This is a genomic window from Rhizobium sp. Leaf311 (assembly GCF_001423445.1).
GTDB lineage: Bacteria > Pseudomonadota > Alphaproteobacteria > Rhizobiales > Rhizobiaceae > Agrobacterium.
Window position 1 is genome coordinate 174,746 of sequence record NZ_LMNZ01000008.1, and the last position, 57,671, is coordinate 232,416.

General features: G+C 57.6%; 45 protein-coding genes (1 of these 45 cut by a window edge). 27 read left to right on the plus strand and 18 right to left on the minus strand.

Going from position 1 to position 57,671, the window contains the following annotated elements; all coding sequences use genetic code 11:
• The 4 genes from tssI to tssH form a co-directional block, all read right to left on the minus strand.
• A partial coding sequence (tssI, locus tag ASF69_RS12760) for a type VI secretion system tip protein TssI/VgrG (protein WP_244475465.1) occupies positions 1 to 1,721 on the minus strand: 1,721 nt, incomplete at its 3' end.
• Positions 1,722 to 1,828: 107 nt separating this feature from the next.
• The gene (locus ASF69_RS12765) at positions 1,829 to 2,329 is read right to left on the minus strand and encodes a hypothetical protein (protein WP_062588029.1); all 501 of its coding nucleotides are present in this window, start codon (positions 2,327 to 2,329) and stop codon (positions 1,829 to 1,831) included.
• A gap of 132 nt (positions 2,330 to 2,461) precedes the next feature.
• Positions 2,462 to 2,938 (minus strand): Hcp family type VI secretion system effector, encoded by a 477-nt coding sequence (locus ASF69_RS12770; RefSeq protein ID WP_042619944.1) that lies wholly within the window; start codon positions 2,936 to 2,938, stop codon positions 2,462 to 2,464.
• A gap of 60 nt (positions 2,939 to 2,998) precedes the next feature.
• Positions 2,999 to 5,659: a type VI secretion system ATPase TssH gene (gene tssH / locus ASF69_RS12775; protein ID WP_062588031.1), complete on the minus strand. Its 2,661-nt coding sequence runs from the start codon at positions 5,657 to 5,659 to the stop codon at positions 2,999 to 3,001.
• Between the two features lie 219 nt (positions 5,660 to 5,878).
• Here tssH and tssA point away from each other — a divergent pair, with 219 nt between their 5' ends.
• The 14 genes from tssA to ASF69_RS12845 all read left to right on the plus strand — a co-directional run bounded on the left by tssA (position 5,879) and on the right by ASF69_RS12845 (position 24,565).
• Positions 5,879 to 6,937, plus strand: coding sequence for a type VI secretion system protein TssA (gene tssA / locus ASF69_RS12780; RefSeq protein WP_244475466.1), 1,059 nt, complete (start codon positions 5,879 to 5,881; stop codon positions 6,935 to 6,937).
• Positions 6,938 to 7,003: 66 nt separating this feature from the next.
• Positions 7,004 to 7,513 (plus strand): type VI secretion system contractile sheath small subunit, encoded by a 510-nt coding sequence (gene tssB / locus ASF69_RS12785; RefSeq protein ID WP_062588033.1) that lies wholly within the window; start codon positions 7,004 to 7,006, stop codon positions 7,511 to 7,513.
• A 93-nt stretch (positions 7,514 to 7,606) separates the two neighbouring features.
• Positions 7,607 to 9,088: a type VI secretion system contractile sheath large subunit gene (gene tssC, locus ASF69_RS12790; RefSeq protein ID WP_062588035.1), complete on the plus strand. Its 1,482-nt coding sequence runs from the start codon at positions 7,607 to 7,609 to the stop codon at positions 9,086 to 9,088.
• Between the two features lie 55 nt (positions 9,089 to 9,143).
• Positions 9,144 to 10,535, plus strand: a complete 1,392-nt coding sequence (tssC, locus tag ASF69_RS12795; RefSeq protein ID WP_062588037.1) for a type VI secretion system contractile sheath large subunit — start codon at positions 9,144 to 9,146, stop codon at positions 10,533 to 10,535.
• Complete coding sequence (locus ASF69_RS12800; RefSeq protein ID WP_062588039.1) at positions 10,532 to 11,356, plus strand: type VI secretion system accessory protein TagJ; 825 nt, start codon at positions 10,532 to 10,534, stop codon at positions 11,354 to 11,356. The genes tssC (ASF69_RS12795) and ASF69_RS12800 overlap by 4 nt, the downstream gene beginning before the upstream one ends.
• Positions 11,349 to 11,858: a type VI secretion system baseplate subunit TssE gene (gene tssE, locus ASF69_RS12805; RefSeq protein WP_062588041.1), complete on the plus strand. Its 510-nt coding sequence runs from the start codon at positions 11,349 to 11,351 to the stop codon at positions 11,856 to 11,858. Before ASF69_RS12800 ends, tssE begins: the two co-directional genes overlap by 8 nt.
• Entirely contained in the window at positions 11,851 to 13,635 is a 1,785-nt protein-coding gene (tssF, locus tag ASF69_RS12810) for a type VI secretion system baseplate subunit TssF (RefSeq protein WP_062588043.1), read from the plus strand. Before tssE ends, tssF begins: the two co-directional genes overlap by 8 nt.
• A gap of 10 nt (positions 13,636 to 13,645) precedes the next feature.
• On the plus strand, positions 13,646 to 14,650 hold the full coding sequence (tssG, locus tag ASF69_RS12815) for a type VI secretion system baseplate subunit TssG (RefSeq protein ID WP_062588044.1): 1,005 nt from the start codon (positions 13,646 to 13,648) through the stop codon (positions 14,648 to 14,650).
• A gap of 10 nt (positions 14,651 to 14,660) precedes the next feature.
• Entirely contained in the window at positions 14,661 to 15,863 is a 1,203-nt protein-coding gene (locus ASF69_RS12820) for an FHA domain-containing protein (protein ID WP_062588045.1), read from the plus strand.
• Entirely contained in the window at positions 15,853 to 17,193 is a 1,341-nt protein-coding gene (gene tssK / locus ASF69_RS12825) for a type VI secretion system baseplate subunit TssK (protein ID WP_062588047.1), read from the plus strand. The genes ASF69_RS12820 and tssK overlap by 11 nt, the downstream gene beginning before the upstream one ends.
• Positions 17,190 to 18,707, plus strand: a complete 1,518-nt coding sequence (tssL, locus tag ASF69_RS12830) for a type VI secretion system protein TssL, long form (RefSeq protein WP_062588050.1) — start codon at positions 17,190 to 17,192, stop codon at positions 18,705 to 18,707. The genes tssK and tssL overlap by 4 nt, the downstream gene beginning before the upstream one ends.
• Entirely contained in the window at positions 18,704 to 22,192 is a 3,489-nt protein-coding gene (gene tssM / locus ASF69_RS12835; protein ID WP_062588052.1) for a type VI secretion system membrane subunit TssM, read from the plus strand. Before tssL ends, tssM begins: the two co-directional genes overlap by 4 nt.
• Before the next feature lie 80 nt (positions 22,193 to 22,272).
• Positions 22,273 to 23,706 (plus strand): type VI secretion system-associated protein TagF, encoded by a 1,434-nt coding sequence (tagF, locus tag ASF69_RS12840; RefSeq protein WP_062588053.1) that lies wholly within the window; start codon positions 22,273 to 22,275, stop codon positions 23,704 to 23,706.
• A gap of 73 nt (positions 23,707 to 23,779) precedes the next feature.
• Positions 23,780 to 24,565 carry a protein kinase gene (locus ASF69_RS12845; RefSeq protein ID WP_156462060.1) on the plus strand — a complete coding sequence of 262 codons (786 nt, stop codon included), beginning with the start codon at positions 23,780 to 23,782 and terminating at the stop codon, positions 24,563 to 24,565.
• A gap of 40 nt (positions 24,566 to 24,605) precedes the next feature.
• Here ASF69_RS12845 and ASF69_RS12850 read toward each other — a convergent pair whose 3' ends face one another.
• The 7 genes from ASF69_RS12850 to ASF69_RS12880 form a co-directional block, all read right to left on the minus strand.
• The gene (locus ASF69_RS12850; RefSeq protein ID WP_062588413.1) at positions 24,606 to 25,733 is read right to left on the minus strand and encodes a polysaccharide biosynthesis/export family protein; all 1,128 of its coding nucleotides are present in this window, start codon (positions 25,731 to 25,733) and stop codon (positions 24,606 to 24,608) included.
• 204 nt (positions 25,734 to 25,937) lie between these two features.
• A complete protein-coding gene (locus ASF69_RS12855) occupies positions 25,938 to 28,271 on the minus strand; it encodes an EAL domain-containing protein (RefSeq protein ID WP_062588057.1) in 2,334 nt (777 codons plus the stop codon).
• 150 nt (positions 28,272 to 28,421) lie between these two features.
• Complete coding sequence (locus tag ASF69_RS12860; RefSeq protein WP_062588059.1) at positions 28,422 to 28,751, minus strand: hypothetical protein; 330 nt, start codon at positions 28,749 to 28,751, stop codon at positions 28,422 to 28,424.
• 118 nt (positions 28,752 to 28,869) lie between these two features.
• Positions 28,870 to 30,480, minus strand: a complete 1,611-nt coding sequence (locus tag ASF69_RS12865; RefSeq protein ID WP_062588061.1) for an ABC transporter ATP-binding protein — start codon at positions 30,478 to 30,480, stop codon at positions 28,870 to 28,872.
• A gap of 1 nt (position 30,481) precedes the next feature.
• Positions 30,482 to 31,612, minus strand: coding sequence for an ABC transporter permease subunit (locus ASF69_RS12870; protein ID WP_062588063.1), 1,131 nt, complete (start codon positions 31,610 to 31,612; stop codon positions 30,482 to 30,484).
• Positions 31,605 to 32,528, minus strand: coding sequence for an oligopeptide ABC transporter permease OppB (gene oppB / locus ASF69_RS12875; RefSeq protein ID WP_062588065.1), 924 nt, complete (start codon positions 32,526 to 32,528; stop codon positions 31,605 to 31,607). Before oppB ends, ASF69_RS12870 begins: the two co-directional genes overlap by 8 nt.
• Before the next feature lie 146 nt (positions 32,529 to 32,674).
• A complete protein-coding gene (locus tag ASF69_RS12880) occupies positions 32,675 to 34,273 on the minus strand; it encodes a peptide ABC transporter substrate-binding protein (RefSeq protein WP_062588067.1) in 1,599 nt (532 codons plus the stop codon).
• A 210-nt stretch (positions 34,274 to 34,483) separates the two neighbouring features.
• Here ASF69_RS12880 and ASF69_RS12885 point away from each other — a divergent pair, with 210 nt between their 5' ends.
• The 8 genes from ASF69_RS12885 (at position 34,484) to ASF69_RS12920 (ending at position 42,912) form a co-directional block, all read left to right on the plus strand.
• Positions 34,484 to 35,263 (plus strand): DeoR/GlpR family DNA-binding transcription regulator, encoded by a 780-nt coding sequence (locus ASF69_RS12885; RefSeq protein ID WP_062588069.1) that lies wholly within the window; start codon positions 34,484 to 34,486, stop codon positions 35,261 to 35,263.
• A 104-nt stretch (positions 35,264 to 35,367) separates the two neighbouring features.
• A complete protein-coding gene (gene glpD, locus ASF69_RS12890; protein WP_062588071.1) occupies positions 35,368 to 36,876 on the plus strand; it encodes a glycerol-3-phosphate dehydrogenase in 1,509 nt (502 codons plus the stop codon).
• Between the two features lie 71 nt (positions 36,877 to 36,947).
• Positions 36,948 to 38,030: an ABC transporter ATP-binding protein gene (locus ASF69_RS12895; protein WP_062588073.1), complete on the plus strand. Its 1,083-nt coding sequence runs from the start codon at positions 36,948 to 36,950 to the stop codon at positions 38,028 to 38,030.
• Between the two features lie 12 nt (positions 38,031 to 38,042).
• Positions 38,043 to 39,113, plus strand: a complete 1,071-nt coding sequence (locus tag ASF69_RS12900) for an ABC transporter ATP-binding protein (RefSeq protein WP_062588075.1) — start codon at positions 38,043 to 38,045, stop codon at positions 39,111 to 39,113.
• 3 nt (positions 39,114 to 39,116) lie between these two features.
• Entirely contained in the window at positions 39,117 to 39,983 is an 867-nt protein-coding gene (locus ASF69_RS12905) for a sugar ABC transporter permease (RefSeq protein ID WP_062588077.1), read from the plus strand.
• Between the two features lie 11 nt (positions 39,984 to 39,994).
• Complete coding sequence (locus tag ASF69_RS12910) at positions 39,995 to 40,816, plus strand: carbohydrate ABC transporter permease (protein ID WP_156462064.1); 822 nt, start codon at positions 39,995 to 39,997, stop codon at positions 40,814 to 40,816.
• 15 nt (positions 40,817 to 40,831) lie between these two features.
• Positions 40,832 to 41,113 (plus strand): DUF2160 family membrane protein, encoded by a 282-nt coding sequence (locus tag ASF69_RS12915; protein ID WP_062588080.1) that lies wholly within the window; start codon positions 40,832 to 40,834, stop codon positions 41,111 to 41,113.
• A 77-nt stretch (positions 41,114 to 41,190) separates the two neighbouring features.
• A complete protein-coding gene (locus ASF69_RS12920; RefSeq protein ID WP_062588082.1) occupies positions 41,191 to 42,912 on the plus strand; it encodes an ABC transporter substrate-binding protein in 1,722 nt (573 codons plus the stop codon).
• Between the two features lie 247 nt (positions 42,913 to 43,159).
• On the opposite strand, the gene fba is transcribed toward ASF69_RS12920, so the two are convergent.
• Positions 43,160 to 44,224 carry a class II fructose-bisphosphate aldolase gene (gene fba / locus ASF69_RS12925; RefSeq protein ID WP_062588084.1) on the minus strand — a complete coding sequence of 355 codons (1,065 nt, stop codon included), beginning with the start codon at positions 44,222 to 44,224 and terminating at the stop codon, positions 43,160 to 43,162.
• Positions 44,225 to 44,604: 380 nt separating this feature from the next.
• Between fba and ASF69_RS12930 the strand changes: the two genes are divergently transcribed.
• The 4 genes from ASF69_RS12930 (at position 44,605) to ASF69_RS12945 (ending at position 48,786) form a co-directional block, all read left to right on the plus strand.
• Positions 44,605 to 45,606, plus strand: a complete 1,002-nt coding sequence (locus ASF69_RS12930) for an ABC transporter substrate-binding protein (RefSeq protein ID WP_062588086.1) — start codon at positions 44,605 to 44,607, stop codon at positions 45,604 to 45,606.
• Positions 45,607 to 45,704: 98 nt separating this feature from the next.
• Positions 45,705 to 46,592 (plus strand): proline/glycine betaine ABC transporter permease, encoded by an 888-nt coding sequence (locus ASF69_RS12935; protein WP_062588415.1) that lies wholly within the window; start codon positions 45,705 to 45,707, stop codon positions 46,590 to 46,592.
• Positions 46,585 to 47,715, plus strand: coding sequence for a glycine betaine/L-proline ABC transporter ATP-binding protein (locus ASF69_RS12940; protein WP_082469715.1), 1,131 nt, complete (start codon positions 46,585 to 46,587; stop codon positions 47,713 to 47,715). Before ASF69_RS12935 ends, ASF69_RS12940 begins: the two co-directional genes overlap by 8 nt.
• Before the next feature lie 48 nt (positions 47,716 to 47,763).
• Positions 47,764 to 48,786 (plus strand): LLM class flavin-dependent oxidoreductase, encoded by a 1,023-nt coding sequence (locus ASF69_RS12945; protein WP_062588088.1) that lies wholly within the window; start codon positions 47,764 to 47,766, stop codon positions 48,784 to 48,786.
• Between the two features lie 42 nt (positions 48,787 to 48,828).
• Here ASF69_RS12945 and ASF69_RS12950 read toward each other — a convergent pair whose 3' ends face one another.
• The 6 genes from ASF69_RS12950 to ASF69_RS12975 form a co-directional block, all read right to left on the minus strand.
• Positions 48,829 to 50,646: an ABC transporter ATP-binding protein gene (locus tag ASF69_RS12950; RefSeq protein ID WP_062588089.1), complete on the minus strand. Its 1,818-nt coding sequence runs from the start codon at positions 50,644 to 50,646 to the stop codon at positions 48,829 to 48,831.
• A 425-nt stretch (positions 50,647 to 51,071) separates the two neighbouring features.
• A complete protein-coding gene (gene iolB / locus ASF69_RS12955; RefSeq protein WP_062588092.1) occupies positions 51,072 to 51,881 on the minus strand; it encodes a 5-deoxy-glucuronate isomerase in 810 nt (269 codons plus the stop codon).
• A 16-nt stretch (positions 51,882 to 51,897) separates the two neighbouring features.
• The gene (iolE, locus tag ASF69_RS12960) at positions 51,898 to 52,797 is read right to left on the minus strand and encodes a myo-inosose-2 dehydratase (RefSeq protein ID WP_062588094.1); all 900 of its coding nucleotides are present in this window, start codon (positions 52,795 to 52,797) and stop codon (positions 51,898 to 51,900) included.
• 1 nt (position 52,798) lies between these two features.
• A complete protein-coding gene (gene iolD, locus ASF69_RS12965) occupies positions 52,799 to 54,622 on the minus strand; it encodes a 3D-(3,5/4)-trihydroxycyclohexane-1,2-dione acylhydrolase (decyclizing) (RefSeq protein ID WP_062588096.1) in 1,824 nt (607 codons plus the stop codon).
• Positions 54,619 to 56,544, minus strand: coding sequence for a 5-dehydro-2-deoxygluconokinase (iolC, locus tag ASF69_RS12970; protein WP_200939085.1), 1,926 nt, complete (start codon positions 56,542 to 56,544; stop codon positions 54,619 to 54,621). Before iolC ends, iolD begins: the two co-directional genes overlap by 4 nt.
• A 115-nt stretch (positions 56,545 to 56,659) precedes the next feature.
• A complete protein-coding gene (locus ASF69_RS12975; protein ID WP_062588099.1) occupies positions 56,660 to 57,475 on the minus strand; it encodes a MurR/RpiR family transcriptional regulator in 816 nt (271 codons plus the stop codon).
• A gap of 149 nt (positions 57,476 to 57,624) precedes the next feature.
• Between ASF69_RS12975 and ASF69_RS12980 the strand changes: the two genes are divergently transcribed.
• Positions 57,625 to 57,671, plus strand: the 5' end (the start) of a protein-coding gene (locus tag ASF69_RS12980; RefSeq protein ID WP_062588417.1) for an ABC-F family ATP-binding cassette domain-containing protein. Its footprint extends 1,573 nt past the window's final position; only the first 47 of its 1,620 coding nucleotides appear in the window; it begins with the start codon at positions 57,625 to 57,627; the stop codon falls past the right edge of the window.

Consider the following 57,671-nt stretch of genomic DNA (forward strand, 5'->3'; position numbering starts at 1 on the left):
ATCATGGCCATCGGCCCTGTGCCACCGACGACGGTGTTCACCGATCCGCCGATCTCATGCTTCTGGTTGCCAGACACTTCAACGGCGCGGTTGCCACCGACGGAGGCCACCTCGTGTCGGTCGACGCGTTTGGTACGGTCGTTCAGAACACGCGTCGTCTGGTCCTTCTGGGCATGGAAGAACTGGTTCTCCTTGCCTGCTTCGTCCTCAAACGTGATTTCGTTGAAGCCATCGCCCTTATGGGTATTGGAGCGCAAAACCATGCGGGTCTTGTTGGCGGGAAGGTCGTAGGGCACCGAATTTTTCGGGTTATTCACGACACCTGTCACCAGCGGTCTGTCTGGATCACCGTCCACAAAGGCGACCATCACCTCCATGCCGATGCGCGGAATGACCTGCGCACCCCACGTGCCGCCACCCCATGCCTGACTAACTCGCACCCAGCAGGTATCCGTGCCATCCTTCTTGGCCTTGCGGTCCCACGGGAACCACAGCTTGATGCGGCCATATTGATCGGGGTGGATTTCTTCGCCTTCGGGACCCGCCACGATGGCCACCTGCGTGCCCTCGATCTTCGGGCGCTTGGTGGTGCGGTGCGGAGTGAGCGGAACGCGGGCGGGGATGGCCTCGAAGGTGTTGCGGTATTCCGGTTCGTTGCTGTTGGTCTCGTAGGAACGGTCCACAATGGTGTGGCTCGCCTTGATGATCACATGCTCTTCGTATTCGTGTTCGGGATGGGCCACTTCGTAAGGTGTGAAGCGGCGACCGGCTTCGAGAATGCGAGACGTCGATCCGCCGAAGACGCGGTCATGATCCGCCTCAATGGACTGGGCTCGCAGCTTTTGGGCGCGCTCTGCCTCTTCCACGGTCTTGATACGGGCTGGGTACTCATAAAGCTCACGCTTGGTGGCATCCGGCATCTGCACCAGCGAAGGTGTCATATTGCTGGGCACCATGCCCGGTGTCTCGAAGTTCCAGTCGGCACCGGCGCGCTGGCCCGACACATAGGAAAAGCGGCGAGCCCAGTCATTGATGTGGTTGCGATCCGAAGAACCCTGTGCCAATCTCACCTTGCCTTCACCCTGCGCTGAAGGCGAGGGTCCGAGCCAGCCATTGGCGGTATCGGCCACATGCAGCTTGTGAGAACCGTCTTCGTGGCTAAACCAGTAGAACAGTCCGTCTTCTTCGAAACGGCGTACCAGATAGTCCAAGTCCGTCTCGTTGAACTGGACGCTGTAGTGCTGCGGTGGTGGAACCTTGATGATGCCCGATGTATCCGGCGCCGGAATGCCATGCTCGGAAAACAGCGTTTCAACGATATCGACCGATGTCTTGTCCATCCAGATGCGGCAGTCTGAGCGGCGCGATAGAAGCCACATCTGCGGGCGGATGGTCATGGCGTAGGAGCGCAGGCCGCGGGTAATCGGTGGGCCTTCATGAAGATCGGTCACCAAGCCATTGAAGGGGCGGCGGATGCCGCTGCCCTCTTCGCCGTCGCCTTGGCTCACCTCAATTGACACATCGACCAGACGTCCGATCAGTTCTTCCGGCTTCACCGCCTCCTTCTTGGCGCGGACGCTCAGCTGTATTTCAAAGAGCTGAGAGACGCCTTCATTGATCACCATCCGCTCGGGTAGCAATTGGTCTTCGCCCAACGGAGACTTGACCTTCAAAACGCGGCTGGCCTGAATGAAATCGGATGACGATGGCTGCTCGGTCATGGTCTATCTTTCGCTACCGCACTGAAATGCAAAGTTGAACGACAGTCACGGATTTCTCCGTCATTGTTTGCATCAAGCTCGCATTGGTTCTGTCGCTCAATTGTCGACTAGAGACGCTCACCGACGAGGTATGCGTATTTGAATTTCGTCGCATTGTTGGGGACGTCATCGATCTTGGGGCCGAACATCAGCTCAGGCGTGAGGACCGTGCCGATCTCTTTCGCGGATGGGGCCGTGCCGAGTAGGTAGATGTCTCGAGACATGAACATCTGGTTGCCGAAAGAATTTCCAACCGCGTAATTGACCTGCACCGCAAATGCGGAGTGTCCCTTCTCAAGCATGGCCTGCTTGATCTTGGCATCATTCGCCTTCAGCCATTTTTTCAGCCAGACTGACAGGGAGTATTCGTTCACCCCGCCGGATATCTGGCTGAAGACGGCAGCGACGGCCCCGCCAACAGCCATGCGGGAATTGAGTTGTCGTGGGCCATCCGCCTGCGTCAAATAGGACAGGTCAGGCCCACGCCCCATGCGTTTGACGGGAACGACCTCATCTTCCCGCACCGGGCGTACGGTAAATGAACCGGTAGAGACAGCAAAATTGGGCATCGGTAATTTCTCCCAGTAACAAGCCACACTGAGGGGCAAAATTTTTGACTAAAGGCATTCCCGATTGGCCGGTGGCCGATATGCGAGGAATGAACTCCGGCGCCCCTATAAAGAGGCGCCGGATGAAGCCTGTTAGCCAGCCTTGGTGGTGGCAAGATCGTAGGAGGCGATCATTGGAGCCTGCTGCGTGTTGTTCTCGTCAGCTGGCGTGTACTTGACTTCCATCTTGGTGAAGTTGAGCTTGATTGTCTCAACCGGGCGGTCGCCACTGGAGTCGACAGAATAGCTGGCGATCAACGTGTTCGTCAGCAGGTACTGGATGTAGGTGTTGCCTGGATCACCCGTGGTAACGAGGTGAATGGTGGCAAGCTTGCCCTGGCGGCCGGAGCACGCCTCGCTGAAGAGCTTGGTGGAGGACGAGTCGCTTACCTTCGTCAGAATGACTTCCGAAATAGTCGGTTCGGAGGCTTCACGGTTTGCAGCAGAACCCGCAGACGTGTTCATGTTGCGCGAAACATTCCAATGAATCGCCTCGATATCCATCCATTTGCGGTGTTCCTCATGGGTCGCGTCACCCTGAATACCGTCGATCTGCAAATAAATTGGCATACTGTAAGCTCCTGTAGCTGATGAAAGACCTCTTGCTCCGAGGCCGTGTTTGCCTTTCCACTACTGCCGCATGCGTCGGGACACCCCATCCGACGCGGCAACCTTATCCACGGCACCCTTGGCGGCTGCTGCGAATTCGTCAGTCTCCCCAGCCGCTCCGACACGAGTGCCGAAACCGCGTTCATCAAAATCGACCGTGATGTTTTTCACCTTTTCGCCAGCAATGACCTTCTCGAGAAAAAAGCTGGAGAGTGGCGGCAACAGATCCCTGCCGATCATGATTTCGATGGCGCGTGCGCCAATTTCGCTAGACCCTGCGCGGCCAACCAGCGCCTGCCGCGCAGCATCGGAAAGAACCAGTTCCGTGCCATAGGCGTCATGGACGCGCTCGCTGACTTTCGCGATCTGCATATCCACGATGCGCGAGAGCTGTTCCGCACCAAGAGGCATGAAGGGGAGGATCACCGTCCGACCCAAAAATGCTGGCTTGAACTGCTTCGTCAGCTCCGGCATCAACATAGCTTCCAAAGCCTCGGCATCGGGCATCGTGTCCGGATCTGCGGCCAGCGCCGTCAGAAGTTCGGATCCCGTGTTGGCAGTCATGAAAATGGTGGTGTTCTTGAAGTCGATGTCGCGGCCCTCGCCGTCCTTCAACATGCCCTTGTCGAAAACCTGATAAAATATATCCTGCACGCCAGGATGGGCCTTATCGATTTCGTCAAGCAACAGGACGCCAAACGGTCGGCGGCGGACAGCTTCCGTCAAAACGCCGCCTTCGCCATATCCAACGTAGCCGGGTGGCGAACCGAGGAGCAGCGAAACCTTATGCTCTTCCTTGAACTCAGACATGTTGATCGTGGTCAGATGGCTGTTGCCGCCGTAAAGCAAATCCGCCAGCGAAAGAGCAGTTTCCGTCTTTCCCGTGCCGGACATGCCAACCAGCAGGAATACGGCAGGTGGACGGCGCGGGTCGGAGAGGCCTGCGCGGGCGGCACGCATGGCATCGGCAATGCGGTCGATCGCCCAGTCTTGTCCGATCACTCTCTGCTTCATGCGATGATCGAGCGACTTCGCGCTTTCGATCTGGTCGGCCAGAAGCTTGCCGAGCGGAATGCCAGTCCAGCGTGAGACAACCGCCGCTATCATCTCGCGGTCAACAACGGTCGGGACCAGTTTCTCGTCGCTGTTATCCGGAGCAATGGCCAGCGGCTTCCGCTTCTTGCCGCGTGGGGCCTCCGACGATTGAGCCTTGCCATTTTCTTGCTCGGCAAGTGCGTTAATCTCGGCGTCATAACGTGCGCGAAGTCCCTCGATGGCCGTATCCAGATTTCCCATTTCAGTCTTGATGGCATCGACACGGGCAGTCTGCTCTTCACTGGAAGGTTCGCGCACCAGCCAATCAAGCTCTGTGGTCAGCAATCTACGCTCATTTTCCATCGAACGCAGCTTTTCGGGCAAGGTCTGGCGGGCGAGGGAAACGGCCGCAGATGCCGTATCGAGAAGACTGACCGCCTTGTCCGGCAGTTGCCGCGAAGGCATGTAGCGAGCGGAAAGCTGAACAGCTGCGACTATAGCCTCGTCGCGAATGGTTACGCCGTGGTGCTCAACGAAACTATCGGCTACGCCGCGCAACATCCGAATTGCTGTTGCCTCATCGGGCTCACGCACGTGCACCGGCTGAAACCGCCGGGTCAGCGCAGCGTCTTTCTCGAAGTATTTTTTATATTCGCTCCACGTAGTTGCAGCGACGGTGCGGACTTCACCTCTGGCAAGAGCCGGCTTGAGAATATTGGCGGCGTCACCCTGGCCGCTCGCGCCACCGGCACCTACGAGACCGTGGGCTTCATCGATAAAAAGGATGATCGGGTCGGCTGAACGTTTGACCGCGTCGATCACGCCGTGCAGACGCCGTTCGAACTCGCCCTTGACCCCCGCGCCAGCCTGCAGAAGCGAAAGATCGAGGCTTAAGAGCCGAACGGATCTCAATTTTTCCGGCACATTGCCTGACACAATTTCAAGCGCCAGCGCCTCGGCCACCGCCGTCTTGCCGACACCCGCCTCACCCACCAGGATGGGATTGTTCTGACGCCGACGAGTCAGGATATCCACCATCTGACGCAACTCGTCGTCACGGCCGATGACAGGATCGAGCTTTCCAGCGCGTGCGTCCCCTGTCATGTCCTGCGTATAGAGCCGCAAGAAATCGTTCTGGTCCTTGCCCTTAGCGGCAGTGACGAGGTCGTTCCCATTTTCTACAGATTGTGCGCCGATTTCGCTTCGCAACCGCTCGAGAGCACCGCGATCCATGAGTTTCAGGGAGGGAAATGCGGCGCGAACCATGCTGCGTAGTGACGCTTCTTCGTCCAGTGAAAGCAAAAGATGGAGCAAGGAAATCCTTGGGTGACCATCTTGGAGGGAAGCCAGCAACCAGGCCTCACGACCTGCGGTCAGCACGTTCTGGGAAAGCGCCAGAGCCTCGCCGTCTCCTACTGCCGCCTCATCAAGCGCGCGGTCGATCTCGGCGTGAAATTTGTCGAGAGGTATCTGAAGTTGCTTGAGAATGTCAGCATGGCTGCCAGTTTCCACAACTGCACACAACCAGTGAGAAATATCTACAAACTGGTGTCCACGCCTCGCTGCGATGGATGCAGCCTCCTCCAGGGAGACACGCAGCTCAGGCTCAAGCGCTTCCACCAGGCGATTGAGATCGATTTGCGACATGCAGCGAGCCTCCGGTTTGGATCATTCCACAACGTGACGTGGCATAGTTAGGTTGCTAAAACTATCTTGTCCAGCCAAAAGTTGCTTTTTTATTTGACGAGTTTAAAAGCAAGTCGCCACAATTATGCCTCATTTTCCATAAGTCTGGTTAGTGAATAACCTTACGTAACGGAAGTAACAGACACTTCACCAACACGCTTTATGAGGGATAAACTCGCTTTGGAACTCACAAAAGACATTGCTTCAATAGAATATCTTGGTGACTGCGGAGAAAATATTCGCACAAACCAAAGAACACGTGAACTATATTATAAAATTAAGGATGAGCGTAACCAAGCAAGAGCTGAAGAACGTACTGTCTCACCACAAGAAGTTCTACGTGTTTCCAACAATTGGACCGTGGTCAGCAATCTCGGATTGCATATTATATATTCGGAAAGCCGCGATATCGAAATATTAGCATGGCTTGCTGAAGCAGAACTACGTTTGAAAGGCTTTCCCGGGCTGCGAGAAGTTTACCGCGTTACACATGATATATTTTACAACCAGTGGGATTCAATTCACTCGATCAGCGACGAAGATGACGACGAAAGATTTGCACCCTTTGCTGGCTTGAACGGCATTGGCAGCGAAGGAACACTCATCCAGCCGCTGCGTCTGAGCTCTCTCATTCCCGGTGGGAAATTTGGTGAAAACACGCTTTGGGATTTTCAGCTGGCGCAGCGATCGTCCGAAACGAAACGCAAGGAAGAGCTCTACAATGCGGCTTCCGAAGCGGGTGTGGCGGCCATGTCTGCGCATCTGGCCGACGTCAACGCCTGCCTCTCACTATTCGACGACATCACGTCGCTGCTGTCGCAGAAATGCGGGCCAAATGCACCTGCAAGCTCTAATATCCGGAATATTTTGATTGAGGTGGCAGCGGCGATCAGAGCACTCGGCGGGCGGGACGAGAGCCCCGCACAATCCGGGGAGATTGCACGGATAGCGAACGAGGGTAGCGACGTAGCACAGCCAACGGTTCAAAAAACAGTCGTAAAAAATCCAGAAGAAATCGCTTCGCGTGACGAAGCGTTTGAAACTCTTCTTGCAGTTGCGCGTTACTTCCGCCGGATGGAGCCGCATTCTCCAATCTCGCTGGCCATTGAAACGCTGGTTCGCAGGGGGCGCATGGATTTTTCAGAACTGCTCGCAGAGCTTTTACCCGAGGCGCAGGCACGCAACGCCGTGCTCACAGCGGCGGGTATCAAACCGAACGGCGAGAATACCGGAAAATAACGAAACTACGGGGGCATTTTCCCTCACTTTAGTCAGCAATGCCCCGGGGGCATCAAGGAGGTTTTAATGGCAAGTGTACACGAGAAGCTGGAACGGGTTCGCAAACCCCGCGTCCACATCAAATACGAAGTCGAAACCGAAGGTGCGATGGTCGTCAAGGAGCTTCCCTTTGTCGTTGGCGTTCTCGGTGATTTCTCGGGCAACCCGACGCAGCCTTTGAAGCCGTTTGGCGAACGCAAATTCGTTCAGATTGATCGAGACAATTTCGACGAGGTCATGCGCCGCATGACACCGGGGCTGAACATCGCGGTGCCCAACACCCTGCAGAATGACGGCACCGACATTCAGGTCAGCCTGAAGTTCGAGAGCATGGATGATTTTCTCCCGGCCTCAGTGGTGGATCAGGTTCCGGCTCTGAAATCCCTGCTCGATGCGCGCAACGAACTGCGTGACCTTCTGTCGAAGGCAGACCGTTCGGAAGACCTTGAGCGGCTCCTCGAAGATATCCTTCAGAACAAGACCGACCTCGGCAAGCTGGTGTCCGAGTTGAAAGAGAAAAATGGCGCTTCGCAATAATCTTGCGCGCAGAAATTCGTCTTTGAACGGCCCCGGCGCACGGGGCTTCACCTGTTCTAGCGGCCAAGATGCCGCATTTGGAAGGATTGAAAAATGAGCGCTGAGAGCCTGCTGAAGAATGAAGCACAGACAACAACCGAGCAGGATGGCGGTCTGCTGTCCAAGGTTGTCGCTGCCACACGCCAGACTGAACCGGACCGCGCCCAGAACCTGTTGCGCACGCTGACCGACCAGGCGCTGAAAGGAACGGTCAAATACGACCGCAACCTGACCGTCACGCTCAATCAGGCAATTGCCGAAATTGACAAGGCCATTTCAGGCCAGCTGGCCGCAATCATGCAATCGCCCGAATTTACGAAGCTCGAGGGCACGTGGCGCGGCCTCAACTATCTCGTCAAGAATTCCGAAACCAGCGTCAATCTCAAGATTCGCGTTCTCAATGCTTCGAAACGGGAATTGGGCCGCGATCTGGAGAAAGCCGTTGAATTCGACCAGTCTCGTCTGTTCAAATCCATCTACGAAGACGAGTTCGGAACCCCTGGCGGCGAGCCGATGGGTGCGATCATCGGTGACTATGAATTCGACAACTCGTTCGATGATGTCCAGCTTCTGCAGGGCGCTTCGTCAATTGCCGCGGCTGCATTTGCGCCGTTCATCTCGGCCGCAAGCCCACGTATGTTCGGCTTCGACGATTACCGCGATCTTGCACGCCCCCGCGATCTCGAAAAGATTTTCGACACGGTGGAATACGCAAAATGGCGTAGTTTCCGCGAGAGCGACGATTCCCGTTTCGTTACGCTTGCCCTGCCCCGCGTTCTTTCCAGAATGCCATATGGTCCGAAGACAAACCCGGTTGATGAGTTTGCCTATGACGAAACCAACGGTTCGCCAAATGGCGACCTGCCGCACGACCAGTATTGCTGGATGAATGCGGCCTATGTCATGGGCACGAAACTAACCGATGCTTTTGCCAAATATGGCTGGTGCACGGCCATTCGCGGGGCGGAAAATGGTGGCAAGGTCGAAAACCTGCCGATGCATGTCTTCTCCAGCGACGATGGCGACCTGGACCTGAAGTGCCCAACAGAAGTCGGCATTACCGACCGTCGTGACGCCGAGCTTGGCAAGTTGGGCTTCCTGCCGCTTTGCCACTACAAGAACACGGACTATGCCGTTTTCTTCGGTGCACAGACAGCGCACAAGCCGAGGCTCTACGATCGCCCGGAAGCAACCGCGAATGCCGCTGTTTCTGCCCGCCTGCCTTACATGATGGCGACATCGCGGTTCGCTCATTATCTGAAAGTGATGGGTCGCGACAAGATCGGTTCCTTCATGGAGGCTTCGGATTGCGAAGTCTGGCTAAACCGCTGGATTTCCAACTACGTGAACGCAAATGACGAAGCGGGCGAAGAATCGCGGGCAAAATATCCGCTGCGCGATGCCAAGGTCACGGTTCAGGAAATTCCTGGCAAGCCCGGCGCCTACAATGCCGTTGCCTGGATGCGTCCGTGGCTGCAGATGGAAGAGCTCACCACGTCTTTGCGCATGGTTGCTCGTATTCCAACCAAGAACTGATCAAGCGGAGGGGGCGTTCTGCCCCCTTCCCAGCCTTCTTGCCCGGAGCCCATTCATGCCGCAAAGGTCCGTTTCGGACATTCGCAGTCCGGCCGATCAGCTCATCGCTCTCATCGATGATGCGCTGAACCGGCAGGTCAATGCCATCCTCCACCATGCCGAGTTCAAGGCGATGGAAGCGAGATGGCGCGGCCTTGCGATGGTGGTGCGTGAAGCCAGCCGCAGCCCGGAGGTCAAGATCAAGCTCCTGAATGCCAGCTGGCGTGAACTTGCCCGCAGCATGGAAAGAGCCACCGATTTCGACCAGAGTCATCTTTTCGAGATTGTCTATAACCGCGAATTCGGAATGCCAGGTGGCGAACCCATCGGCATGATGGTTGGCGACTACAGTTTTTCACCCGACGATGTGGACGGCGTGGACGCCATCACCACGCTGTCGCAGATCGGCATGGTCGCAGCAGCGGCATTCTGCCCGTTCATTGCCGGCGCCGCACCATCCACCGTCGGGCTCGAAGATTTTTCGGAGCTTTCACGCGTCCATGATTTCTCTTGGCTGAAGCAGGAAAAATCCCGCCTTCGCTGGAATGCCCTGCGCGCCCGTGATGATAGCCGTTTCATCGGTCTCGTCGCTCCGCGTATCCTGCTGCGTTCTCCCCACAAGCCATTTTCACGCAGGCGCGAAGACCCGTTTCCCTTCAGAGAACATATTGGCGAAAAAGGGGACACGCTGCTGTGGGGCAACCCTGCTTTTGCCTTCGCGTCCGTCGTCATCAGAAATTTCATCGATTCAGGATGGTTCGCGGACATTCGCGGTGTGACGCAGGATGAAGTCGATGGCGGAATGCTGTCTTCCTCACAATTGCCGCCGCTGGATCTCGGCATCGAAAGCCAGGGCCTTTCTGCCCAGCCTCCGGTGGAAATGCAGCTGACCATGGGTCAGGAGCAGCAATTTTCGGATCTCGGCATCGTGCCGGTATCGACGACCTATCTTTCGAGCATGGCGATTTTCAACGCCAATCAGTCGCTTCACGCGCCCGGCCACTATTCCAAGGAAAGCGCCCGTCAGAACGCACGTCTGGCGGCCATGCTCCAATATGTGCTCTGCGCTGCGCGCTTCTCGCATTACCTCAAGGTCATCATGCGCGATGACATAGGCCAGCTGAGCGACGCCTTGACCATCGAACGGAAGCTGGAGACCTGGCTGTCATCCTATACCCTCGGCAACGACGACGCCGACGCTGCGCTTCGCACGCGCTACCCGCTGCGTTCTGCCGGTATCAAAGTCTACGAGATACCCGGCAAACCTGGAAGTTTCTCCTGTACCGTCCGGCTGCAACCGCATTTCCAGCTGGATGATGTCTCCACCAGCTTTCACCTCATCGCCGAAACGACGACACCGACCGCATCGACTGCACGGTCGGCGGAGCCACAAAGGATACCCGCATGACACTCCGAGACAATGTTGCCCGCCTGCTCGACGATGACCGCTTGGATGATGCCATCGGCGAAGCGAAAGATCAGGTGAAGAAAAATCCCTCCGAGAAGGAGGGGCGGTATCTCTACATCGACCTTCTGGTGCTGGCAGGTGATTTTGAGAAGGCGGACGCCCAGTGCAATGTCGCCTCGACATTCGCGCCGCAGGATGCCGTCGGCTTCTCGCTGTTCCGCCACCACCTGCGCGCCATGGCAGCGCGCAATGCGTGGTTCGAAACCGGTGCCGTTCCCGATTTTACACACGGTCCATCAGAACTCGACCAGCTTGCCATAAAGGCAAATATCGCCGCCCGCGATGGTGACGTGGAGGCAGCGCGCACAGCGCTTGCGGAGCTGGACGAGCGGCGCGCGGAAATCTCACTCTCAGTCAACAGTGGAGCGCCGGGATATATCCGCGATCTCGATGACCGGGTGCCCCATGCGCTCGAAGTGCTGACAAATGGCGGCAAATATCTCTGGATCGATTATGATCGCATAGAAAGCGTGGCGATAGAGCCCATGAGCCGACCACGCGACCTTGCATATCGGCAGGCGGAATTGACGCTTCGCGATGGTGCTATAGCCTCAGTCCTGCTGCCAGCGATCTATCATGGCAAAAACACCAGCACGCCTTTGCTGCTGGGGCGGGAAACGCTCTGGAGCGAGGACACAGCTCTGGTGACAGGTGCGGGACAGCGCTGCCTTCTGATCGGCGACGACCTTATGCCGTTCCATGAGATTTCCAGCATGGCGGCTGCAGCATCCAAGGTCGAAAGGCAGTCTGCCCTTGGTTGATCCGCTGGAACAATATCGCCCAAAGCAGAGAACCCTGGCCCGCTCGGTGCTCGACCGGCTGCTAGACGACGCGCCCGATATGGAAAACGATCCTCCTGCAAGCCTTTCGGATCAGGTTCGGGAAATGCGTGAGGTCATTCGCCGCGATCTGGAGTCCCTTCTCAACACGAGGCGTAATCCGGCAGGTCCACCCGCTATCCTCAAAGAGTTGACGGACGCGCTGGTGAGCTACGGCGTGGACGGCATTCTTTCGGCAAACCTCGTGACGGATGCATCCAAGGCGCGGCTGGCTCAGACGATAGAAAAACGCATCTCGATGTTTGAGACGCGCCTGTCGGATGTCAGCGTGACGATCATGAAAAATCGCACGGACGGCGACCGGGCATTGCGGATGCGCATCAATGCAAGCTTCCGTCTGCATGAGGGAATGCCACCCATCAGTTTCGAGTCGAAGATCGATCCATCGACGCAACGCTTCCTTGTGGAGGCAGGTCATGGCTGAAGGTTTCCTTGAGAAATACAATGACGAACTTTTCGCACTGAGAAAGCGTGCGTCCCGCTTTGCTTCCGCCTTCCCAAAGATTGCGGGCAGGCTGCGGATGACCGGAGATGTTGCCGACGATCCGCATGTCGAGCGATTGATACAGAGCTTTGCCTATTCCGCAGCCCGCGTTCGCCAGAAACTGGACGACGAGTTTCCGGAGCTTTCCGACAGTCTGCTCGAAACGCTCTATCCTCATTATCTCGCGCCCCTGCCCTCGATGAGCGTTGTGCATTTCGCGCCGAGCCCGGCTCTGGCAACTGTCCAGACCCTGCCAAGGCACAGCGAAATTATCGCAGAGCCTATCGGTGGAGAAAGCTGCCGGTTTCGAACCACGCAGCATGTAGAGATCGTCCCGCTGGCCATTTCAGCGGCTGCACTTGCAAGCCAGCCAATCGATGCGCCTTTTTCACCCACGTCGGCGGGTGCTGCCTCCTGCCTTCGACTGTCGCTGCGTACGACCTCACCCCGCCCCACAAGTTTTAGTGAGATGGGCCTGAACGCGCTGCAGGTTTTCATTTCATCGGGATGGCAGCAGGCAACAGCTTTGCATGAATTGCTGACCAATCACTGCATCAGCATCGCGCTCGCGCAACATTCCGAAGACCGTAATGCGGTGTTTCTCCCGCCCTCCTGCCTAAAGCCGTCCGGTTTTTCGAAGGAGGAGGCGATGTTGCCCTACCCCGCCAACAGCTTCGACGGGTACCGGTTGCTGACGGAGTTCTTTGCCCTTCCGCAGAAGTTTCTCAGTTTTGAAATCGGCGGCCTGGAGAAGTGGACAGGTGGCGATTGCGAACTTTACATCTATCTGGACGCTGCGGATTCGCGTCTGGAGCGGATGGTCTCGGCAAATGATTTGGTCCTTAACGCGTCTCCGGTCATCAACCTCTTCAAACAGAGCTGCGAGCCGCTGAGCCTTGATGGGACGCGCACCGAGTATCGCTTGCTGCCCGATGCGAGACGGCAGCGCACCCGCGAAATCTACGGCGTCGAGAATGTCCAGCTGACCACCCGCTCCGGCCAGATCGAGAAGACGTCACCCTTCTTCGGTCGCACCCAGCGCAGCAACGGCTCCAACGTCTTTTGGCAGACCTATCGCCGCTTCGATGATGATGACGGCTCCTCCGACACCGACATTGCCTTTATCGATCAGCAGCGCGGTCCACTCGGCCCACTCGACGTTGTCGCAAGCGTCGATACGCTTTGCATCAACCGCGAACTGCCGAGCCAGCTTCCATTCGGGGGCGGGCATCCCTTCCTCCAGCTTTCCTCGGGCAACGAAGCTGTTGGCTCCCTCCAGGCGCTTATGCCACCGACGCCCGCTGTGCGGATGAATGAACGTTCCGCGCGGGAATGGCGGTTGGTTTCGCATTTGCTGCTCAACCACCTCTCCCTCTTCGACAATGGTGGCGCGCCGCTGAAAGATATCCTCTCGCTCTACGCATTTCGCGACACGCCGGAAACGCGGCAACTGGTGGAAGCCATAACATCGGTTGAAGCACGCAACTCCCATGCGAGAATTGGTTCTGCCATGGTTCCCGGAACCGATATTACGCTGGAGTTCGACCCGGCAATGATCGACCGGCCCGCGGCCTATATCTTCGCCAGCGTTCTCAACCATTTCTTCGGGCTCTACACCTCGATCAACAGCTTCACCCGCCTGACCGCAACCATGCGCGGCCATTCCGAACCTCTCGCCAGTTGGCCTGCCCGTGCGGCAGACCGGCCTCTGCTGTAGGAGGCCGCCGATGCAGCGTGAGGCGATTGATATGGAAAAACAGCAGGCGGAGCGTCTGGCGAGCGATCCGGGCAGTTTCGAGCCCACCACGGCCTTTCGGGTTGCGCAGCATTTGGCATCCCATGATGAGCTGACCATCGGCTCGCACAATGGCGCTCGCCCGACTCCGATTGCCATTAGCGGGTACAGGACCAGAAACGGGGCGCTTGAGCTACGGTCTGCCTTCGCGCCAATCGTCGGCCCGCTTGGCTCTTTGCCCCCAAGCTATTCCGAGTTGCAACAGCGTGAAGAGCGAAACCGATCGAGGGCGCTGACAAGCTTCTTCAACCTGTTTGCCGCCCGCTTCAGCGAACTCTTTGTGTCAGCAACAGAAAAATACCGGTTGGCCCGGGGTCTTCGCTGGACCCAGACCCGCGAAAACAACGCCTTTCGCAATACCCTGCTTTCACTCACAGGTTTCGGGACCGGGGGGCTGGCGGAGAAAGCTGGCGTCAGGGAAGATGTTCTCCTGCGCTTCAGCGGGCTGCTGGCCAACCGCAACCGCAATGCAACGGCATTGACATCGATGCTACAGGAATTCACCGGCCTGCCTGTCACGGTCGAGCAATTCTGCAAACGCTGGGTACCTTTGCCGGTGCACGAGCAAAGTCAGCTCGGCCAGCCCGGTGGCCTGCTCCTTGGCCGGAATGTGACAGCCGGTAGCGCCGTAGAGGATTTCAGCACCCGGTTTCGCATCGTCCTCGGCCCTGTCGGTTATGCCGACTATCTGGCGCTCACACCGGGCTCGAAACGTCTGGCGGAAATCTTTGCCGCAACGCGCCTCTTTGTCGGCAGCGGCTTCAATTTCGACGTTCAGGTCATCCTGCGAAAAGAAGACATTCCCTTTTGTCGGCTGGGGCAGGACGAATCTCCAGCGCGGCTGGGATGGAACAGCTGGGCGCGCGTGGCCCCCGCCGCGAGGGACAGCATGGACGCAATCGTGACCGAGCGCGAAGGCTCGGCGGTTTCGACGTGAGGGCGGCATCATGAAACTTGTGCTGAAGGACACACAAACAAACGGTGGAGCAAAGCCCACCCAGTGGACCCTCGAACAGGGAAGCCGCGTTATCGGCCGTTCAACCGACAGCGACTGGCAGGTGAATGATGACGCGCGGCGGGTTTCCAAGCAGCACTGCACCATTACCAAGGACCGTGCCGGTTTCTTCATCGTGGACCGCAGTGCCAACGGCACGCAAGTGGACGGAAGGCTTCTACTGGAAGGAGAAACCACCCGCCTTCAAAGCGGCTCCAGGATAGGCATCGGCACCCGCACCTTCGAAGTTATCATCACCGGTGAGGCCGAGGTGGATTTCGGCGATCCCGACCCGTCGCTTCGCATCAGCGATGAAACGATGACGATCTCAGCAATCCTCTCGGATATTGCACCCGGAGGCAGATCCTCTCGCGGACCGGTCGCCGCTGGTGCGTCCAATGACGATTGGCCTACGGCTACTCCCAGCCAGTCGGGCAAAAAGGCAAAGACAATTTCCCGAAATGTGGACGTTGGCTGGAATGAACCGCCCTCCACCGATGGCATCGGCACCGTCCTTCCGAACGACTGGAACGAGGAGCCGGTAGAGAGCAGCAAGCACGAACATACCGACGCGATGAATATCCCCGTGCTGGTGTCTCGCCCGGCAAGGAAGCCGCCAGTCGAGGACTTCGATGCGGTCTTCACAAGTCCGACCGAGGCCCCGCAAGAGGCACCGGAGGCCTTTGTCAGCGCGGCGGCCCATGATCCGCTCGACGACCTGTTGCTTCAGCTGGAAAAGGAAGCGGCGGAATGCCTCGCCGTTCTCGATATAGACAGTGCAGCTTTGGGAAGCGAGCCCGGCGCAACAAGCGACAGGGCACGTCTTGAGAATATCATCCGCCAACAGCGACTTCTTGCGTCATCGCTTGAAACCCTGATCCGCACCTGCACGCAGAGGCTTGAGCCCAGACTGATCGAAGCGAGGGCCGATGCGCAGAACGACTGGCGAAGCAAGATCGCCCGCAGGGAATGGCGCCAGGTGGTTTCAAGGACCGATTACTGGTCGACATTCAAAAGCCAATTCGACGTGGAGGGCCGACAATTATCGGTCCGCGAGTTTCTTCAACAGGCAGCGCGCGGAGACGCCGCACCGGACGAAGCAACCAGTGCACGCAACATAGACACCAAGGGGGTAAGCAACCAAGATGAGGCATGAAAACCGTGTCGCCTGGAGCGAAGGCATGTTCCTTCGTGTCCAACATTTTCAGCAGTCGGACCGCTGGACGGAACGACTTGTGCGCAATACGACGCGCAATCTCTCGCCATACCCCTGGGGTGTCGCGGAAATCGGGATAGACCGAAGCGCGCTCGCAATCGGGCAATTCGCCCTGTCAAACCTGCGCGGCATCCTGCCGGATGGGACGCCCTTCGAGGCCCCTGAGGACACAGATCTGCCGCCGCCGCTGGATCTGGATGAGAGCGTCAAGAACGCGATTGTCTACCTCGCTCTCCCGGCCCGCCAACCGGGCAAGGCCGACATGTCTGCAAGCGGCAAGGCCGAGGTCAACAGCGTTCGGGTGGTCGCCACCACCTATGAGGCGACCGATGCCAATGTCGATACGGACTTCGTCGCACCCATCGAGGTTGGTCGCTTGAGCCTGAAGTTTCTGAAAACGGGCGATGATCTTTCCGGATATGATCTCATAGGCCTGGCTCGGGTGGTTGAAGTGCGGTCTGATCGCGCCGTCATCCTCGATCCGGACTTCATACCACCGTCGCTCAACTGCGCTGCATCTTCACGGTTAAGCGAACTCCTGACCGAACTGCTTGGTATCGTCAGGCACAGGGCTCAGGCGATTTCAGAGCGTATCGGTGATCCGACAATTCGCGGAACGGCGGAGGTGGGCGACTACTTCCTTCTACAGATTCTCAACCGTGCCGATCCGCTGCTCTCCCATCTGTCCGCCAACGCCACCCGTTTTCACCCTATCCGGTTTTACGAGGAGTGCATCCAGCTGGCGGGCGAGCTTGCGACATTCACCACCGAGCGCAAGCGTGCCACCGATTTCCCGCCCTATCGCCATGACGATCTGAAAGCCAGTTTCGCAGCGGTATTCGATGACCTGCGCACCTCGCTATCTGCCGTTCTGGAACAGGCCGCGGTGGCAATCGAGCTTGTGGAGCGCCGCCATGGTGTGCGCGTGGGCACCATCAACGACCGCACCCTTTTGCGCGATGCAGGTTTCGTTCTGGCCGTTCGGGCAGATATGTCTGCCGAGGATATCCGCCGCAGGCTGCCAGCGCAGATCAAGATCGGTCCGGTGGAGAGGATTTCGGAACTGGTCAATGTTGCACTTCCGGGCATACCGGTGCGTTCACTCCCGGTTCTTCCGCGCCAGCTGCCCTATCGTTCCGGCACGATATATTTCGAAATCGATACCAAGACACCTCTCTGGAAGCAGCTCGAAACCTCCGGCGCAATCGCGCTGCATCTCGCCGGTGAGTTTCCCGGCCTTGAGATGGAAATGTGGGCATTACGCGAATGAGCAATGACACGCCCTCTTCATGGCAGGATCTCCCGACGGTGGTGGAAATCACCGATGAGAGCCGCAAACGAAACCAGAATGCCCGCAATATGGCGGCGATACTGGATGATATCATCGACACCGACCAGACGTCGGGCCGCGAGCAGCGCGGCGATGGCGGGCTGCCAATCGACGCCCTGCTCTCGAACTTCCGGTTCGGTGGGGAAGAAGTGCCAACGCTGGTGCAGTCTGCTGCGCCGCTTCTAAACCTTGCCCATGTCCTGCGCTTCAGCGATGCCCAGCCTGATCCGGACCATTTGCGACGGGCCTGCATGGAGGCCATCACCCGCTACGAGCGGGATCTCGGTTCCGCCCGCATCAGCCCGGAACGTGCGAGAGCCGCGCATTACGTGGTGTGCGCGACCGTTGATGACGTCATACTGAGCAAGCCTTGGGGTGTGCGTGCCGGATGGGCGAGATCCGGCCTCGTCTCCACCTTCCACAATGACGTAACCGGCGGCGACAGGGTCTTCGATATTCTCGACCACTTTCACCAGTCGCCGGGAGCAAACAAGGATCTGTTGCTCCTCATCTATCTTTGCCTGTCTCTGGCATTCGAGGGTCGAACACGGGTATCCGCCAAGGGCGCTCTTGAACTATCCCGCATCCGCGACAGCCTCTACAAGACGTTGATCGGCCAATATGGCGTCTTCGAGCGCGAACTTTCTCCGCACTGGAAGGGCGTCGAGGCGCGGCATACGCCGCTGCGCACCATGGCTGCCCTTTGGACGCTCCTGTCGCTGATCGCTCTCGCCTTTGCCTTCGGCTATCTGTTCTTCACTCTGACGCTCAACAACGCATCCGACGCGACGTTCGAGCGCCTTGCGTCGCTACCGCCCAACGAAACGCCAAGCGTGCTCATCGCAGCGCCACCACCACCGCCGCCGGGAGAACCGGTTGTGGAGCAAAAGCCCGTTGTCGCGGCAGAACCACCCAGGCCGGTCGCCCCACCAAAACCGACGCGGCTCGACAATCTGCTGACGTTTCTTCAGCCGGAGGTACAGCGAAACCTCGTGACGCTCGCGAATGTGAATGGTCGCTTGCGCGTCAGGATCAACAATTCCGGTCTGTTTGAAGTTGGCAGTGCGCAGGTCAGCCCGCAATTTCGTGACCTGATTCAGCGCATCGGCGGCGCCTTGGCGGCTGAAAATTTCCGCGCGGTCGTCATCGGCTATACCGATAACATTCCCATCAAGACGGTCGAGTTCCCATCCAACTGGCACCTTTCCGAGGCGCGCGCCAAGGCAGTCGGCGATCTTCTGTCGATGTTCACCGGGCCGGAAGCCATCTTGACCGAAGGCCGTGCTGACAGCGATCCGATTGCTGACAACAGCACGCCTGAAGGGCGGGAAAAGAACCGTCGAACGGAAATCATGGTCCTGACGAATCCTGACGAGAAGCTCAGCGACGCGGGCATTCTAGCGCCCGCCGTAACAAACACGACCGGTCAGCCATCAGGAGAGACCCAGCAATGAACCCGCTGAGTTATTTTTACACGATCAGGTCCTATGTCGACAGCTACGCCTCGCTGATCGGAAGGCGTTTCATTTCGCTGCTGTGGGCGGTCGCGCTTTGCGTGGTAATCTGGTTCTACGGCTACCTCGTCAGCTTCGGCACCTTCAAACCCTTTGGAACGACGCAGGCGCGGCTGATTGCCATCGGCGTCATCCTCCTCATCTGGCTTGTCTATATTGCTGTCACCCTCTACCGGGCGCGCCGGCAGGACAAGGAACTTGTCGACAGCATCGAGCAGGAAGCACTGGTCAACCGCCAGGCCGAGGTTGGTGAAATCCAGACCCGGCTGAAAGAGGCGTTGGCGCTTCTACGTCGTGTGACCAAAAAACGCTTCTGCTATATTTACGACCTGCCATGGTACGTCATTTTCGGCGCTCCCGGCTCCGGCAAGACTACGGCGCTTACCAATTCCGGCCTGCAGTTCCCGCTTGGCGATGCTCTGGGAGAGAGCGCGGTCAAAGGAATTGGCGGCACCCGCAACTGCAATTGGTGGTTCACGGATGAGGCAATTCTCATTGATACCGCTGGCAGATACACCACGCAGGACGACCTCAACGGCGCATCCAAAGCGGGTTGGGAAGGATTTCTCAATCTCCTGCGCCGCTATCGTCGCTCCCAGCCGATCAACGGCGCGCTGGTCACGCTCTCAACGCCTGACCTTTTAAGTCGGGACCCGGAGGAACAGCGTCAGGAACTCCGGTCCATCCGCCAGCGCATGTCCGAACTGGATGAATATCTTCACGCACGCGTTCCTGTCTACGTTGTGCTGACAAAAGCCGATCTGCTCGATGGTTTCGTCGAGTTCTTCGACGGCTTCAACAAGACCGACCGCAATCAGGTCTGGGGCACGACTTTCAAGCTGGACGAAAGCTATTCCGCACAGGACCTGCCCCAACGCTTTCTCGAAGAATTCGAATTGCTGCAGCAGCGGGTCGATGCGATGCTCATCGAGCGACTGCAGCAGGAACAGAACGCCGAAATCCGCGGCCGCATCTTCCGCTTCCCGGCCGAACTGGCGAAGCTGAAAGACAGGCTTTACGAGGCGCTGACCGAACTTTGCGCAAGTTCGCAGCTTGTCGAAGCGCCTCTGCTGCGCGGTGTCTATCTGGCCTCCGGCACACAGGCAGAGGCCGGCAGCGCAGCACCGCGTGCGCGTCGCAGCTACTTCCTGACCCGCCTGTTCAAGGAAGTCATCTTCCCGGAAGCCGCCTTGGTCATGCGCGACAAACGCCTGTCCGGTCGCCAGCTTCTTGTTCGGCGCATAGCCTATGGCATGGCCGCCGTGCTGGTTGCCATCGTCTTTACCGGCTGGATATCGACCTATTTCTCCAACACGCAGGCGCTGGCCGAGGCAGACCGAAAGCTGAATGCATACCAGCAACTTGTGCAGGGAATACCCGTTCGAAACGTTTCGGACGCCGATTTCCTGCGCATTCTCCCCGCGCTCGATAATCTGCGCGACGTCAATTCCGGCTTTGAAAACGGCAGGATATGGAAGGTCGGGTTCGGGCTGGACCAGCAGGAGAAAATCGCGGGCAGACAACGCGATGCTTATCAACGTGCGCTGAACGCACTTCTGTTGCCTCGAATGATCGTGCAGCTGCAAAAACAGCTGGAAGACCAGAACGATGTTACCCGAACCTTCAACTCCCTGAAGCTTTACGGGATGCTGGGTGGTCTTGGTACGCTCGACCGGGATTTCCTGGCGGTACAATCACGCGACATGTTCGCATCGCTCTATCCAGGCGACGGCAGAGCGGCTGCCCGCGATGCGCTGAACCGGCACGTTCTCGCTCTTTCCAACGGGTTGCTGGCACCGATAGAGCTGGATGCACGGCTGATCGACAAGGCGCGCAGCACCATCCGCAATCAGGCAATCGGGACGCGCGCCTATGATATTCTTGCCGGTCTGCCGCAGTCACGCGGACTTGCCGAATGGGACCCGTCGGCGGCGTTCGGCGCCCTCGGTGCGCGTGCCGTGGAGCGCGAAAGCAAGGCGCCGATGGTGGATGGAATAGAGGGACTATTCACGGCGAATGGATATCGCAGTGTCGTTATTCCCCAGGTCGCCTACGCATCGCGCATTGCACTGTCCGAGGCGTGGGTGCGCGGCTCGGACGACGCCATGAAGGGTGCGACCGTCGAAACGGTGGCACAGGCCGCGCTGGAAATCTATTTCGACCGGTTCGAAAAACGCTGGAACGACCTTCTTTCGGATATTCGTATCAAGCCATCGCAAAGCCTGGGAGACGCGGTGGAGACAACGCGTATCCTGGCGAATGATCGCAACATCATTATAGAGGCGGCACGATCGATAGCCGAGGCAACGGATCTGCGCCCCAACGCCGGGGCAAGCCTGACGACACTGGCATCGACCTCAGACGGAGACGCCACGTCAGCCATACTTTCGGCAACGGTCGATGCTGCCGATCCATACGCCCGTTTGCGGGAAATGCTGGCGGACAAGGGCCCCGAGAAAGCTCAGACGCCTGCCAATGGGCAAGCGTCGGATGCGAGATCGGGATCACCCTCCGAGCAGTTGCTTGCCAACATCAAGACGCTTCACGAGCAGTTGGCCCGCTCCTCGACGACATCCGACGAGGTTGCCAAAGTCTTTGATGTTGACAGTCAGCTCACCAAGGCCAATCAGGACCTGCTGCAACAGGCCCGCCAGCTTCCGGGCCCGCTTGACGTGTGGATTGCGGGGCTTGCGGCTGATGTCGGATCGCTCGCGGTTAAATCCGCACGCAGCCGCATCGCAGACCTGTGGGTCGCCGAAGGCGCATCGCTTTGCTCCACCATCGTCTCCGGGCGTTACCCATTTGACCGGGCTTCACCGCGCGATGTGGCGATGGCAGATTTCACGCGCCTTTTTGGACCGACCGGGACGTTCCAGTCCTTCTTCAAGCAAAGAATGGAGCCTTTTGTCGACAAGACGACAACGCCATGGAGCTGGAAAGGCACCTTCGGGACTGCCGGTATTCCAAGCGATGCCATTGCGCAGTTCGAAAACGCCGACAAGATCTTCCGGGCATTTTTCCCGAATGGAAGCGAGGTTCCGGCGGTCTCGATCAACGTCAAGCCGGTGTCGCTCACCGATAGCTCCAGTGCAGTCATGCTGGAAATAGAGGGGGAACGCGTGGTCTATTATCACGGGCCGATCCAGGCAAAGTCGATAACCTGGCCGTCTGAAAGCAATTCCGCCAATCTTTCACGGATAGCGTTTCAACCGGGCGGATGGCAGCAGGCAAAAACGGAAAATGGCGACTGGTCGCCTTTCCGCCTGCTTGACGACGCGCAAATCCAAAATCAGTCGGGTGACTTGTTGCGGGCGAAGTTTGAAAATAGCGGGCAGAGCGCTGAGTTCGATATACAATTCGGATCGGTTCTAAACCCGTTCAAGCTCGATGCCCTGTCCAAATTTGCCTGCCCGGCTCAGTTCTGAAGCAGCGCAACCCGCACGCAGAAGGAGGGGATGATGACAAAAACCATGCACCGGCAGAGCAAAGCCGGATCGTGCCGCTAATGGCCAACCCAACGACAAATCCCGTAAAAACCGCGATCGAAAATGATCGCATCGGCTTTTACGGGAAAATTCCAAGCCACGGAGATTTTGTTTCCGAAGGGCTGGACCGTGAGCTACTAGAAGCTTTCGATACGTGGCTGCGATCCGGTATGCACGCCTGCGCGGATGTCTTTGCCGATCGCTGGAGCGCGGTTTTTTCAAATTCCCCTCCCTTGCGCTTCATCATCGAACGCGGCATCTGGGGCAGAAGTGCCTATGCGGGCGTCCTGCTGCCAAGCAAGGATCGGGTCGGGCGCAAATATCCTCTTATCGTGCTGGCGCAGCTGCCGGATTTTCGCCACCACCCACGAACGCTTTATCTTGACGATACGTGGTTCATGGCAGCCGAAGCTCTGGCGGAAACATCGATGACGCTCGACTTCGAGATGGCGCGCTTCACTTCGGCCATCAAGAGGTTGCGCATGCCAAAGCCAAGGGGTGAGGATGACGAGCTTGACGTTCGAGCGGTTCCCGTCACCACTCCAACGAGCCTTTGGTGGTATATAGACGCAGACAGCCGCCGTCCGCGCGGGATGAAATTCGAGGGCAAACCGGCGGCGACAGACTTCGTGAAGCTGTTTCGCGAACAGGTGGAGCCGGAAAAACCTCCGACACCTCAGAAAGCCGAGAACCCGACACGCAGCCGTGACGCCCGCCCAGCCCCCGAGGCAACCAGCCAAAAAGCGGCATCTGCTCCACAGCCCATCCCGGTTGAAAAGGTGAAACAGGGAGAGACCGTTTATAGCTATGCGACACACGCCGGAACACGCCTGACAACCAATGCCGATGCACTGTTTGTTTCTAAAGCGCCTGCCCTGTTTGCCATCGCGGACGGCGTGGGCGATGCGGCATCGGCTGTCGAGGCAGCCCGGCTGACAACCAATGCCTTGACGGAAATTGGTGACACCGACCGCGCGGAGATCATGACGCAGGACATCAGGGCCAAACTCGGCACCGTCAATAGCCTGCTGTTTTCGCGTCAATTCGCCACCGATCTTTCCAGGCCCATGGCAAGCGTCGTTGCCGCCGCGATTGTCGGGGAGACCATGAGTGTCGTCTGGTCTGGCGATGCCCGTGCCTACCTCATGCGCGATGGCACCATGCATCCGCTGACGCGTGACCACGTGACCGTCGGCATGAAGAAACAGCTGGCGCAGTGCATTGGCATATCGCAGCAATTCCGACCAGGCACTTTCTCCGACCAATGGAAGCATGATGACAGGCTGCTTTTGTGCAGTTACCCGCTGTTACAGGCACTGCAGGAGCGCGTCGTGGCCGAAATCTTGCAGGAAACACCACTCGGCGATTGTGCCAATGCGTTGATGCAGGAGGCACTGATCGAAAATGCCCGCGATAACATCAGTGCGATCGTCATAGGCACCAGGCTTGGATAGCGGCGACAAAGAGCAAGAGCTGGCCAGATGTTTTGCAACCTTGGTGGCAGCCATCGGTGCCTGCGAAAACCCAATGGACACGCTGGATCGCGTTCGTGACGCGCTGGATCGCAAGGCCGCGAAACTCGCCTCCCACCATCAAGGCTTCGTTGAAGGCAGCCTGTCTGTCGTCGCAGTGGCTTACGAGACGGGAAACACGCAGCTTCTTCAAGCGCGGCACCGCGACATCGACGCCGCCTATGCCATCAAGACGGTGCATCCGGAGCGTCGCCACGATGCCCACCTCATCCAGCAACTTCGTCGTGAAGCCGAGATTGGCCTGTCCCTGCGTCACCCTTTGCTGCAAGAGACCTGCGCCCTCATCCGCATGGCCGATGGAAGGCCCGGACTGTTGCAACCCTGGGCACCAATGACGCTCGGCTCGTGGCTTTCCGGCAACCGCATTGGGATATCACAGATATCAGCCTTGATCGCATCCTTGCTGCAAGCGGTGGGCGCGATGCACGCGAAAGGTCTCGTACATGGCGATGTCACAGCATCGAATATCCTGCTGCCCCACGGCAATCTCGACAGTCCGCGACTGGGCGACTTTGGAATTACCCTGAAAATAGGGGAAAAGCCGCTCGATGTGGGCGCGCGCTATGCGGGCTCTCCGGGATACGCCCCGCCTGAGCAGATGGCGGGAGGAGAAGCAGATCCACGTCATGATATCTATGCCATTGGAAAACTGGCAGAGCGTCTGCTCGTGGCCGCGGACCATGTGACTTCAGCACTGTCCAGATTTGTCGAAACCTGTACATTGCAGGATGCCGACAAACGGCCATCATCGGCAGAAGAGGCTGCAGGCCTCTTGAGGTAATGGCCGTGCGCATGGAACGCAGCGGCCTCACTTCCTGATGTCAGTTTGAGCTGCCCGGTTGCGGTGCTGCCGCAGTAGGAACGCTCTTCTGGAATACGGTGAGCAACTTGGCGGAGTCGACCAGCGGGGCGTTGCTGGCATAGAGAACGTCACCCTTCTGCATCTGGAACAGCTGCATCAAGGCAATGCTGGACGCGTCGCGCATGTTAACGTGGTAGATCACGGGGCGCATCGTCGCAGTCGTGCCACCCGATTTCAGGTCGGAAGCCGACGCAACCTGAACGACCTCATTGCGGAAGACATAGACGTTGCGCGCATCCGCACGGTCATCCAGAAGTCCACCGGCACGGCCCACCGCCTGTGCAAGCGTCATCTTGCCGGTTTCGAACTGGAATTCACCCGCACTCTTGAACGCGCCAAGCGCGGTGAAGCTCGACGCGTCGCCGTCGATCATGATCTGGTCATCTGGAGACAGGCGGATATTCTGCCGGTCTTCGCGCATGATCCGGTCAAGCGTCGCGGTGGCGCGCTGCGATCCGCGGACAACCGTCACACGTGCGGCACCCGGTGCGACAGTCGGCCCACCGGCCTGATTGATCGCGTCCAGAACACGCTCCTGACGCGCGGTCAGAGGAATTTTTCCGGGCGTTTCGACCGCACCGCTCAACATGACGGCGCTGGTCGGCTTGTCCACGACCGTCACCACGGCCTGTGGATTGACCGCCGAGCCCTTGAGCCCGCTGACGACCTGCGTCTGAAGGCCTTCCGGTGTGGAATCGACCACCCGCTGCTTGCCGATGAAAGGCAATGTCACGCTACCGCTCTGGTCGACCGTGAAGCGACCCAGATTGAGTGTCTTGCTCTGCGTCGAAGAGAACAGGCCGTCTTCGCCGGTATCGAGCACCGTGATATCGATTACGTCGCCGCGACGCAGGCGCTGGGAATTGTAACCCGTGTTGCGAAGCATGGTCAGACCGGGACCCGTGGTGCTTTCGATGGCAGATGGCGAAATGGATGCGGCAGGAGCATTGGCAAGCTCGACCACCCGGATTTTCTCGTTTGTCAGAGGGAAAGTAGCGGACCGGATATTACCGGAAGTCGGACCATCAGAGGGCTTCGCACAACCACTCAGCAAAGCCAAAAGAAGAACCGATACAACCTTCTTCATCCCAATCCCCATGAAAGAATCACCTACACGCAGGAATAGCATCAGGATGTTTCACGGCAATAAGTTTGAAGCTGAAAATTGAAAAATATCAGCTATATAAATTGGCCTGTGTGTCCAATAAGCAACCACTTACGTAAGGTGAACCGGAAATTTGCGCCGTCGTCATCGACCCTGCGGCGCGCGCAGCATCATTGGCAGTCGGCGTCATACCAGCGCGCTCTTACGGGTCCGCTTTGCGCGTGCCGGCAACTTGCTTGGTTTGCCAAATAGATAGCCCTGCGCCTGCGCGCAACCCTCATCCACGATCATGCGATATTGGCTGTCAGTCTCAATTCCCTCGGCGGTAACCGGCAGATCCAGACTTTTTCCAAGGCCAATGATCGCACGAACGATGGAGTGGGCGTTCTCATCTTGTTTCATCGCGGCGATGAAGCTGCGGTCGATCTTGATCTTGTCAAAAGGGAAACTGCGAAGATTGCTGAGGGAAGAATAGCCGGTTCCGAAATCGTCCATGACGATCGTTACCCCTAAGTTCTTCAATTGCCTCATGGTGGACAGGGTGACAGCCCTGTCCTTGAGCAGCGCCGCCTCCGTCATTTCCAGCTCCAGGCGCGTTGGATGCAACCCGGTTTTATCAAGTATTGCGCAGATTGTATGGGCAAGATTTGCCAGAGCGAACTGAACCGGAGATACATTGACGGCAACCTTTATATGCGGCTCCCACTGTGTCGCAGCCATGCAGGCTTCTTGCAGGATCCACTCGCCCAAAGCGATGATGACCCCGGTTTCCTCTGCGATCGGGATGAAAACATCGGGGGGTATCATCCCGCGTGTTGGATGGCACCAGCGCACCAACGCCTCATAGCTTGCAATGTCTCCTGTGGAGACGGAGTGAACGGGTTGGTAAAGCAACTCCAGTTCGCGGCGGCCGATGGCCTGACGCAGATCGGACTCCAGCCTGCGACGTTCCTTCGTTTCCCTGTCCATCGCAGGATCGTAAAATGCAATCATGCCACGACCGCTCACCTTCGCCCTATACAGTGCCATATCGGCCGCGTGCATAAGGGTTTCGCTGTCTTTGCCGTTTGCTGGAAACTCTGCGATGCCAATCGTGACACCCACAGCCGTGGGATCACTCACATAGTCCATTTCCCTGCGGAACACAGACAATATATGCTCGCCGAGTTCTCGCACACTGCTTCCCGTGGTTCCAAACCGTGTCAGAATAACAAATTCGTCACCCCCGAGACGCGCAACCAGATCTCCGGTGCGTACCGCCTGCTGCAGAAATCGGGCGACATCTCTTAGCACCCGATCGCCCTCTGCGTGGCCGAAGAGATCATTGACGGCCTTGAAGCGGTCGAGATCGAGTGCGAGCAACGCAAACTGATCATCACTCTGGGCGTGCGCTATATGCTGCGCCAGACGGTCTTGAAACTGCGTACGGTTCGCCAGTCCGGTCAGAATATCGTACCTGGCGAGATATTCGATTTCCCGCTGCGCACGCCGCTTATCAGTCAGATCCCTGATAGCCATGACTTCGCAGGGGCGACCGCGATACTCGATCGTTCTCACCGCCAGTTCGAACGTCCGCGACCTGTCGCCGCGATTGGGAACGGCCTCAACGGCTGCGACACGCGGCATATGGGCAAGTTGCCCATCATCGGCGTCCATCAGATCAGCAGCGTTCTCGCCGATGAGTGTTGCCTCGCCTGTATCAAGCAGCTGTGCAAAGCGGGCATTCACTTCCACGATCCGGCCATCGCGCACGACGGCGAGGCCATCGAGCGTTGCGCCGACAAGCCCTTTAAGATCAACGAGATAGCGGTCGACAAAGGCCGCAACCGCCGTGATCGCAACAACCGTCAGGGTAACCGCAGTAATCGCACACATCAGAAACAGTCGGTCGAGACCGTCCATCTGCGGACCACTCAAGCTTGGGTCAGGGGCGAGCACCGTCGAAGACATGGCAGTAAAATGCAGTATCAACACACCGAGAATGGCTGGCAGTGCGGAGAGATGCACCTGTCTCCGGCCCCGCACGTGCATGAACAACTGGAAGGACGAGGAGAAGATCATCAAGGCAATCACCGTGCCGACGAGGATCGGTGTCATCCGATATTCGATTGTTGCCGCAACCTGCATGCCTGCCATTCCAAGGAAGTGCATGAGCCCGACGACAACAGTGAAAAGGCCACCGACGATGAGAGCCGAGCCTTTACCGCGCCAAAGAAACTGCAGACTGACCCAAAAACCGCCAACCGCCACCGCCGCCGACAGCGTCGTGTAGAAAAGATCGAAGCCGATGGGCATACTGCCTCGATAGGCAAGCATAGCGATGAAGTGCGTCGCCCAAATGCTTAGGCCAGACGCTAACGCCGCCGCGGTTATCCAATAAGGCCTGCGCTGAAGCGGGCTTTCGTCAGCTCGGAGCAATATCTGGAAGAACGAAAGCATTCCGATGAGGGCAATCAAAGCCGCCAATGCTATGACATATTGGTCATGCTGATTGGCGACGCATTCGAGAACGGCGAACACTGCAGGAAACCCTCCATCGGACAGCTATCGCAACATTAGCGCACACCATTTTAGATTTTACTAATTTATTTTTTTGATAGCTTTACGCGAAGAAACTCGCACAAGGCGAGTTTCAATATCGTGGTCGATTAACGGGCTAGAAATCGCACGTCAGATTTCGGGGCATCCACGCTCATTGGCGAACGTGATCGTGTCAGGGCCGCGGCGGGTAAAACCCTCTACAACCACGCGGCGCGGCGTTACCCTTACGATTTCCGGATCTCGCAGACCAGATGCGCGTGCGGCAGCACGGGCTTCACGCTCGCTGCAACCTCTTCTTGGAGGGCCGCGACGATCGAGTTCTCTGTCGCGGATGACGGGACGTACACCATCCCGACCAATTCTCAACTCCATATCCTGCGCCTTGGCAGGCGCGGTTACGGCAACGCCGGAGACGGCCATTGTAAAAGCAAGACCGGCAATTTGAATAACCTTAAGCATTCTACCTCCTCGGCGCTTGTCGCACCTTGTATTGTTCACGCCGGAGATAACGCGGATGTGAGGTCGTTGTTCCTTGACACCGTAAGTAAACGGCCCGGCGCTTTGGCCGGGCCGAGTATCAGGCCGCAGTTTCGGTGGTGAAAGCAGACTTGATCAGAGTCTTCGTGTAGTCCGCTGCGGGATTGTTGAAGACGGAGTCCGTTTCGCCTTCCTCGACAATCTTTCCATCCTTCATCACGATCACATAGTCAGAGATCGCCTTGATGACAGAAAGATCATGGCTGATGAAGACATAGGACAGCCCGTGGGCTTTCTGCAGGTCTCGCAACAGATCGATAACCTGCCCCTGAACGGAGCGATCCAGAGCAGATGTCGGCTCATCGAGAATGACGACATCTGGCTTGAGGATGATCGCGCGCGCAATTGCTATACGCTGCCGCTGGCCACCGGAAAATTCGTGCGGATAACGGTTGCGCGCCGCCGGGTCGAGACCGACCTCCTCGAGAGCCTCTATCGCCCGCTTGTCACGCTCCGCGCGGTTGAGTTCGGGCGCATGCACGAACAACCCCTCGGTGATGATCTCTCCCACCGTCTGGCGCGGTGACAGCGAGCCATAGGGGTCCTGAAACACCAGCTGAAGCTGACGACGCATCGGTCGCATGGCTTTGCGGTCCAGGCCGGAGATTTCTTTCTTGCCGAAAAACAGCCTGCCGCTCGAAGGCGTCAAGCGCAGCAATGCCCGCCCGAGGGTGGACTTGCCTGATCCGGATTCTCCGACGATGCCAATCGTCTGACCCTGACGCAGGGAGACATTCACACCATCGACGGCCCTGAAAACCGAGGCTTTCTTGAACAGACCGCCGGGTATCTCATAATCCACCGTCACATTCTGACCGGAAAGGACAAGCGGTGCTTCCGAGCCAACCGGAGGCTTGTGCCCGCTTGGCTCTGCATCCAGCAGCATCTTGGTGTAGTCGGCTTGCGGACGCTCGAAGATATCTTCTGTGCTACCGGTCTCAACCACCTCACCACGACGCATGACCGCAACACGGTCGGCGAAATGGCGCACGACGCCCAGATCATGGGTAATCAGGACGACCGCCATCCCGAAACGCTGCTGGAGCGATTTCAGCAGGTCGAGGATCTGCGCCTGAATCGTCACGTCGAGCGCCGTCGTCGGCTCGTCCGCAATGAGTAGATCGGGTTCGTTGGCCAGCGCCATGGCGATCATCACACGCTGGCGCTGCCCGCCGGACAGTTCGTGCGGATAGCTATCGATACGGCGTGCCGGATCAGGAATGCCGACAAGCTGCAACAACTCCATGACGCGCGTTCGCGCTTCCGCCTTGCTGCAGCCTCGGTGGTGGATGATGGGCTCGGCAATCTGCTTGCCGATTTTGTAGAGCGGATCAAGCGACGTCATCGGCTCCTGGAAGATCATGGTGATCTTGGCGCCTCTGATATCGTTGAGATCATCGACGGGCAGGCCGACGAGTTCACGTCCCCGGTACTTCGCGGAGCCACGGACCTGCCCGTTTGAAGCCAGCAGGCCCATAATTCCCATCATGGTCTGGCTTTTGCCGGAGCCGGATTCCCCGACCACGGCCAGGGCCTCACCCTTGCGTACGTCCAGATCGATGCCCTTGACGGCATTTACGATCCCGTCCGGCGTCGTAAAGTCGACCTTGAGATCACGCACCGACAGGATGTTTTCAGTTGTTTCACTCATGTCAACGATCCTTGGGATCAAGCGCATCACGCAGCCCGTCACCCACAAAGTTCAGAGAAAACAGCGTCATCACGAAGAAGACCGCCGGGAATATCAGCAACCATGGGGCCGACTGCATATTGTTGGCACCTTCCGAAATCAGCGCGCCCCAACTGGTCAAAGGCGCCTGAACACCAAGACCGAGGAAGGACAGGAAGCTTTCCAGAAGAATGACCTTCGGCACCACCACGGTCACGAAGACGACCACGGGGCCAATCGTGTTGGGAATGATGTGACGGCGGATGATCTGCCAGTCCGTCAAGCCCAGTGCCTGTGCGGCACCGACGAATTCACGGCGCTTGAGCGCAAGGGTCTGGCCACGAACGATACGCGCCATATCCAGCCATTCCACCGCCCCGATAACGAGGAAGATGAGAATGAAGCTTCGCCCGAAGAATACGACGAGGACAACGACGAGAAACACGAAGGGCAGCGAATAGAGGATTTCCACGAAACGCATCATCGCATTGTCGACACGCCCGCCGATGTAACCTGCGGTCGCGCCATAAACGACGCCGATGCCAAGCGACACGAGGCTGGCCAGCACGCCAACGGCAATCGATATCTGTCCGCCGAGCATGACGCGAACGAGAAGGTCGCGACCATTGCTATCGGTACCGAAGAAGAAATATTCGCGGTTCACATCGCCTTCTATTTTCAGCGTGCGACCTTCATCCTCCGTGGCGATGACCCGGGTGTTTTCGAACTCATTGGCGCGATCGAAATAGCGTGTCGTGCGCGGGTCCACTTCGGTGGCAGATGTCACCGTCGCGGTGAAAGTCTTGCCTTCAACGGCAAACTCCTTCAGCTCAACGCGGGCGCGACTCGCAACCCCCTCCATCACACCCTGAAGGCTCCCGACATCCGGACGGGCGTCAAGACTGGGCGGAACGGAGACATAGGATGAAAACACCTGATCATAGGTGTGACTGACGAATTGCGGCCCGAGAAACGAAAACAGCGTGATCAGCACAAGCATGATCGAACCAGCCATGGCCGCCTTGTTACGCCGAAAGCGCATGGTGGCCAGCTGGAAAAGGCTGCGGCTTTTAACCGATGTGGGAACGGCATTGGTGCCGGGGATATCAGTCATGTCTGACCCTCGGATCAAGAAGGCCGTAAAGAATATCGACCACAAGATTGAAAACGATGACGAACAGCGCGATGAGAACGACCGTTCCCATGACAAGCGTATAGTCACGATTAATGGCGCCCAGCACGAAATAGCGACCGACCCCTGGAATGGTGAAGATCGTTTCGATGACGGCAGAGCCGGTCAATAGCGCAGCGGCGCAGGGCGCAAGATAGGAAACGACCGGCAGCATCGCGGCACGCATGGCGTGGACGATGACGACGGTGCGCTTTGGCAACCCATAGGCTTTAGCGGTGCGAATATGATCCATCCGCAAGGCTTCGATCATCGAGCCGCGTGTGAGCCGCGCAATGACAGCGAGCTGCGGCAAGGCAAGGGCGATCATCGGCAGGAGCAGATACCGCATCGAGCCATCGCCCCAGCTCCCGGCAGGCAGAAGACCGAGCAGCACGGCGAAAATCAGCGTCAGCACCGGGGCGACGACAAAGTTAGGGACGGTCACGCCAACGGTCGAAACCGACATGAGGGAAAAGTCAAAGAGGCTGTTCTGCCTCAGCGCCGCGAAGGTGCCGGCCAGGACGCCGCCGATCAAAGCCAGAAGAAGCGCATAAAAGCCGAGTTCCAGCGAATAGGGCAGACCCTTGCCGATCAACTGTGCAACGGTGTTGTCCTTGTAGATATAGCTTGGCCCGAAATCGCCGGTCACGGCGTTTTTCATGTAAATCAGATACTGGCGCCACAACGGTTCATCCAGATGATAGGTTCTCATCAGGTTTTCCATCGTCTGTGGTGGCAAAGGCCGCTCCAGATTGAACGGACCACCCGGCGCAAACCGCATCAGAAAAAATGAAATCGTGACGACGATGAACAACGTCGGCACGGCGCTCGCCAAACGGCGCAGAATGAAAGAGATCATAAGTTTTAGGCTCCGGGCATGGCACGGTGGCTAAATCGCAAAACGAGGTCTTTTTGCATCGCAAGCTTAGCCCGTTCTACGGATGAAGTCGCGCAAAAGCTGGAAGCCCTTGCGCGACAGATCTAGAACCACCGTGGCAGCACTGCTTATTCGGATACGCTCAGGAAGCGGCTGAGATGCTCGTTATTGGCGTTATCCACCCAACCCTTGACGCGGTTGGACACGAGCCAAAGATCAGCCTGCGTGAGGAACGGTGCAACCGGCTGCTCCTTCATCAGGATCGTTTCGGCCTGATGCAGGATTTTGTTGCGAGCAGCGGCGTCCTTCTCTTCGTAAGACTTTTTCATCAGGGCATCAAATTCAGGATTGTTGAATTTGGCGTAGTTGAATGTCGTGTTGGACGAGACGGACAGAGCAAGGAAGTTTTCTGCGTCCGCATAGTCGGCAACCCAACCAGCGCGGGCCACATTGAACTTGCCGCCTTCCTGAAGGTAACCGTAGTGCGAGGCAACGTCGAGGTTCACAAGCGATACATTGGCGCCGAACGTTGTCTTCCACATGTCGGCAATCGCTGTCGCAACACGCTCGTGGTTCGGGTTGGTGTTATAGCGAATTTCGATGGACAGCGGCTTGCCGCCTTCACCGTAACCGGCTTCCTTCATAAGCTTAAGCGCTTCGTCTTCACGATCCAGCTGGGAAAGCGTCGCGAAGTCAGCCTTGGCAGGCTCGCCATAGCTGCCCATTCCGGGCGGAACCATGGAGTAAGACGGAAGCTGCGAGCCGCTGTAGATTTCCTTGGCCAGGAAGTCGCGGTCCACAGCCATGGAAAGAGCGCGACGAACGCGAACGTCGTTATATGGCGCTTCGCGTGTATCGAAGGTGTAGTAATAGGTCGCAAGTGTTGGAGACACGTGCACCTGATCCCCGTAGGACTTGCGCAGACGATCCAACTGGTCGGCCGAGAAGTTGTATGCGAGGTCCATCTCCTTGGCTTCGAAACGACGAACGGACGCAGCCTGATCGTCGATCGGGTAGAAAATCACCTTGTCGATCTTGGTGTTCGCAGCATCCCAGTGATTTGGGTTCTTGACAACAGTCAGGCTGTCATTGGGAACATGCGCCTGAAGAGTGTAAGCGCCGTTCGAAACCATGATGCCCGGCTTAACGAAGTCCGCCCCGTTCTTCTCAACACTCGCCTTGGAAACCGGAAGCGCGGTCTGGTGCGCTAGCAGTTCGAGGAAGAATGGAGTCGGACGCTCCAAAGTGATTTCAAGCGTCTTGGCATCAACGGCCTTTACACCCAGCTCTTCAAGCTTGGCTTCGCCCTTGTTGATCTTTTCAGCGTTCTTGATGGGATAAAGAATATTCGCGTATTTTGCAGCGGTCTTAGGGTCTTCGACGCGGCGGTAGGAGAATACGAAATCCTCAGCCGTAACAGGCGAACCATCCGACCACTTCGCGTTTTGGCGAAGCTTGAATGTGTAAACCGTGCCGTCATCAGACAAGGTCCAGCTTTCTGCTGCGCCGGGCGTGATCTTACCGTCGGCGCTGTAAATCGTGAGACCTTCGTAAAGATCCTTTACAATAAACGCTTCGATGTCGATCGACGTCTGGGCCTGATCGAGGGTTTGCGGCTCTCCTGCGTTGCCCCGATGCAGAACTGTTTCTGCCAGAGCAGAACTTGCGCCAATCAGTAGCGAGCCAAGCAGGAGTGCGGCGCGCGTTGTTGTTTTTATAGAATTCATTTTTTTAATTTCCCCATAAAGTGTGAGAACGCGCAAACAAGGACAAAACGGGCCAAGGCGCAACCCCAATATTTATCGGTTGGAAAAAATGGACGGGATTTGCGCCGGATGATTGTGGAAAACTTGTGACAATGAGCACGACGCCAATCTTTCGTTTCCGGGAAAAATGAAATAAAACGAAAGTTCGCATCATCGCCCGGGCAGAGCCTCATGTTTTTCACACCCCGCCAAGTTGAGATCATCGAACTCGCAAAGTCTGAAGGAAAGGTCATTGTCGAGGATCTGGCAAACAGGTTTTCCGTGACGTCCCAGACGATTCGCAAGGATTTGAACGACCTTTGCGAAGCACGGGCGCTGACCCGTATTCATGGCGGAGCGATATTTCCAAGCAGCACCGAGAACGTCCGCTATGAGGCCCGCAGATCGATTGCTGCCAGCGAAAAACAGGCCATCGGGCGCGCCGCCGCTGCCCTCATTCCAAACAACACATCACTTTTTATCAATATCGGCACCACGACGGAAGCCGTTGGCGAGGCGTTGCTGGACCATCACGAACTAATGGTCATCACCAATAATATCAACGTCGCCAACCGGTTACGCATTTATCCTGGCATCGAAGTGGTGATTGCAGGCGGCGTCGTGCGCGGCTCGGATGGTGGCATTGTCGGGGAAGCGGCCGTGGACTTTATCCGGCAGTTCAAGGTGGATTACGCCGTCATCGGCGTCTCGGCCATCGACAGGGACGGCGCCTTGCTAGACTATGACTTTCGTGAGGTGAAAGTCGCGCAAGCCATCATCGCCAATGCACGTCACGTGATTCTGGTTTCAGATTCCAGCAAGTTCGACCGGACCGCGCCTGTTCGCATCGGCCATATCTCCCAGGTACACACCTTCATCACCGACAGTTGCCCGCTTCAGCCAGTCAGGGTGATCTGCAAGGAAAACGGGGTGAAACTGATCGAAACCGGTGCGGGCAACGTAGAGAAATAACGGCCCGAACATTCGTTTGACATTCACTTTGTTTTCATTTTAACTCGCCTGAATTTCGAATTCCAAAGAATAAGCGGCAGAATGTCGCGCCAGGGAGAGTGTCAGTGAACGAGCAGGCGGTCCGCGATATTTTCGTGATCGGTGGCGGGATCAACGGGTGCGGCATCGCGCGCGACGCTGCTGGCCGAGGCTATTCGGTCACTCTTGCCGAAATGAACGATTTCGCATCGGGCACATCTTCAGGCGCAACAAAGCTCATTCACGGCGGCCTTCGCTACCTCGAACATTATGAGTTCCGGCTGGTGCGCGAAGCGTTGATGGAGCGCGAAGTGCTCTGGGCCATGGCTCCGCACATCATCTGGCCAATGCGGTTTGTTCTGCCATTCCACAAGGGCGGAGTGCGCCCGGCCTGGCTGATAAGGCTCGGGCTGTTCCTTTATGATCATCTTGGCGGTCGCAAACTGCTGCCCGCTACCAAGTCGCTCGACATGCGGCGCGATCCAGCAGGAAAGCCCCTGAAGCCGATCTTCACCAAGGCATTTGAATATTCGGATGGCTGGGTGGATGATGCACGTCTCGTCGTGCTGAACGCCCGGGATGCAGCAGATCGCGGCGCCGACATCATGAGCCGTGCTAAGGTCGTATCCGTTCGTCGGGAAGACGGCGTGTGGAAAGTCGATGTGAAGGAAGCCGCCACCGGCATCGTTAAAACCGTTCACGCCAGAATGCTGATCAATGCATCCGGCCCGTGGGTGGATAATGTTCTTTCCAACGCGGCGGGCAAGAATCAGGTTCACAATGTACGGCTCGTTCAGGGCAGCCACATCATCGTGAAAAAGAAGTTCGACGATGTCAGGGCCTATTTCTTCCAGAATCCTGACAACCGCATCATTTTCGCCATTCCCTATGAGACGGACTTCACGCTGATCGGCACGACAGACCGGGACTATGATGGTGACCCATCGCAGGTGAAAATCAGCGACGAGGAAACACAATATCTTTGCAACGCGGCCAGCGAATATTTCGCCGAACCGGTCACAAAGGATGATATTGTCTGGACCTATTCTGCAGTGCGCCCGCTCTATGATGACGGCGCCTCCAAGGCGCAGGAAGCTACGCGTGACTATGTCTTGAAGCTTGAGAGCAAGGATGGCGAAGCGCCATTGCTGAATGTTTTCGGGGGCAAGCTGACAACATATCGCCGATTGGCGGAACACGCGTTGGAAAAGATCGGTGAGGCGATTGGCGGTAAAGGCACGCCATGGACGGGAAAAAGCTCGCTTCCAGGCGGTGATTTCGCGGCCACCGGTTACGAAGCCGAGGTGAGGAAACTCACCACAAAGTATAGCTTTCTATCTGAACGTCAGGCGCGCAGACTGGTGCGTCTCTATGGTACGAAAGCATATGCCATTCTGGGCGATGCGAAAAGCATGGAGGCACTCGGCCAGCATTTCGGCGGCGATCTCTATGAGCGCGAAGTCGAATGGCTGATGCGTCAGGAATGGGCCAGAACGAGCGACGACGTGTTGTGGCGCAGAACGAAGCAGGGCCTGCATTTTTCCAAGGAAGAAGCAGCCGCGCTGAACGACTATATGGCGGCGATTGCCGTCTGACGGATGCCCGCAGGGGCACAAAACACTGACATTGAAGCAGAATCTTGCAGGTTGGGAGGCCTCGGGACGGCATGCTGGAATTACGCAATATCGCCAAGATGGTGGGTGGTGAGTACCACATCTACCCCACCAATCTGACCCTCAAGCGGGGCACGCTCAACGTGCTGCTAGGGCCAACTCTTTCTGGAAAAACATCACTGATGCGGCTTATGGCCGGTCTGGACAAACCGACCGAAGGACAACTGCTGTTCGATGGCACGGATGTGACGGGCAAGCGCGTGCAGGACCGCAGCGTGGCCATGGTCTACCAGCAATTCATCAATTACCCGGCGCTCACCGTTTACGAGAACATCGCCTCCCCGATGCGCATTGCCAAGAAAGACGCAGCCACCATCGACCGCGAAGTGCGGAGGGCTGCGGATCTGCTTCGGCTGACACCTTACCTTGATCGCACCCCGCTCAACCTTTCCGGTGGCCAGCAGCAGCGCACGGCGCTCGCCCGCGCCATCGTCAAGAATGCAAGTCTGGTGCTGCTGGATGAGCCGCTGGCCAATCTGGATTACAAGCTGCGCGAAGAGCTTCGCGAGGAATTGCCGAAGATTTTTGCCCTTTCCGGCGCGATCTTTGTCTATGCGACCACGGAGCCATCGGAAGCCCTGCTTCTGGGCGGCAATACCGCGACGCTGGATCAGGGCCGGATCACGCAATATGGCAGTACGATCGAGCTCTACCGCAACCCGGTCGATCTGATTTCCGCCCGCACCTTTGCCGATCCGCCGCTCAACATCATCGAACTCACCCGCTCCGGCGCCTCGTTCCTCAATGACGGCAAACCCGTTTTTGACGTCCCCGCCCATCTTGCCGGTATTGCGGATGGCCCCGTGACCGTGGCCTTCCATCCGCATCACCTCTATCCCATGCCTGTGCATGACGGTGCGGTCAGGCTTTCTGCGAAGACGCTGATTTCCGAAATCGCCGGTTCCGAAAGCTTTGTGCATGTCGATTTTGCCGGCAATCGCTGGGTCATGCTGACGCGCGGCATTCTGGATATCGAGCCGGACAGGCAGATCGACATCTATCTCGACACCCGCCATCTGATGGCGTTCGACGCGAATGGCCGCTCGCTTGGCGCCCCTCAACAAGCAGCCGCGTGAGGAGAAGAGACCATGGCACGCATCAGTCTCGATCATATCCGCCACGCCTACAACGCCAAGGCACGGGCAGCCAATGATTACGCCCTCAAGGAAGTTGACCATGAGTGGAGCGATGGCGGTGCCTACGCGCTGCTCGGCCCCTCCGGTTGCGGCAAGACAACCCTTCTCAACATTATCTCAGGCCTGATCCATCCATCCGATGGTCGCATTCTGTTCGATGGCAAAGACGTCACCAATCTACCCACCGAACAGCGCAATATTGCACAGGTGTTCCAGTTCCCGGTCATTTACGACACCATGACCGTCTACGACAATCTGGCCTTTCCCCTGCGCAATCGCGGCGTGGCCGAAACCGATGTCGGTCGTCGCGTGAACGAGATCCTCGAAATGATCGATCTCAAGGATATGGCGACCCGCCGCGCCAATCGGCTTACGGCCGACCAGAAGCAGAAAATATCGCTGGGGCGCGGCCTTGTGCGCGATGACGTGAACGCCATCCTGTTCGACGAGCCATTGACCGTCATCGACCCGCATATGAAATGGGTTCTGCGTTCGCAATTGAAGCGGCTTCACAAGCAGTTCGGCTTTACGATGGTCTATGTCACGCATGACCAGACAGAAGCGATGACCTTCGCCGATAAGGTTGTCGTCATGTATGACGGCCAGATCGTGCAGATTGGCACGCCTGCGGAATTGTTCGAAAGGCCAAGCCATACTTTCGTTGGCTACTTCATCGGCTCGCCGGGCATGAACTTCATGCCGGTGGCGCTGGATGGCGCTGAGGCTCGCATTGGCGACCAGAATGTGTCGCTTTCCGCAGTACCAAAGGTGGCGGCGGGCGCAAAGACCGAGCTTGGCATCCGCCCGGAATTCATCTCGCTTGGACGCCAGGGCATGCCGGTCACCATCAGCAAGGTGGAGGATATTGGACGGCAGAAGATAGTGCGTGCCAGCTTTGCCGGATTTCCGCTGACCGTTGTCGTGCCTGAGGATGGCGATATCCCGTCCGAGCCGCATGTCACCTTCGATCCCAATGCTATCGGTATTTACGCCGATAGCTGGCGCGTTGGCACGGGAGCCTAAGCCATGGAAAAAACCGTCAACAACAAGGCTTGGTTTCTGGTCATCCCGGTTCTCATCCTCGTCGCATTTTCCGCCGTTATTCCGTTGATGACCGTGGTGAACTATTCGGTTCAGGACACATTCGGCAACAACCAGTTCTTCTGGGCCGGAACCGACTGGTTCGTGCAGATGCTGCACTCTCCCCGCTTCTGGGATGCGTTGATGCGCAACCTGATTTTCTCTTTCGTCATTCTGGCGATCCAGATCCCGCTCGGCATCCTGATTGCGCTGAACATGCCCAAAACCGGCCTTGGCGTACCCGTCTGCCTCGTACTCATGGCCCTGCCGCTTCTCATTCCGTGGAACGTTGTCGGCACCATCTGGCAGGTTTTCGGTCGCGTCGATATCGGCTTTCTCGGCCATTACCTCTCCATGCTCGGCGTGGATTACAACTATACGCAGGATCCTGTAGATGCCTGGGCAACCGTCATTATCATGGACGTCTGGCACTGGACGAGCCTTGTCGTGCTGCTGTGCTATGCCGGTCTGGTCTCGATCCCGGATGCCTATTACCAGGCGGCGCGCATCGACGGCGCGTCCCGCTGGTCGGTCTTCCGCTATATCCAGTTGCCGAAGATGAAGCGCGTACTACTGATTGCCGTTCTACTGCGCTTCATGGACAGCTTCATGATCTACACCGAGCCCTTCGTGGTTACCGGCGGCGGACCGGGCAATTCCACCACGTTCCTCTCCATCGACCTCGTGAAGATGGCGGTCGGCCAGTTCGATCTGGGGCCGGCAGCGGCCATGTCGATCATCTACTTCCTGATTATCCTTGCCCTGTCCTGGATCTTCTACACCGTCATGACCAATAGCGACGAACAGGCGTGAGAAAGGAGATTATCATGAGCAATTCAAAGTCCATCACTAGGCTCTCCTTTCTGATCCCGACGATTTACATCCTGTTTCTGCTTTTGCCTATCTACTGGCTCGTGAATATGAGCTTCAAGGAAAACGGCGAAATCCTCGGGGCCTTTTCGCTGTGGCCGCAGAACCCGACGCTGCGCAACTACACCGTCATCTTTACCGATCCGGCCTGGTATAATGGCTATATCAATTCCATCATCTATGTGGTGATGAACACGGTCATTTCGGTTGCGGCTGCCCTGCCTGCCGCCTACGCCTTCTCGCGTTATCGCTTCCTTGGCGACAAGCACCTGTTTTTCTGGCTGCTGACGAACCGCATGGCACCGCCCGCCGTGTTTGCCCTGCCCTTCTTCCAGCTCTATTCCGCCTTCGGCCTGATCGATACGCATATCGCGGTGGCCATTGCCCACTGCCTGTTCAACGTGCCGCTGGCGGTCTGGATTCTCGAAGGCTTCATGTCCGGCGTGCCGAAGGAAATCGATGAGACCGCCTATATTGACGGTTATTCCTTCCCGCGTTTCTTCGTGAAGATCTTCATGCCCCTGATTGCAAGCGGCATCGGTGTCGCAGCCTTCTTCTGCTTCATGTTCTCTTGGGTGGAACTGCTGCTGGCGAGAACGCTGACGACAACCGCCGCAAAGCCGATTGCCGCTACCATGACCCGCACCGTCTCCGCCTCCGGCATGGACTGGGGCGTGTTGGCCGCTGCCGGTGTGCTGACCATCATTCCCGGCGCGCTGGTCATCTATTTCGTCAGAAACTACATCGCCAAGGGCTTTGCTCTGGGCCGCGTCTAACAAAGGAGAACCATTATGAATTTTTCCTGGATGGCGTGGACGCTGCCAACGGCACTGTTTTTTCTGACGATCTTGCTGCTTCTGATCGCCATGGCAGTCTGGGAGTATTTTTCGCCCGGCGGCAATCCGCGCGTCGGGGTGCTGCGCTTTGAAACCACACGCGGCGACCGGCTGTTCGTGTCGCTGCTTGGCTCTGCATTCATCCACCTCGGTTGGCTTGGCCTCGTCGGCCCCGGCCTTTGGTGGGCACTGGCTCTTTCGGTGGTCTATGCGATTGGCGTCTTCCGCTTCGTCTAGGCTCTCCGACTGAAATACCGGGAGGGAGGACCGCCCGGATCTATCGTTACGCAATCGCAAACCTTGGGAGGATGATTATGCGAATGCATCTTTTGACGACAACAGCAGCATCCCTGCTGGCACTGGCCGGCGTGGCAAACGCCGGAATGAATGAGGCCAAGACCTTCCTGGACAAGGAAGTCGGTGATCTCTCCAGCCTTTCCCGCGCAGAGCAGGAAGAGGAAATGCAATGGTTCATCGATGCGGCAAAGCCTTTTGCCGGCATGGATATCAAGGTTGTCTCGGAAACGCTGACGACGCATGAATATGAATCCAAGGTGCTGGCGAAAGCCTTCACCGAAATCACCGGCATCAAGATCACCCACGACCTGATCGGCGAAGGTGACGTGGTGGAAAAGCTGCAAACGCAGATGCAGTCTGGCGAAAACATCTATGATGCCTTCGTCAACGACAGCGACCTGATCGGCACGCACTGGCGCTATCAGCAGGTTCGCAACCTGACGGACTGGATGGCGAAGGAAGGCAAGGACGTGACCAACCCCGGTCTTGACCTGAAGGACTTCATCGGCACCAAGTTTACCACGGCACCAGATGGCAAGCTCTACCAGCTGCCGGACCAGCAGTTCGCAAACCTCTACTGGTTCCGCTATGACTGGTTCAACGACGAGAAGAACAAGGCGGATTTCAAGGCTAAATACGGCTACGATCTCGGCGTTCCCGTCAACTGGTCTGCTTATGAAGACATTGCCGAGTTCTTCACCGGTCGTGAAATCAACGGCAAGAAGGTCTATGGCCATATGGATTATGGCAAAAAAGACCCATCGCTGGGCTGGCGCTTCACCGATGCCTGGCTGTCCATGGCTGGTAACGGCGACAAGGGCCTGCCAAACGGTTTGCCTGTTGATGAATGGGGTATCAAGGTCAACGACAAGTCCCAGCCGGTCGGCTCCTGCGTTGCACGCGGTGGCGATACCAACGGCCCGGCCTCGGTCTACGCCATCCAGAAATATCTCGACTGGATGAAGGCCTATGCTCCTCCAGCCGCGCAAGGCATGAACTTCTCCGAATCCGGTCCCGTACCGGCGCAGGGCGAAGTGGCGCAGCAGATTTTCTGGTACACGGCCTTTACGGCAGACGCGGTCAAGAAGGGCCTGCCTGTCGTCAACGAGGACGGCACGCCGAAATGGCGCATGGCTCCTTCCCCGCACGGCGTTTACTGGAAGGATGGCATGAAGCTTGGCTATCAGGACGTCGGCTCCTGGACGCTGATGAAATCCACGCCTGACGACCGCGCCAAGGCCGCATGGCTCTACGCGCAGTTCGTGACCTCAAAGACAGTGGACGTGAAGAAGAGCCATGTCGGCCTGACTCTGACGCGCGACTCCTCGATCAACCACGAGAGCTTCACCAAGCGTGCCAAGGATCTCGGCGGCCTGATCGAGTTCTACCGTTCGCCAGCCCGCGTTCAATGGTCTCCAACCGGCACCAACGTCCCTGATTATCCAAAGCTGGCTCAGCTCTGGTGGCAGGCCGTGGGTGATGCATCTTCGGGTGCAAAGACCGCGCAGGAAGCCATGGACTCGCTTTGCGCCGAACAGGAAAAGGTTCTGCAGCGTCTGGAACGTGCAGGCGTTCAGGGCGAAATCGGACCGAAGCTGGCCGAAGAGCACGACCTTGAATACTGGAACAAGGACGCCGTTTCCAAGGGCCACCTTGCACCACAGCTGAAGGTCGCCAACGAAAAAGAAAAGCCGATGACGGTCAATTACGACGAACTGGTCAAGAGCTGGCAGAAGTAAGTCTGCGGGGTTGAAACGTTGAGAGGGCAGCTCGCTGCCCTCTTTTTTCATTGCACAACACTCACCACCGTCATACCGGCCTTGAGCCGGTATCCAGCCAGCCCAAGTCTTTGGGCTGAAAGAACTTCCTCGGCGCGCAGACGCGCACCGGCTGGACCCCGGCTCAAGGCCGGGGTGACGGAGAGAGGAGTCCTCCTTCCAAAAAAAAGCCGGGGCGCACCGCCCCGGCTTTTACTTCAAATGCCTATTACGAAATAACCGGGTCCAGCGAGCCGGACGCATAGCGCTTTGCCATGTCGCGCAGCGGAATTGGTGTGATCTTCGACGCCTGTCCCTCTGTCCAGAAGAGTTCGAAACGTTCCTTGCAGAGCTTCGTCATGGCTTCGCGGGCAGGCTTCAGATATTTGCGCAGATCGAACTCTGCCGGTTCTTCCATCAGCACCTTGCGGATCTGGCCGGTGATGGCCATGCGGCAGTCAGTGTCGATGTTGATCTTGCGCACACCGTTCTTGATGCCGCGCTGGATTTCCTCGATTGGAACGCCCCAGGTCGGCTTGATCGCGCCGCCATAGGAATTGATGATATCCTGCAGGTCCTGCGGCACGGTGGAAGAACCATGCATGACAAGGTGCGTGTTTGGCAGCTTGTTATGGATTTCCTCGATGACATTCATGGCAAGCACGGTGCCATCGGGGCGGCGGGTGAACTTGTAGGCGCCGTGGCTGGTGCCCATGGCAACGGCCAGCGCGTCCACCTTGGTTTCGCGAACGAATTTCACGGCCTCGTCCGGGTCTGTCAGCAACTGGTCGTGGGACAGAACGCCTTCGGCGCCGTGGCCATCTTCAGCCTCGCCCATGCCGCTTTCGAGCGAACCGAGCACACCGAGTTCACCTTCCACGGAGATGCCGCCGTAATGGGCCATGTCGGTCACCTGACGCGTGACGCCGACATTGTAATCCCAGTCACCCGGCGTCTTGCCATCGGCCTTCAGCGAGCCGTCCATCATGACGGATGTAAAACCGGCCTGAATGGCGGTCATACAGCTGGCCGGTTCATTGCCGTGGTCGAGATGAACACAGACCGGAATATGCGGATAAATTTCCACAACCGCGTCCATCATGTGTTTGAGCATAATATCATTGGCATAGGCGCGCGCACCACGCGATGCCTGCATGATGACGGGCGAATTGGTCGCATCCGCCGCATCCATGATGGCCAGCGCCTGCTCCATATTGTTGATGTTGAAGGCAGGTACGCCATAGCCGTGTTCTGCCGCGTGATCGAGCAACTGTCGGAGCGTTATTCGAGCCAAGGTATTTCCCCTTAAACAATCTGATTTGAAAACGAGATGCTTTTTTCACCCATCCACCAAGGAACGGATGTGTACTATTGCCCCGGGAATAGGAACTATCCAGCTTTTTTTGACAGCTATCAGCAAAGATTGGGCCTTTTCGCGCAGTTTCTCTGGCCGTTTCAGGCTTGCGAGAGGCATTTTGGTGCTTCCAGCCGAAAATCTTGACAGAAGATTAAAATCGGGCGGCTGTCGTGGTTTGGCAGATCACCGTCGCATTTTGTGCAGGTTGCGGGCGGCCTTCGCGCCATCATCCCTGCAACCTTGCAAAAGACAAGAACAGTGGCAGGCCCAGCGGCAGGTCTGCTCTCTTATAAGCGCCGCCAATAAAGGGAACAGCGATGAATAAACTGCTTGCATCAACCTGTCTGGTGTTCGGCCTGTTGGCTGGCGCCTCCGCATCCAGCGCCGCAGATTGCGGTAGCCCGACAATCGCCAGCATGAACTGGCAGAGCGCGGAAGTGCTCTCCAATATCGACAAGATCATTCTCAACGAAGGCTATGGCTGCAGCGCCGATATTACCGTCGGCGATACCGTCCCCACCATCACCTCCATGGTGGAAAAAGGGCAACCGGATATCGCGCCTGAGGCATGGGCCGATACATTGCCAGAAGTCGTCAAGCGCGGCGTCGACGAAGGCAAACTTGTCGTTGCCGCAACGGCCTTGCCGGATGGCGGCATTCAGGGTTGGTGGATACCCAAATACGTGGCTGAAGCCCACCCGGAGATCAAGACGATCGGCGACTTGATGAAAAACCCCAAGCTGTTTCCCGATGCAGAAAACCCTGACAAGGGCGCCATCGTGAACGGCCCGCAGGGTTGGGGCGGCACCGTTGTCACGGCGCAGCTCTACAAGGCATTCGGCGCTGAAAAGGCAGGCTTCAACCTCATCGACAGCGGTTCGTCTGCCGGTCTCGACGGCTCCATTGCCAAGGCATATGAACGCAAGCAGCCATGGGTCGGGTACTACTGGTCGCCAACGGCACTTCTCGGTAAATATGAGATGGTCAAGCTGGAGCCGGGTGTCGCCGCCGATCCCGCCGAATGGAAACGCTGCAATACCGTTGCGGATTGTCCGGATCCCAAGCCGAATGCATGGCCTGTCGACAAGGTCGTGACGCTCGTTGCAAAGCCTTTCTCGGAAAAGGCCGGACCTGCCGTGATGGACTATCTCAACAAGCGGTCCTGGAGCAACAACACCGTCAACAAGCTGATGGCATGGATGACGGATAATCAGGCGACGGGTGAAGACAGCGCCAAGCACTTCCTGAAAGAAAACCCCGATATCTGGACCAAATGGGTCTCTGCCGAGGCTGCCGAGAAAATCAAGGCTTCGCTCTGACGCGCATCCTGCTGCCGGCGCTTGCGCCTGCAACCACGCAAGAGAACAGGCGGCTGGCCATTGCCAGTCGCCCGTCGTCGCGAACTCTGGGGAATTTCATGGACTGGTTTTACGCGTTTCCGCACATGAACGACGATGGCCTTCGCAATCTGAAAAAGATGATCGATGATGGCTTTCGTGAATTTACCCGTGCCTGGGGCGGCACGATTGAAGGTTTCTTCTCACCCCTGCAGCAGTTCCTGATTGCCGCAGAACGTTTCATGACACAGACGCCATGGCCGATCATCATTCTGATCATCATGGTCATTGCCTGGTTTGCCAGCCGCAGCGCCAAGATCGTCGCAGGCTGCATGTTCACGCTGCTGGCCATCGGCTATTTCGACATGTGGACGGATACGATGCGGACGATCTCGATGATCTTTGTCTGCACGGTTCTCTCCATCGTCATCGGCCTGCCCATTGGCATTGCCATGTCCCATTCCAATCGCTTCCAGCGGGTCGTCAATCCCATTCTCGATGTGATGCAGACGATGCCAAGCTTCGTCTACCTCATCCCGGTGGTCATGCTTCTGGGTATTGGCAGGGTTCCGGGCCTGATCGCCGTGGTGATCTACGCCATTCCCCCCATGATACGGCTCACCAATCTCGGCATCCGCCTGGTAGACCGCGATGTGCTGGAAGCCGCCGATGCCTTCGGCTCTTCCGGCTGGCAGAAGCTCTTCAAGGTTCAGCTGCCGCTCGCCCTTCCCACCATCATGGCCGGCATCAACCAAACCATCATGATGGCGCTGGCCATGGTCGTCATCGCCTCGATGATCGGGGTGCAGGGCCTTGGTCAGCCTGTCCTCAAGGCAATTGCCAACCAGTATTTCACGCTCGGCATCTTCAACGGTCTTGCCATTGTCGGCATCGCCATCATCTTTGATCGCATCAGCCAGGCTTATGGCAAGAGGCTCCAGAAACATCAGGAGATGACCCATGGCTGAAGGCGCATTCGGCGGCATTAAAATCCGAAATCTCTACAAGATTTTCGGCAGCAATGCTCAGACCTTTGTCGATGCCGTGAGGAACGGCATGAGCAAGACGGAGCTGAATGAAAAACATGGTCACGTCCTCGGTCTGCGGAATATCAATATCGATATTCCCTCGGGCTGCATCCAGGTCATCATGGGGCTTTCGGGCTCCGGAAAATCCACGCTGATCAGACACATCAACCGACTGATTGACCCCACGGCGGGCGAGGTGCTGGTGGACGGCGTGGACGTTGTAAAAATGAACGTGCAGGAGCTGCGCAATTTCCGCCGCCACCAGACGGCCATGGTCTTCCAGAAGTTTGCCCTCCTGCCACACCGCAACGTGCTGGATAACACGGTCTACGGCCTGGAGGTGCAGGGCATATCCCGGGCCCGAAGCGTGGAAGTGGCGATGGGCTGGCTGGAGCGTGTCGGATTGAAGGGCTATGAAACCCGTTTTCCCAACCAGTTGTCGGGCGGGATGCAGCAGCGCGTAGGTCTTGCGCGCGCCCTTTCCAACGACGCACCGGTGCTGTTGATGGATGAAGCCTATTCCGCGCTTGACCCTCTCATCCGCACCGACATGCAGACAGTGCTTCTCGACATCCAGAAGGAGATCAAGAAGACCATAGTTTTCATCACCCACGATCTCGATGAGGCCCTGAGGCTTGGAGACCAGATTGCAATCCTGCGGGATGGCGAGGTCATTCAGCAGGGCACCAGCCAGGACATCGTGCTTCGCCCGGCAGATGATTACATCGCGACCTTCGTCAAGGAAGTGAACCGCGGACGCGTCATCACCGTCGAAGCCATCATGTCGCCCGCCAGGGTGGGCGGCGGCCATCATGGTCAGTCCATTCCAGCGGAAACCAGCGTCGAAGACGCCATGCGCACATTGTCGATCAGCGGAGAGGACGATGTGGCGGTTACTGCAGCCTCTGGCGAAGTTGTTGGAACGGTCAGTTTCCGCCAGCTTGCCAGCGCGATTGTCAACGCTGGCGTTACGGATATGGGGACCAAAAGCCGGACGGATGGCACTGCGGCGTCAAGGCCTGAACAGACTGTTCACAATCCTGCCGATACATTCACCGCGTAGCGCACTATATGTTCGGCAACGAAACATATGCGTTACAGGTGAAAACACATGAAGAAGATCGGCTTTTTGTCCTTCGGTCACTGGAGCCCCGGCCCGCACTCGGAGGCCCGTACGGCAAAGGATGTGCTGAAGCAATCCATCGAGCTTTCCGTTGCAGCCGAAGAGATCGGCGTCGACGGAGCCTATTTCCGCGTGCACCACTTTGCCCGCCAGCTGGCCTCTCCCTTTCCGCTGCTGGCAGCCGTGGGCGCGCGAACGAAGACGATCGAAATTGGCACCGGCGTCATCGACATGCGGTATGAGAACCCGCTCTACATGGCGGAAGATGCGGGTGCGGCCGACCTTATTTCGGATGGACGTCTGCAACTGGGCATCAGCCGAGGCTCTCCCGAACAGGTCATCGATGGCTGGCGCTATTTCGGTTACCAGCCGAAAGAAGGTTCCGATGATGCGGAAATGGGACGGCACAGCGCCGAGGTGTTTCTGGAAGTGCTGAAGGGCGAAGGTTTTGCCGAGCCCAACCCGCAGCCGATGTTCCCTAACCCGCCGGGAATGCTAAGGCTTGAACCGCACTCCGAAGGCCTTCGCGACCGTATCTGGTGGGGTGCCGGCTCCAACGCGACAGCAATATGGGCCGCAAAGCTTGGCATGAACCTGCAAAGCTCGACGCTGAAGAACGACGAGACCGGCGAGCCTTTCCACGTTCAGCAAGCAGCGCAGATCCGTGCCTATCGCCAGGCCTGGAAGGAAGCGGGCCACAGCCGCGAGCCGCGTGTATCCGTCAGCCGCAGCATCTTTGCGCTGGTGGATGACCGTGACCGCGCCTATTTCGGTCGCGGCAGCAAGGAAAGCGACAGCATCGGATATCTCGACGCCAGCACGCGCGCCATCTTCGGACGTTCCTATGCGGCTGATCCAGAAACGCTCGTCAAGGAGCTTGCGCAGGATGAAGCGATTGCCGAAGCCGATACGCTGCTTCTGACGATCCCGAACCAGCTGGGTGTCGAATACAACGTCCACGTCCTCGACTCCATTCTCAAATACGTCGCGCCGGAACTCGGCTGGCGTTGATTGCAGGCTGCACGGCATTGATCGGTGCCGTGCAGCTTTTCGTCATTCGGCAACATCCATCACCAGACCCTTCGTCAACTCCAGCGCCTGCCGCTCAAAAAGCCCGCGATAGATACCGCCCTTTTTCTGGATGAGGCTGACATGGGTACCCTCTTCCGCAATTTTCCCGTGATCGAAGACGAGCAACCGATCCAGCGATCGCACGGTTGAAAGCCGGTGTGCCACCACAAGGGTCGTGCGCCCCAGCATCAAACGCTCCATCGCGGTCTGGATCAGCATTTCCGATTCCGAATCCAGACTGGATGTTGCCTCATCCAGAATGAGTATCGGTGCATCGGCGAGAAACGCCCGTGCAATCGCGATCCGCTGCCGCTCCCCACCGGAAAGCTTGACGCCGCGTTCGCCCACCAGTGTGCCGTACCCCTTGGGCAGAGCCGAGATGAAGCCATGGGCGCTTGCAAGCCTTGCAGCATTTTCGATTTCCTTCTGCGTGGCGCTTGGCCTTGCATAGGCAATGTTTTCCGCCAGCGTCCGGTGAAACAGGATCGGCTCCTGCTGGACGATGGCAATCTGCTGGCGCAACGACATCTGCGACACCTGCGAAATATCCTGCCCGTCGATGCGGATCGCACCATGGCTCACGTCATGCAGCCGTTGGATAAGCTTGATGAACGTCGTTTTGCCTGAGCCCGAATGCCCAACCAGACCGACGCGTTCGCCCGGCTTGATCGTCACCGAAAAGTCCTTGTAGAGCGGTGCCAGATGCCTTCCATAATGGAAGCTCACCCCATCAAACTCGATCCGTCCTTCATTGATGACAAGTGCTTTTGCCTTTGCTACATCGTCGATGCCGAGCGGTTGCGCATGGATTTCGACAAGTTCCTCCATGTCGTTCACCGAACGCTGCAGGTTGCGGATATGCATCCCGATTTCACGCAGATAGCCCTGCAGGATGAAGAACGATGTCAAAACGAAAGTGATATCGCCCGCATTGGCTTTGCCAGCGGCCCAGAGCAACAGCGCAAGGCCAACCACACCCGCCCGCATGATGCCGAGCAGACCTGCTTGAAGCGTGCCGTTGATCGTTCCGCGCGTCCAGGTGCGCCGGGTCCGGTCTTCCCATTTGCCCATGACACGCGCCAATCGCTTGTCCTCACGGTCCTCTGCACCAAATGCCTTGACGACAGCATTGCACGTCACCGCATCGGCAAGAGACCCGCCAAGGCGTGTGTCCCAGGCATTGGCAAGACTTGCCATGGGCGCGACAAAGCCCAACGACATGCTGGCCGTGATGCAGACAAACAGCAACGAGCCAAGCCCCACGAGCAGGCCCATCATCGGCCAGTACCACGTCATCAGCACCGTGGAGCCGATGAGCATGACGACGGATGGAAACAGTGCCACGAAAACAGTGTCGTTCAGCAAATCCAGCGCCCACATACCGCGCGTGACCTTGCGCACTGTCGAGCCGGCAAAGCTGTTGGCGTGCCAGTCCGAAGAGAAACGCTGGATGCGGTGGAAGGAATTCGCGGCAATATCCGCCATGGACTGCAACGTGAAGCTGATAATGGTCATGAAGGTGACGTGCCGCAAAATGACAGCCAGAAGCGCAAGCCCGATCAGCCAATAGAAAGCGTTGATTGCGTTGCTCCACGCAGCGGGATCACTGCCGGAACCGGACACGACCGCATCCACCAGCCGCCCGGCAAACATGGGCGTCAACACATCGGCAAGTGTGGACATGAGCACCGCGCACAGCATGAAGCCGGCACGGCCCGGCTGCTGGCGCCAATGCGACCAACAGAAACGAAAAACAGTGCTAAACGCCTTGCTCCGGCGTATTTTCAAACCAAAAGACATGAATAGCATCCGGCACGCGGCCGGTCCCATGAAAGAATCTAGTGTGGAATCCGCGCGAGCTTACGGCGCGAAACAATGGGGAAAACTTGAAAGAAACGACCGGATTACCGGTGTTAACGGCGGAGTTTCTCGATCAGATCAGAGAACCCGCGGGCGCTGGCGCTGCGGAGGCCACCGGGGAGTTGGAAAAATATGCCATTTGAAACCTCCCTCGCTCAGGTTGAAGCTGGCATAATAGGCAGGCGCCTTAAAAAGCCAACCCGAATTTTTAGGTTTCGGGAACTAAACCTCTAGCTGCGGCAAAGCTGCCACAGTTCGCATCGGTTACGATGGATCACAAAAACTGCCGGAAGTCCGTTGCAAGCCCGGAAAATACCGGGCCTGCGCCGTCATGAACAGTTCAGACGGATGAGCGCGGCTTGTGCTCAGCCATTGTCGCGCTTGAAGATCCAGTCATGATCCGGGTGGTTCTGGAACCGCCATTTGCGCATGGGGCCAGCCATGACGTTCAGATAATACATCTCATAGCCATAGGGCGCGCCGCAGGGATGGTGCCCCTTCGGTACCAGCACAACGTCGCCATCGGAAACCGCCATGGTTTCGTCCAGCGTGCCATCTTCGGTAAACACCCGCTGGAAGCCGAAACCCTGGGCGGGATTGAGCCGGTGGTAATAGGTTTCTTCCAGATAGGTCATATCCGGGAAATTATCCTCGTCATGCCGGTGCGGAGGATAGGACGACCAGTGGCCGGAGGGTGTAAACACCTCGGTAACGAGAAGGCTCTCGGCCACATCCCGGTCTTCCATCGCAATCGGGAAGATGTAGCGGGTGTTTGCGCCCTTGCCGCGTTCACTCAGCGAAATGCCTGCCGGACCGATGACCTGCGCCTCCCTGCCGGGCTTCGCCGGGGCCGTGCAGACGCCAATCGTGCAATCGCTTGTCGCCTTGAGCGACCAGGATGAGCCTGCTGGAATGTAAACGCAATGCGGTGGCTTGCGCTCAAAGACATTCATCCGGTCTCCAAGTTCGCCGAAATCTTTGCCGCCGGCGGAAACCTCAGCCTTGCCTTCGACGAGAACCAGAATAACCTCCGTCTCGCCCGTTTCCTCAGCTGCCGTTTCGCCCGGCTTCAGCCGATAGAGGCCAAAACCAACATAGCCCCATTCGGCGCTTTCAGGCGTGATGTCGTGAACCTTGCCATGGGTGCCGACAGGTTTGCGCAACAGATTAGCCATGGGTCATCTCCTTTGCTCAGGCCTTGTCTAGCCCGGCCTGCCTGGCGAATTCCCGAAGGGATTTAAGGCCAAGGCTTTGATATTGATATGGATTGCGCACATCGGGGTCTTGCTCGGCCTCGATGACGAGCCAACCGCTATAGTCGTGTTCCGCAGCAATCTTCAGCACCGGCAGGAAGTCGACACCGCCTTCCGTATCGCCGGGAACGGTGAAGACACCGCGTCGCACGCCTTCAAGGAAGGAGAGTTTCTCGTCACGCACCTGACGCGCGATGGCTGGGCGAACATTCTTCGCGTGGATATGCCCGACGCGCGCCATGTATTTCTTCGCCAGCCTTTCAGGATTGCCCCCGCCAAACAGGCAATGGCCGGTGTCGAGCAGCAGCTTGGTGTGGGGTCCCGTATTGTCCATCAGACGGTCAATCTCATCTTCACTTTCGATGATCGTGCCCATGTGATGGTGATAGACGAGTGCAATGCCCTGTTCGGCGGCAAACTTTGCCAGCGCTTCCACGCCTTCACCAAATGCCTTCCAGTCCGCATCGGCAAGCTGGGGGCGGTCGTTGACGGGCTTTGCGTCATCGCCATGGATTGCGTTGGATGTTTCGCAGACGATGATGACCTTGGAACCCATTGCTTTCAGCAGATCGAGCGCAGGCTGCATCGCCGCTTTTTCGTCTTCGACAGAGTTTGTGAGAAGGTTCAGCGAATGCCACCCGGAAACATAGCGCAAGCCGCGCGGCTCCAGTACCTTCTTCAACGCATCCGGCTCCTGCGGAAATTTGTGGCCCTTTTCAATGCCGTCGAAACCGATTTTCGATGTTTCGTCCAGGCATTGGTCGAGGCTGATATGCGCGCCGAGCGTGCGGTCGTCATCATTGCTCCAGGCGATAGGGTTGGTGCCGTAGAGGATCATCTTATTGTCTTTCCTTCAATGCCGCCTCATAGGCAGCGCGTGCATCATTAACCTCACTGCGGGCGGAGACTTCCGGCACCGCAACATCCCACCAGTAACCGCCAGCGTCGGGCGTCGGGTACGGGTCCGTATCGATGACGATGACGGTTGTTGCCGTGGCCTCGCGGGCAGCAGCCAGTGCCGCTTCCAGTTCCGCAATCGACGATACCTTGCGGGCATCCGCCCCCATGCTGGCAGCGTGAGCGGCAAAATCAATGGCAATGGGGTTGGCATGGGTGGTGTGGGCATAGAGATTGTTGAACTCAGCCCCGCCCGTGCCCATCTGCAGCCGGTTGATGCAGCCATAGCCCCTGTTATCAGTGATGACGACGGTGATCTTCACGCCCATTGCGACAGACGTCGCAAGCTCGGAATTCATCATCATGTAGGAGCCGTCGCCCACCATAACGACAACATCACGCTCGGGCTCGGCCATCTTGATTCCAAGACCACCGGCAATTTCATAGCCCATGCAGGAAAAACCGTATTCCATGTGGTAGGATAGTGGCAGCTTGGCCTTCCACAGCTGGTGCAACTCTCCGGGCATGGTGCCCGCAGCACACATGACAACCGTATTTTCCCGCGATGCACGCTGCACAGCGCCGATAACCTGCATATCGGTCGGCAGGCTGTTGCCATCCTTGGGCGCCGCCGTCACGGCGTCAGCCTTGGCAAACCATGCCTGCTTCAGACCGGCCTCTGGCGCTTCAAAGCTGTGGCCGCCCAAGGCTTTGGAAAGCTTCTCAAGCCCAACTCTGGCATCTGCAGTCAGGCTGATGGCATTGTGCTTGGCGCTGTCATAGGGCTGAACGTTGAGTGCCAGAAGCCTGGCGGAAGGGTTCTTGAACAGCGCCCAGGATCCAGTCGTGAAATCCTGGAACCGGGTTCCGACGCCGAAGACAAGATCGGCCTTCTCGGCAATGGCATTGGCGCTATCGGCACCGGTCACGCCGACCGGACCGAAGTTCAGATCATGGTCCCAGGCAAGAGCAGATTTACCAGCCTGCGTTTCCACCACAGGAATGCGGTGACGTTCGGCAAAGCCTTTCAGCGCCTCGGTTGCCCCGGAAAAATGCACGCCGCCACCGGCAACGATGACCGGATGGGATGCGGATTTCAAGGCTGCAACGGCTGCTTCGAATTCGCCAAGATCCGGCTCGGGGCGACGCTGACGCCAGATTTTCTTTTCGAAGAAGCTGACGGGATAATCAAAGGCTTCCGCCTGCACGTCCTGGCAGAAGGCAAGCGTGACAGGGCCGCAATCGGCAGGGTCTGTCATGGTGCGCATGGCGCGCGGCAAGGCCGTCAAAAGCTGCTCGGGCCGCATGATGCGATCAAAGTATCGGCTGACCGGCTTGAAGCAATCATTGGCCGAAATCGTGCCGTCACCGAAATCCTCGATCTGTTGCAACACTGGGTCTGGCCCGCGATTGGCAAACACATCTCCGGGAATGAACAGGACCGGCAGGCGATTGACATGCGCAAGCGCAGCAGCCGTCACCATATTGGTTGCACCCGGACCGATGGAGGATGTTACCGCCATGGCCCGGCGACGCCCGAGCTGCTTTGCATAGGCAATTGCCGCGTGAGCCATGGATTGCTCGTTCTGGCCTCGATAGGTCATCAGCTCATCGCGGATGCCATAAAGTGCCTCGCCCATCCCAGCGACATTGCCATGGCCGAAAATTGCCCAGACACCTGCGATAAATGTCTCGCCATGCTCATTCATCTGCGCGGCGAGATACCGGACCATCGCCTGCGCTGCCGTCAAACGTATTGTCGTCACGCTGCCTCTCCCTTTTTCCCGGCGGCCCGCGCCTTATCCCAGATCTGGCATAGCGCGTTGTAACGGTCGGCCATTTGGCTTACCGCCTCCCCGTCATTGATGCTGCCCGAAAGCCACGCCCGCGCCGCATCCGCAAAAATCGTTCGCCCGACCGCAAAACCCTTGACCAGATCAAAGCCCGCCGCAAGCTTGAAACTTTCCTCCAGCTCCGCCTGTGGTGCATCCAGCCCCAGCACAACGATCCCTCGCGTATAGGGGTCATTGCGCTTGACCGCGTCGACTGCATTTTTCCATGCGGCTTCGGTTTTCATCGGCTCAAGCTTCCACCAGTCCGGATACACTCCGATCTCATAGAAACGGTCGATGATGCTCGCCGTTGTTTGATCGTCAACCACCGCGACCTTTGACGGTATGACCTCTAGAAGAAGCTCCAGCCTGTTGCGGCGTGCGGCCTGAAACAGGCGCAGCACGGTGTCTTCCTGCTGCTTGCGCAGTTCTTGCGCGTCTTGCGGATGATAGAAACACAGGACCTTCACGACATTGGTCGCCGGCCACTCGCCCAAGCCGCCAAAATCGAGGCCAAGCTCCGGCTCAAGCGTCAACGGTCGGGAGCCCGGCCATTCGACGGGCCTCCCAACCCAAAGACCTGTGCCGTTGGCTTCATAAAGCGCATCACGGCCCAGACGGCTATCACACAGAATGCCGTAGCCCGCCTCGTTACCGGAAACATTGAGTGCTGCTTTCAGGCACAGCTTCTTGAACTCACCAATTCTGGCATGTTCGACACCCGCCTCATCCGCCAGGGCTTCCAGCTGCATCCGGTGATCGAAGGCGAACACGCGCATGGTGTTCCAGTCACCCTTGCGGTTGGTGGCCCAATGCACCTGCTCCAGCGCCTCATCCTTGCGCAGCGCCTTGTTTTTAATGCCGGTGCGGAAGAAGTATTGAAGCTCTTCCCAGCTTGGATAGGCGGGCGTGCAGCCATGACGAGACACGGCAAAGGCGCCACAGGCATTGGCGTATTTCAGCGTTGTCGGCCAGTCCTCGCCCCGCAGCCAGCCGCGAAAGAGGCCAGCCATAAAGCCGTCACCGGCGCCAAGCACGTTGAAAACCTCAATCGGAAAGCCTTCCCCGGACTCGCCATCATCAAGACTGGCTGGAATTTCGTCGGGAAACACCACAGCGCCCATTGGTCCGCGTTTGCACACAAGCGTGGCTTTCGAAACCTTGCGGACGGCCTTCAGGGCCTCCAGCGTATCCGTAGAGCCACCGGCAATATGAAACTCTTCCTCCGTCCCGACGATGAGATCGAACAGATGCAGGGTTGATTGGAGCTTTGCCGTAACCTTCTGCGATTCCACGAAACGGCTCTCGCCGTCGCCGTGACCGGCCACGCCCCAGAGGTTCGGACGATAATCGATATCGAGCGCCGTTCTTGCCCCGCCTTCACGTGCCAGACGCAGAGCCTTGAGAACGGCGGCTTCTGTGCGCGGGTGCGAAAGATGCGTCCCCGTTGCGCAGACGCAAGCCGCATCCGCAATGAATGCAGGATCGATGTCGTCCTCGCAGAGCGCCATGTCTGCGCAATTCTCGCGGTAGAAAATCAGCGGAAATTGCGACTGGTCGCGGATGCCGAGAAGGACGAGCGCGGTCAGGCGTTCCGGGTCGGTCTTCACGCCTGTGGTGTCGACACCTTCGCGTATCAGCTGCTCTCGAATGAAGCGACCCATATGCTCATCGCCCACGCGGGTGATGACGGCCGTTTTCAGTCCCAGGCGGGCACCGCCTGCCGCAATGTTGGTGGGGGAACCACCGATATATTTGTTGAAGGAGGACATATCCTCCAGCCGGCCGCCAACCTGCGCGCCGTAGAGATCGACCGACGAGCGGCCTATCGTAATGAGATCGAGCTTTTTCACGATCGTCCTCCAATCGCGCTGACGCGGGTTCCGAACTGGAAACGACGCTCCTCAGTCGTTTCCGTTCAGTTTATTTTTGGACTATAAATTCCATTTTTTTCGGTTTCAACATAAATATTCAATTTTGGCGGTGCGTACCCACACCGACAGCCAGCGCGATCGCAACGCATAATGTTGCCGAAAGGGAGCGGAACGCGCCGAAATCCACCTCTGACACCGCAAGGATGGTCGCACCCAGCTTACGCATCGGGCTTACGGCTGTATCCGTAATCGCAACGACGGGAATTCTCCGGGCAAGGCTGGACGAGACGAGATCCATCGTTTCCACCGAGTAGGGCGAGAAGGTAATCGCCAGCACCACGTCGCCGTAACGGATCGCGCTTTGATTGTGCAACTGTCCGACCGATGCGTGGAGCATGGCCGGAACACCCATCTTCTCAAAGGCATAGGCGAGATAGCTTGCTACGGGAAAGGACCGGCGAAGACCGACGACATGGATGGTATTTGCCTCTGAAAGAACCCGGATCGCGGTCTCGAACTCCTGCGGATCGACTGTTTTCAGCACATTTTCAAGCGATGCCCGGCCAGCATCCACGAATTCAGCCAGCAACAGGGCGCCGCCATCCTCTCCATTGTCACGCAGGTTGCTGAGCCGCGTCGTATAGTCCGGCCAACCGCCGGTATAATGCTCGCGAAACAGGCGCTGCATCTCCGAATAGCCGGAAAAGCCCATGATCTGGCTGAAGCGCATGATGGCGGATGGCTGCACGCCTGCACTCTCAGCCAGCTCGGCAACGGTGGAAACGGCAATGCGGTCGGCATGAGCGGCGACATAGTCGGCGCACTGACGCAAACGTTTCGGCAGGCTGTCCGTCACCTCCAACAAACGTTCCTGAAAGGCTTCTACCGTGGCCGGAATCGCGTTTGCGCTCATGTCATCTCCCTCATTCACCCGAACTGCTGCCAATATGGAATATCCATTCCAAAATATTTCACAAGCATTCCATGATGATTCACCTGATGACAGCATTGGCACGGCATGGCATAGGGACGCCAAACCTCCAGCTTATCGGTTACTCCTCCATGATCCGCATCGAAAACATCAGCAAATCCGCCAGCCATCGCATCCT

Excerpts from the sequence above, each read along its gene's own strand:
- tssC (WP_062588037.1), top strand. The coding sequence starts at position 9,144 with ATGCCGCAAAGGTCCGTTTCGGACATTCGCAGTCCGGCCGATCAGCTC.
- ASF69_RS12975 (WP_062588099.1), bottom strand. The coding sequence starts at position 57,475 with ATGAGCGCAAACGCGATTCCGGCCACGGTAGAAGCCTTTCAGGAACGT.
- ASF69_RS12865 (WP_062588061.1), bottom strand. The coding sequence starts at position 30,480 with ATGAGTGAAACAACTGAAAACATCCTGTCGGTGCGTGATCTCAAGGTC.
- ASF69_RS12765 (WP_062588029.1), bottom strand. The coding sequence starts at position 2,329 with ATGCCCAATTTTGCTGTCTCTACCGGTTCATTTACCGTACGCCCGGTG.
- tssC (WP_062588035.1), top strand. The coding sequence starts at position 7,607 with ATGAGCGCTGAGAGCCTGCTGAAGAATGAAGCACAGACAACAACCGAG.
- tssL (WP_062588050.1), top strand. The coding sequence starts at position 17,190 with ATGAGCAATGACACGCCCTCTTCATGGCAGGATCTCCCGACGGTGGTG.
- ASF69_RS12800 (WP_062588039.1), top strand. The coding sequence starts at position 10,532 with ATGACACTCCGAGACAATGTTGCCCGCCTGCTCGACGATGACCGCTTG.
- ASF69_RS12850 (WP_062588413.1), bottom strand. The coding sequence starts at position 25,733 with ATGAAGAAGGTTGTATCGGTTCTTCTTTTGGCTTTGCTGAGTGGTTGT.
- ASF69_RS12905 (WP_062588077.1), top strand. The coding sequence starts at position 39,117 with ATGGAAAAAACCGTCAACAACAAGGCTTGGTTTCTGGTCATCCCGGTT.
- ASF69_RS12900 (WP_062588075.1), top strand. The coding sequence starts at position 38,043 with ATGGCACGCATCAGTCTCGATCATATCCGCCACGCCTACAACGCCAAG.
- ASF69_RS12920 (WP_062588082.1), top strand. The coding sequence starts at position 41,191 with ATGCGAATGCATCTTTTGACGACAACAGCAGCATCCCTGCTGGCACTG.
- iolB (WP_062588092.1), bottom strand. The coding sequence starts at position 51,881 with ATGGCTAATCTGTTGCGCAAACCTGTCGGCACCCATGGCAAGGTTCAC.
- ASF69_RS12860 (WP_062588059.1), bottom strand. The coding sequence starts at position 28,751 with ATGCTTAAGGTTATTCAAATTGCCGGTCTTGCTTTTACAATGGCCGTC.
- tssB (WP_062588033.1), top strand. The coding sequence starts at position 7,004 with ATGGCAAGTGTACACGAGAAGCTGGAACGGGTTCGCAAACCCCGCGTC.
- ASF69_RS12940 (WP_082469715.1), top strand. The coding sequence starts at position 46,585 with ATGGCTGAAGGCGCATTCGGCGGCATTAAAATCCGAAATCTCTACAAG.
- tssF (WP_062588043.1), top strand. The coding sequence starts at position 11,851 with ATGGCTGAAGGTTTCCTTGAGAAATACAATGACGAACTTTTCGCACTG.
- ASF69_RS12770 (WP_042619944.1), bottom strand. The coding sequence starts at position 2,938 with ATGCCAATTTATTTGCAGATCGACGGTATTCAGGGTGACGCGACCCAT.
- ASF69_RS12880 (WP_062588067.1), bottom strand. The coding sequence starts at position 34,273 with ATGAATTCTATAAAAACAACAACGCGCGCCGCACTCCTGCTTGGCTCG.
- iolE (WP_062588094.1), bottom strand. The coding sequence starts at position 52,797 with ATGATCCTCTACGGCACCAACCCTATCGCCTGGAGCAATGATGACGAC.
- tssH (WP_062588031.1), bottom strand. The coding sequence starts at position 5,659 with ATGTCGCAAATCGATCTCAATCGCCTGGTGGAAGCGCTTGAGCCTGAG.
- ASF69_RS12845 (WP_156462060.1), top strand. The coding sequence starts at position 23,780 with ATGGACACGCTGGATCGCGTTCGTGACGCGCTGGATCGCAAGGCCGCG.
- tagF (WP_062588053.1), top strand. The coding sequence starts at position 22,273 with ATGGCCAACCCAACGACAAATCCCGTAAAAACCGCGATCGAAAATGAT.
- tssK (WP_062588047.1), top strand. The coding sequence starts at position 15,853 with ATGAGGCATGAAAACCGTGTCGCCTGGAGCGAAGGCATGTTCCTTCGT.
- tssG (WP_062588044.1), top strand. The coding sequence starts at position 13,646 with ATGCAGCGTGAGGCGATTGATATGGAAAAACAGCAGGCGGAGCGTCTG.
- oppB (WP_062588065.1), bottom strand. The coding sequence starts at position 32,528 with ATGATCTCTTTCATTCTGCGCCGTTTGGCGAGCGCCGTGCCGACGTTG.
- ASF69_RS12930 (WP_062588086.1), top strand. The coding sequence starts at position 44,605 with ATGAATAAACTGCTTGCATCAACCTGTCTGGTGTTCGGCCTGTTGGCT.
- tssM (WP_062588052.1), top strand. The coding sequence starts at position 18,704 with ATGAACCCGCTGAGTTATTTTTACACGATCAGGTCCTATGTCGACAGC.
- ASF69_RS12820 (WP_062588045.1), top strand. The coding sequence starts at position 14,661 with ATGAAACTTGTGCTGAAGGACACACAAACAAACGGTGGAGCAAAGCCC.
- ASF69_RS12915 (WP_062588080.1), top strand. The coding sequence starts at position 40,832 with ATGAATTTTTCCTGGATGGCGTGGACGCTGCCAACGGCACTGTTTTTT.
- ASF69_RS12885 (WP_062588069.1), top strand. The coding sequence starts at position 34,484 with ATGTTTTTCACACCCCGCCAAGTTGAGATCATCGAACTCGCAAAGTCT.
- ASF69_RS12895 (WP_062588073.1), top strand. The coding sequence starts at position 36,948 with ATGCTGGAATTACGCAATATCGCCAAGATGGTGGGTGGTGAGTACCAC.
- ASF69_RS12870 (WP_062588063.1), bottom strand. The coding sequence starts at position 31,612 with ATGACTGATATCCCCGGCACCAATGCCGTTCCCACATCGGTTAAAAGC.
- ASF69_RS12945 (WP_062588088.1), top strand. The coding sequence starts at position 47,764 with ATGAAGAAGATCGGCTTTTTGTCCTTCGGTCACTGGAGCCCCGGCCCG.
- ASF69_RS12935 (WP_062588415.1), top strand. The coding sequence starts at position 45,705 with ATGGACTGGTTTTACGCGTTTCCGCACATGAACGACGATGGCCTTCGC.
- ASF69_RS12950 (WP_062588089.1), bottom strand. The coding sequence starts at position 50,646 with ATGTCTTTTGGTTTGAAAATACGCCGGAGCAAGGCGTTTAGCACTGTT.